This is a genomic window from Pseudomonas sp. 3JA (genome assembly GCF_036961705.1).
In the GTDB taxonomy this organism is placed as follows: Bacteria; Pseudomonadota; Gammaproteobacteria; order Pseudomonadales; family Pseudomonadaceae; genus Aquipseudomonas; species Aquipseudomonas fluorescens_Q.
In genome coordinates, this window is record NZ_JBAMDJ010000033.1 from 1 (window position 1) to 55405 (window position 55405).

Below are 55405 nucleotides of genomic sequence, written 5' to 3' on the forward strand. Positions count from 1 at the left end.
CGTTGACGACGGCAAGGAATGGGGTCGCGAAACCGAACTGGCCTACACCGTACAGAGCGGTGCGCTGAAGAGCCTCAACGTGAAATGGCGTAACGCATCGATTCGTCGGGACTACAGCACCAACGAATTTGACGAGAACCGTATCTTCATCAGCTACCCGCTGTCGCTGTTGTAAGCAGCAAGCGCGCGCCGTGGGGCGAAGCGCTTTGTTGAAGCTAACCGAATCACCTGTGGCGAGGGAGCTTGCTCCCGCTCGGCTGCGCAGCAGACGCCGTGTTTCGCAATCTTATGGGCCTGCTTCGCAGTCCAGCGGGAGCAAGCTCCCTCGCCACAGGGGCGGTGGAATCCTCGTAGCGCGGCAAGGACGTCGGTTTAGAGCGGTTCGTCGATCAAACGTTGACAAGGTAACGGAAGGATAAGGATATTCCTCTCGGTCGTACGACAACTTATAACAACTGTACCTCTCATAGTTTGCTCAGGTAATGCCATGACCACGACACAGATTCGTCATCCCTTCAATCGCCTCCTATTGACCGGCGCCGCTGGCGGCCTTGGCAAAGTCTTGCGCGAACGCCTCAAGCCTTTCGCCCGTCACATTCGCCTGTCGGACATCGCCAACATGGCCCCGGCCATCGACGAAAGCGAAGAAGTGATGCCGTGCGACCTGTCGGACAAGCAGGCCGTGCACCAACTGGTCGAAGGCGTCGATGCCATCCTGCATTTCGGTGGTGTTTCGGTGGAGCGTCCGTTCGAAGAAATCCTCGGCGCCAACATCAGCGGCGTCTTTCACATTTATGAAGCCGCCCGCAAACACGGCGTCAAGCGAGTGATCTTCGCCAGCTCCAACCACGTCATCGGTTTCTACAAACAGGACGAGACCATCGACGCTCTCTCCCCTCGCCGCCCGGATGGCTACTACGGCCTGTCCAAGTCCTACGGTGAAGACGTTGCCAGTTTCTACTTCGATCGCTACGGCATCGAGACCGTCAGCATCCGCATCGGCTCGTCGTTCCCCGAACCGCAGAACCGCCGGATGATGAGCACCTGGCTGAGTTTCGACGACCTCACCCAACTGATCGAATGTTCGCTCTACACGCCGAAGGTTGGCCACACCGTGGTCTACGGCATGTCCGCCAACCGCGACGTCTGGTGGGACAACAGCCAGGCCGCGCACCTGGGCTACCAGCCCAAGGACACGTCCGAGATTTTCCGCGACAAGGTCGAAGCGCAGCCGATGCCGGCCGCCGATGACCCGGCCATGGTTTATCAGGGTGGCGCCTTTGTGGCAGCCGGCCCATTCGACGACTGATTCGCTGTTTTTCATGGGATACGCACGCACAAAGGAATCACCATGCAAGCCGAATTGATTGTCGATGCACGCAACGCCGTCGGGGAAAGCCCGGTATGGGTTCCCGACGAAAACGCCCTGTATTGGGTGAACATTCCCAACGGTGGCCTGCAATGCTGGAACGCTAGCAGCGGAAAGCTCCAGGGCTGGGAAGCGCCCGAAATGCTCGCCTGCATTGCCCGTCACCAGGACGGTGGCTGGGTCGCCGGCATGGAAAGCGGTTTCTTTCGCCTGCACCCCAATGATGACGGCAGCCTGGACAGCGAACTGTGCGCAAGCGTCGAACACAGCCGCACCGACATGCGCCTCAACGATGGCCGCTGCGACCGCCAGGGCCGATTCTGGGCCGGCAGCATGGTGCTGAACATGGGTGCCAACGCAGACGTAGGCCGGATGTATCGTTACGAGGCAGGCCAGCGCAGCCCGGTCGAGGCGCAACTGAGCGGCTTCATTGTGCCCAATGGCCTGGGCTTCAGCCCGGACGGACGCACGATGTACCTCTCCGATTCACACCCGCTGGTGCAGCAGATCTGGGCCTTCGACTACGACATCGACAGCGGCACACCGTCCAACCGGCGGCTGTTCGTCGACATGATGCCGTTGGCCGGTCGCCCAGATGGCGCCGCGGTGGATGCCGACGGTTGCTATTGGATCTGCGCCAACGATGCCGGGCTGATTCACCGTTTCACCCCGGACGGACGTCTCGACCGTTCACTGCAAGTGCCAGTGAAGAAACCAACCATGTGCGCCTTTGGCGGCAGTCGCCTGGACACCCTCTTCGTCACCTCGATCCGCCCCGGTGACGACAACGACCCGCAGTCCCTGGCCGGTGGTGTGTTCGCCCTCAACCCCGGTGTCCAGGGCCTGGCTGAACCTGCTTTCGGAGGACGGGAGCACTCCGCGAACTGATCTGCTTCACCGCTTCACTGGATGAGCCATAAAAAAACAACAAGACTGGAGATTGACCATGAATTTCAAACGTACGCTTCTGATCGCAGCCCTCCCCTTGGCCTTTCTGGCCCAGGCGGCGCACGCCCTCGATATCAAGATCGCCGACATCCACCCCAAGGGCTACCCGACCGTGGTCGCCGAGGAATCCATGGGTAAAACCTTGGAGAAAGAAAGCAATGGCGAACTGAAGTTCAAGTACTTCCCGGGCGGCGTATTGGGCTCCGAAAAAGAAGTGATCGAGCAGATGCAAACCGGCGCGGTCCAGATGTCCCGGGTCAGCCTGGGTATCGTCGGCCCCGTCGTGCCGGACGTGAACGTCTTCAACATGCCGTTCATCTTCCGCGACCAGGCCCACATGCGCGCGGTCATCGACGGTGATGTCGGCGATGCGATCCTCGACCGGATCACCAACTCCGAGTTCGGCCTGGTGGCCCTGGCCTGGATGGACGGCGGCACGCGCAACCTCTACACCAAGAAACCCGTGCACAAGCTCGAAGACCTGAAGGGCATGAAGATCCGCGTCCAAGGCAACCCGATGTTCATCGAGACTTTCAATGCCATGGGCGCCAACGGCATCGCCATGGACACCGGCGAAATTTTCAGCGCCTTGCAGACTGGCGTGATCGACGGCGCGGAAAACAACCCACCGACTCTGCTCGAACACAACCACTACCAGAACGCCAAGTACTACAGCCTGACCGGCCACCTGATCCTGCCTGAGCCGATCGTGATGTCGAAAATCACTTGGAACAAACTCACCCCAGAGCAGCAAGACATGGTGAAAAAAGCCGCCAAGGCCGCCCAGGCTGAAGAGCGCGTGCTGTGGGACAAGAAGTCCACCGCCAGTGAAGAAAAACTCAAGGCCGCCGGCGTCGAGTTCATCACCGTCGACAAAAAACCCTTCTACGACGCCACGGCGCCAATCCGGGCCAAATACGGCGCGCCGTATGCCGACCTGATCAAGCGTATCGAAGCTGTCCAGTAAAGCCTCTCAATCTGCACTCATGAAAAGGCCGGGCGCGCCTGCGGTTGAAGGCGCGCCCAGTTACGGTGGAACCCGATGAAGAATTTGCTGCTGCGTATCAACGACACGATTTACATGACTTGCATCTGGGTGGCCGGCCTCTCTGTCCTCGCCGTTGCGCTGATGATTCCCTGGGGTGTGTTCGCCCGCTACGTGCTGGGTTCCGGCTCGAGCTGGCCCGAGCCCACCGCCATCCTGCTGATGATCGTATTTACCTTCATCGGCGCCGCCGCCAGTTACCGCTCTGGCTCGCACATGGCCGTGGATATGGTCACCAGCCGCCTGCCCTCGCACTGGCGCACAGTGGCGTCGGTCTTCACCCAGTTATTGATGGCCGCGGTGTGCATTTTCATGACGGTCTGGGGCGCCAAGCTGTGCATGACCACCTGGAATCAATTCATGAGTGCCATACCCACCCTGCGCGTCGGCATCACCTACATGCCGATTCCGATTGGAGGTTTCCTGACCCTGATTTTTGTCCTGGAAAAACTCTTCCTGGGTGATCAAAGCCAGCGTCGGGTCGTGCAGTTCGACCTGGTTGAAGAAAACGAAGGTGCCGCTTAATGGACGCTCTGATTCTGCTGGGCAGTTTTTTACTGTTGATCCTGATCGGCATGCCGGTCGCCTACGCGTTGGGCGCTGCCGCCCTGATCGGGGCGTGGTGGATCGATATTCCGTTCCAGGCCATGATGATCCAGGTAACGGGCGGCGTGAACAAGTTCTCGTTGTTGGCCATTCCCTTCTTCGTTCTGGCCGGTGCGATCATGGCCGAAGGCGGCATGTCCCGCCGACTGGTGGCATTCGCCAGCGTGTTGGTAGGCTTCGTGCGCGGTGGCCTGTCATTGGTCAACCTCGTGGCCTCGAGTTTTTTTGGCGCAATCTCCGGTTCCTCGGTAGCCGATACCGCCTCGGTCGGTTCGGTGTTGATCCCGGAAATGACACGCCGGGGCTATCCGCGTGATTACGCCACCGCCGTCACCGTCAGTGGTTCGGTACAAGCGCTGCTGACACCGCCCAGCCACAACGCGGTGCTGTATTCGCTCGCCGCGGGCGGCACCGTCTCCATCGGTTCGCTGTTCATGGCCGGCATCGTCCCCGGCATCATGATGAACCTCTGCCTGATGGCGCTGTGCCTGGTCTTCGCGAAAAAGCGCAACTACCCCAAAGGTGAAGTGATTCCGCTCAAGCAAGCGCTGAAGATCTGCAGGGAAGCCATGTGGGGCATGATGACCCTGTTCATCATCCTTGGCGGCATTCTCTCGGGTGTTTTCACCGCCACCGAATCGGCCGCCATCGCCGTGGTGTGGGCGTTCTTCGTGACCATGTGCATCTATCGCGACTACAAGTGGAGCGAGTTGCCGAAACTGATGCACCGTACGGTGCGCACCATCTCCATCGTGATGATCCTGATCGGCTTCGCCGCCAGCTTCGGCTACATCATGACGCTGATGGAAATCCCAGCGAAGATCACCACCGCGTTCCTGACGCTGTCGGACAACCGTTACGTGATCCTGATGTGCATCAACGTGATGTTGCTGCTGCTGGGCACCGTGATGGACATGGCGCCATTGATCCTGATCCTGACGCCGATCCTGATGCCGGTGATCGTGGGCATCGGCGTGGACCCGGTGCAGTTCGGCATGATCATGCTGGTGAACCTGGGTATCGGCCTGATCACCCCGCCGGTGGGCGCGGTGTTGTTTGTCGGTTCCGCCATCGGCAAGGTCAGCATCGAAAGCACCGTCAAGGCGCTGCTGCCGTTCTACGCCATGCTGTTCCTGGTGCTGATGCTCGTGACTTATGTGCCCGCCATTTCCCTGTGGTTGCCGCATCTGGTGTTGTAATCCCATCAACCAGCAAGCCCCCTTGTGGCGAGGGAGCTTGCTCCCGCTGGGTGGCGAAGCCGCCCCAAAAATTTGTGCTGAAACAAAGAACTTGGGCCTGCTTCGCAGTCCAGCGGGAGCAAGCTCCCTCGCCACAACAGCGTCCACACAAAATCTGCATTCCCCTCACTGCTTTTCAATCCAGCAGACAACCACCATGACGCCACCCCTTCTCCACCTCGAAGACGAACTGACTCGTCTCACCCTGGCCCCGCATCTGGGCGCCAGCCTGGTCGACTGGACGTTGCGCAGTAACGGCGCCCCGCTACTGCGCCCGCCAGCGCCCCACGCGTTGGAAAACGGCCTGCCTGGCAAGCTCGGCGGCTTCCCGTTGATTCCCTGGTCAAACCGGATCGCCCACGGCGGCTTCGACTGTCCCGGCGGCTGGCTGGCCCTGGACGCCAACAGCCCCAACGATCCGTTTCCGATCCATGGCAGTGCGTGGCAACAACCGTGGCAGGTGATCGAGCACAGTGCCCAAGAAGCGTTGCTGCAACTCGACAGCCAACAGCCGTTCGCCTACCGCGCCAGCCTGCGGATTCGTTTGAGCGGCGGCCAGTTGCAGCTCGCAATGCACGTCACCCACATGGCCGAACAGGCCGCGTGGCACGGGCTGGGCTTGCATCCATACTTTCCACGCACCGCCGCCACGCGCCTGCAAACCCGCGCCAGCGAGGTCTGGATGTGCGATGCGACAAAATTGCCCACGGAACTGACCAACACTCCTGAACACTGGGATTTCCAGACGCTCCGTTTACTGCCGGACACGCTTGTCGACAACGGCTTCGGCGGTTGGGACGGGCAGTGCCTGATCCAGCAGCCGGACCTAGGCTATGAACTGGAGTGCCGGGCCAGCGGCTGCGATTACTTCCTGCTCTACTGCCCCGTGGGCCTGGATTTCTTTTGCATCGAACCGGTCAGCCACCCGGTCAACGCCCATCACCTGCCGGGGCGACCGGGGTTGCGCTTGCTGGAGCAAGGGCAATCGGTGGCGCTGGGGTTTTCGATGCAATGCAGGTTGCTGTAACACCTGTGGCGAGGGAGCTTGCTCCCGCTGGACTGCGAAGCAGGCCCATACGGTCTTGACTCAAAGGCGTCTGCTGCGCAGCCGAGCGGGAGCAAGCTCCCTCGCCACAGGGGCCATGGTAATCGCGGTCCTTGTTGGCAGGTGTGATCGCATTTGCAGGACGCCTTGGCCCTCACTAAGCTGCGGACCGTAGGGTGTAAGTCCCAAGCGTTACAACACGCTATTTTAGATGGGTGTGTGGCGAGGGCGCTTGCTCCCGCTGGGCTGCGCCGCAGCCCCTTTCATGCGTTCTTCCCGCACAGGTTCGCTGTCATGCCCGCGCAGATCCAAAGCTTTCTCGACCCCGCCTCAAAGACCTACACCTACGTCATTTTCGAGCACGACGGTGGGCCATGCGCGGTGGTCGACCCGGTGCTCGACTACGACCCGACTTCGGGACGCACCGGCACCGAACAGGCTGACCGGGTGATTGCCTTCGTGGGCGAACACCGATTGAACGTGCAATGGCTACTGGAAACCCACGCCCACGCCGATCATTTGTCCGCCGCGCCTTACCTGCGCCAAGCGCTGGGCGGCAAGATCGCCATCGGCCAGTCCATTCACCAGGTCCAGAGCGTCTTCAAGGCGTTGTTCAACCTCGAACCGCAATTCGCGGTGGATGGCTCGCAATTCGATCACCTGTTCGCCGACGACGAGTCCTTTTTCATTGGCAACCTCAAGGCCACTGCATTGCATGTGCCCGGCCACACTCCGGCGGACATGGCCTACCTGATCGATGGCGACGTGATCCTGGTAGGCGATACGCTGTTCATGCCGGATGTGGGCACCGCCCGCTGCGACTTTCCCGGCGGCAACGCCCATCAACTCTACGCCTCGATTTGCAAACTGCTGGCCTTCCCCGCCAGCGTGCGGCTCTACGTGTGCCACGACTATCCACCGGATGAGCGCGAGCCCCAGTGCGTGAGCACCGTGGGTGAACAACGCCAGCACAACATTCATGTGCGCGATGGGATCGATGAAGCCACGTTCGTGGCCATGCGTACCCAGCGCGACAAGACGCTGGGCATGCCGACGCTGCTGTTGCCGGCGATCCAGGTCAATGTGCGGGCCGGCCATCTGCCGCCGGCCGAGGACAATGGCGTGACCTACCTGAAGATTCCGATCAATCAGCTTTAGAAGCTTGGGGCTGCTGCGCAGCCCAGCGGGAGCAAGCTCCCTCGCCACAGGACGGTGCTTGATGGCTACCGTCTCGCCAGCCACCCATCCCCGTGGCGAGGGAGCTTGCTCCCGCTGGGCCGCGAAGCGGCCCTCAAAAACCATTTGATCTTCAGGTCCCCAAGGTCAACCCATTGGCCGGCAACGGTAGCGCAGTCTTGTAGCGCACTTGCTTGAGGGCAAAGCTGGAGCGGATGTTCGCCACGCCCGGGACCTTGGTCAGGAAGTCCATCATGAAGCGCTCCAGCGACTGGATGGTCGGCACCAGCACACGGATCAGGTAATCCGGATCGCCTGCCATCAGGTAGCACTCCATCACTTCCGGTCGGTCGGAGATCGCCTCTTCAAAATGCTGTAGCGCCTCTTCCACCTGTTTCTCCAGGCTGACGTGGATGAACACGTTCACGTGCAAACCCAGCATATCGGCATCAAGCAAGGTGACTTGCTCGCGGATCACCCCCAACTCCTCCATGGCCCGGACACGGTTGAAGCACGGAGTGGGCGACAGATTGACCGAACGGGCGAGATCGGCGTTGGTGATGCGGGCGTTTTCCTGAAGGCTGTTCAGAATGCCGATGTCGGTGCGATCCAATTTACGCATGAGACAAATAATCCTGTTTTTTATCGTTGTGCAGATTTTTTATCTGCAAATGATCTGAACAGCAAGCCAACAGAGAAAAATATTCTTCTGCGTCGAGCCTATGATTGTTGTAGGACAATTTCCCGTACCCGGGGAAATTCGTCAGCTAGCGCGCCCACTACAAGAAATTCACAAGATCGAGCGTAGAAAGCCATGAACCCAGCGTACGAACCGCTACGCCTGCACGTTCCCGAACCCTCGGGCCGTCCCGGCTGCAAGACCGACTTTTCCTACCTGCATCTGTCCGATGCCGGCACGGTGCGTAAACCTTCCATCGACGTCGAACCCGCCGACACCGCCGACCTGGCCCGCAGCCTGATTCGCGTGCTCGACGACCAAGGCAATGCCCACGGCCCATGGGCCGAAGACGTGCCACTCGACATCCTGCGCAAAGGCATGCGCGCCATGCTCAAGACGCGCATCTACGACAACCGCATGGTGGTCGCCCAACGCCAGAAAAAAATGTCGTTCTACATGCAGAGCCTCGGCGAGGAAGCCATCGGCAGCGGCCAGGCCCTGGCGCTGAACATCGATGACATGTGCTTCCCCACCTATCGCCAGCAAAGCATCCTGATGGCTCGCGAAGTGCCGTTGGTGGGCATGATCTGCCAACTGCTGTCCAACGAGCGCGATCCGCTCAAGGGCCGGCAGTTACCGATCATGTACTCGGTCAAGGACGCCGGTTTCTTCACCATCTCCGGCAACCTCGCCACGCAATTCATCCAAGGCGTGGGCTGGGGCATGGCCTCGGCGATCAAGGGCGATACCAAGATCGCTTCGGCCTGGATCGGTGACGGTGCCACCGCCGAATCGGACTTCCACACGGCCCTCACCTTTGCCCACGTCTATCGGGCGCCGGTGATCCTCAACGTGGTCAACAACCAGTGGGCGATCTCCACCTTCCAGGCCATTGCCGGCGGTGAAGCCACGACCTTCGCCGGACGCGGCGTCGGTTGCGGCATCGCTTCGCTGCGGGTCGATGGCAACGACTTCATGGCGGTCTACGCCGCCTCGCGCTGGGCCGCCGAACGTGCCCGCCGCAACCTCGGCCCGGCGCTGATCGAATGGGTCACCTACCGCGCCGGCCCGCACTCCACCTCGGACGATCCTTCGAAATACCGTCCCGCCGACGACTGGAGCCACTTCCCGCTGGGCGATCCGATTGCCCGTCTCAAGCAGCACATGGTGAAGATCGGCCAATGGTCCGAAGAGGAACATGCCGTCGTTACCGCCGAACTCGAAGCCGAGGTGATGGCCGCGCAGAAGGAAGCCGAGCAATACGGCACCCTCGCTGGCGGGCAGATTCCAAGCGCCGCGACCATGTTCGAAGACGTCTACAAAGAGATGCCGGAGCACTTGAAGCGCCAGCGTCAGCAGTTGGGGATCTGAGATGAACGATCACAACACCAATATTGCGCTGGATACCGCCATGACCACTACCACCATGACCATGATCCAGGCCCTGCGCTCGGCCATGGACGTGATGCTCGAACGCGACGACAACGTCGTGGTGTTCGGCCAGGACGTGGGTTACTTCGGCGGCGTGTTCCGCTGCACCGAAGGCCTGCAGAACAAGTACGGCACCTCGCGGGTGTTCGACGCACCGATTTCCGAAAGCGGCATCGTCGGCGTGGCGGTGGGCATGGGCGCCTACGGCCTGCGGCCCGTCGCCGAGATCCAGTTCGCCGACTACGTCTACCCGGCGTCGGACCAGATCATTTCCGAGGCGGCGCGCCTGCGCTATCGCTCGGCCGGCGAGTTCACCGCGCCGATGACCCTGCGCATGCCTTGCGGCGGCGGCATCTATGGCGGCCAGACCCACAGCCAGAGCATCGAAGCGATGTTCACCCAGGTCTGCGGCCTGCGCACCGTCATGCCTTCGAACCCCTACGACGCCAAGGGCCTGCTGATTGCCTCCATCGAAAACGATGACCCGGTGATCTTCCTCGAACCCAAGCGCCTGTATAACGGCCCGTTCGACGGCCACCACGACCGCCCCGTAACGCCGTGGTCGAAACACCCCTCGGCGCAGGTGCCAGACGGTTACTACACCGTGCCGCTGGACGTCGCCGCCATCACCCGTCCGGGCAAGGACGTGACGGTTCTCACCTACGGCACCACGGTCTATGTCTCCCAAGTGGCTGCCGAAGAGACCGGCATCGACGCCGAAGTCATCGACCTGCGCAGCCTCTGGCCGCTGGACCTTGAGACCATCGTCAAATCCGTGAAGAAGACCGGCCGTTGTGTGGTCGTCCACGAAGCCACCCGCACCTGCGGCTTCGGCGCCGAACTGGTGGCGTTGGTGCAAGAACACTGCTTCCACCACCTGGAAGCGCCTATCGAGCGTGTCACCGGTTGGGACACCCCCTACCCGCACGCGCAGGAGTGGGCGTATTTCCCAGGGCCGTCCCGTGTGGGCGCGGCGTTGAAACGGGTCATGGAGGTCTGAATGGGCACGCACGTTATCAAGATGCCGGACATCGGCGAAGGCATCGCGGAAGTTGAACTGTCGGTGTGGCACGTCAAGGTCGGCGACATGGTGGTCGAAGACCAGGTACTGGCCGATGTCATGACCGACAAGGCCATGGTCGACATCCCCTCACCGGTGCATGGCCGGGTCATCGCTCTGGGTGGCGAGCCCGGTGAAGTCATGGCAGTGGGCAGCGAACTGATCCGCATTGAAGTCGAAGGTGCGGGTAACCTGAAAGAATCGGCCCAACAGGCGCCAACGCCAGCGCCGGCTGCGCAGGCACCGAAGCCGGTACCCGTGGCGACACCTGAACCGGTACTGGAAAAAACCGCCGCACTGCGCTGCGCCCCGCAAGCGCCTGTGGCCCGCGACCCCGACGAGCGTCCACTGGCGTCGCCGGCCGTGCGCAAACACGCGCTGGACCTGGGCATTCAATTGCGCCTGGTCCAGGGCAGCGGCCCGGCCGGGCGGGTCCTGCACGAAGACCTCGAGGCCTATCTGGCCCAAGGTCCGTCGGTCCAGGCCAAGGGCGGTTCGGGCTATGCCGAGCGCCACGATGAGCAACAGATCCCGGTGATCGGCATGCGCCGCAAGATCGCCCAGCGCATGCAGGAGGCGACTCAACGCGCCGCGCATTTCAGCTACGTCGAGGAAATCGACGTCACGGCCCTGGAAGAGCTGCGGGTGCATCTGAATGAAAAACACGGCGCCAGTCGCGGCAAGCTGACCTTGCTGCCGTTCCTGGTTCGCGCGTTGGTCGTGGCCCTGCGCGATTTTCCGCAAATGAACGCCCGCTACGACGACGAAGCCCAGGTCATCCACCGCTCAGGCGCGGTGCACGTGGGCGTCGCGACCCAGAGCGACGTTGGCCTGATGGTGCCGGTGGTGCGCCACGCCGAAGCCCGCAGCCTGTGGGACAACGCGGCGGAAATTTCGCGCCTGGCAACGGCGGCCCGCACGGGCAAGGCCAGTCGCGATGAGCTGTCCGGTTCGACCATCACCCTGACCAGCCTTGGGGCATTGGGCGGCATCGTCAGCACGCCGGTGCTGAACCTGCCGGAAGTAGCCATTGTCGGGGTGAACAAAATCGTCGAACGGCCGGTGGTGATCAAGGGGCAGATCGTGATCCGCAAGATGATGAACCTCTCCAGCTCCTTCGATCACCGGGTGGTCGACGGCATGGATGCGGCGCAATTCATCCAGGCCCTGCGCGGCCTGCTCGAACAACCCGCAACGCTGTTTGTGGAGTAAGGCATGCAACAGACTTTGAACACCACGCTGCTGATCATCGGCGGCGGCCCCGGCGGCTATGTGGCGGCGATCCGCGCCGGCCAGTTGGGCATCCCGACCCTCCTGGTGGAAGGCCAGGCGTTGGGCGGGACCTGCCTGAACATCGGCTGCATTCCGTCCAAGGCCTTGATTCACGTGGCCGAGCAGTTCCACCAGACGCGGCACCACAGCCAGGGCTCGGCCCTGGGCATCACGGTGTCGGCGCCGAGCCTGGACATCGGCAAGAGTGTGGAATGGAAGGACGGCATCGTCGATCGCCTGACCACCGGCGTCGCGGCGCTGTTGAAGAAGCACAAGGTCCAGGTCATTCACGGCTGGGCCAAGGTGATCGATGGCAAGACGGTCGAGGTCGGTGACACCCGCATCCAGTGCGAACACCTGCTGCTGGCCACTGGTTCGAAAAGCGTCGACCTGCCGATGCTGCCAGTGGGCGGGCCAATCATTTCCTCCACCGAAGCCCTCGCCCCCACCTCGGTGCCCAAGCACCTGGTGGTGGTCGGCGGTGGCTACATCGGCCTGGAACTGGGCATCGCCTACCGCAAGCTCGGCGCCGAGGTCAGTGTGGTCGAGGCCCAGGAACGGATCCTGCCGGCCTACGACGGCGAACTGACCCAACCGGTGCACGAAGCGCTCAAGCAATTGGGCGTGAAGCTCTACCTCAAGCACAGCGTCGAAGGGTTCGATGCCCAGGCCAGCACTTTGCAAGTGCGTGACCCCGCTGGCGACACGCTGAACCTGGACACTGACCGGGTGCTGGTGGCCGTGGGTCGCAAACCCAACACCCAGGGCTGGAATCTCGAAGCGTTGAACCTGGCGATGAACGGTGCGGCGGTGAAAATCGACCAGCGCTGCCAGACCAGCATGCGCAACGTCTGGGCCATCGGCGACCTGAGCGGTGAACCGATGCTCGCCCACCGAGCCATGGCCCAGGGTGAAATGGTCGCCGAGCTGATCGCCGGCCAGCACAGGGAATTCAACCCCACGGCCATCGCCGCGGTGTGCTTCACCGATCCGGAACTGGTGGTGGTCGGCAAGACGCCGGACGAAGCCAAGGCGGACGGGCTCGATTGCATTGTGTCGAGCTTCCCGTTCGCCGCCAATGGCCGGGCCATGACCTTGGAATCGAAAAGCGGTTTCGTCCGGGTCGTGGCGCGCCGGGACAATCACCTGATCGTTGGCTGGCAAGCGGTCGGCGTCGGCGTGTCGGAGCTGTCCACCGCCTTCGGCCAATCCCTGGAGATGGGCGCGCGCCTGGAGGACATCGCCGGCACCATCCACGCCCATCCGACGCTGGGCGAGGCCGTGCAGGAAGCGGCGCTGCGGGCGTTGGGGCATGCGTTGCATCTGTAGGCATGCGTTTCACCTGTGGCGAGGGAGCTTGCTCCCGCTGGGCTGCGCAGCAGCCCCTATCCGAGCACTGGGATCGGTCAGTCACACCGCGTTGGCCGGGTGACGACTGCTTCGCAGCCCAGCGGGAGCAAGCTCCCTCGCCACGGGGGAGTCGGCAGAAAATCTGCCTGTCACCCATCGAGCAGGCTGCGAAACAGCCCCGGAATGAAGTATTGTTGTCCCCATCCAAAAAACGTCAGAAGCCTTGAACCGTTTCGACGGTTGTTAAGAAATAGAGGGTGTCATGGGTAACGAGAGCATCAATTGGGACAAACTGGGCTTTGACTACATCAAGACCGACAAGCGCTACCTGTCGCACTGGCGCGATGGTGCCTGGGACGCGGGCACCCTGACCGAAGACAACGTGCTGCACATCAGCGAGGGCTCCACCGCCCTGCACTACGGTCAGCAGTGCTTCGAAGGCCTGAAGGCCTATCGCTGCAAGGACGGCTCCATCAACCTGTTCCGCCCGGACCAGAACGCCGCCCGCATGCAGCGCAGTTGCGCCCGCCTGCTGATGCCGCACGTCGACACCGAGCAGTTCGTCGAGGCCTGCAAGCAAGTGGTCCGCGCCAACGAGCGCTTCATCCCGCCTTACGGCACCGGCGGCGCGCTGTACCTGCGCCCGTTCGTGATCGGCGTGGGTGACAACATCGGCGTGCGCACCGCACCCGAGTTCATCTTCTCGATTTTCTGCATCCCGGTCGGCGCCTACTTCAAGGGCGGCCTGACCCCGCACAACTTCCTGATCTCCAGCTTCGACCGCGCCGCCCCACAAGGCACCGGCGCGGCCAAGGTCGGTGGCAACTACGCCGCCAGCCTGATGCCCGGTTCCCAAGCCAAAAAGGCCAGTTTCGCCGACTGCATCTACCTGGACCCAATGACCCACTCGAAAATCGAGGAAGTCGGCTCGGCCAACTTCTTCGGCATCACCCACGACAACAAATTCGTCACCCCGAAATCCCCTTCGGTCCTGCCGGGCATCACTCGCCTGTCGCTGATCGAACTGGCCAAATCGCGCCTGGGCCTGGAAGTGATCGAAGGCGACGTGTTCATCGACAAGCTGTCGGACTTCAAGGAAGCCGGCGCCTGCGGTACCGCTGCGGTGATCACCCCGATTGGCGGCATCAGCTACAAGGACAAGCTGCACGTGTTCCACAGCGAAACCGAAGTCGGCCCGATCACCCAGAAGCTCTACAAAGAGCTGACCGGCGTGCAGACCGGTGACGTGGAAGCGCCAGCGGGTTGGATCGTCAAGGTTTGATCCGAGTCCACCTGTAGCACTCGGGAGCTTTTGTGGCGAGGGAGCTTGCTCCCGCTCGGCTGCGCAGCAGTCGCAACCCGGTAAACGCGATCTGTCTGAATGGCCGGGTTGCCTGGTTTGGGGCTGCTGCGCAGCCCAGCGGGAGCAAGCTCCCTCGCCACATGGATCTGCCCCCACTACTCTCGACGCAAAACCGGCCATCGCCCCCAACGCTGGCGAAACCATCCATAACCGCTGACCAGCAAGATCCCGCCCAGCACCAGAACCGCGCCAACGATAAAGTTCGGCTCCAGCGGCTCATCCAGCAACCAGACGCCAAAACCGATGCCAAACAGCGGCGTCATGAACGACAGCACACCCAGTTGCGAAGCGAGGTAGTGGCGCAGCAGGGAGAACCAGATCAGGAAGCTGGCGAAGGATACCAGCAACACCTGGAACGCCATGCTGGCAATGAGTTGGGGCGTGGGGTTGATCGTCGTTTGCCCCAGGGCTACCGACATTCCGATCAGCAGCACCCCGGCGCCAACCAGTTGGTAAAGCAGCGTCTGGCTGGCCGGCAGATTCGTCAACCGCGAACAGCGTACCGTCACCGTGGTTGCGCCCCACAGCGCACCGGCCAACAAACCCATGCCGTCACCGAGCAACGAACTGCCGTTCGCCGCGCCCGAGCCCCCGCTGAAAGCCACCACGATCCCGCCGAAGGCAACGGCGATGCCCAGCCATTGCGCCGGCTTGAGGCGTTCGCTAGGCAGTTTCCAGTGCAAGCCGAGGGCGGCGAACATCGGCGCGGTGTAAAGGAAAATCACCATGTGCGAAGCCGTCGTATGCCGCAGGCCTTCGCCCACCATCACGAACTCCAAGGCAAACAACAATCCCACCAGCATGCCCGGACGCCAACTGCCATCGGCCAGGGACAGGCGTTCACCGCGCACCAGCACCAACAACCAGACCAATACCGCAGCGATGGCCGAGCGCACGCCCAGTTGCAGCATCGGCGCCATGTCGGCGGCGCCGGCCTTGATCGCGACTTGCTGGAAACCCCAAATGGCACAGAGGCCGGTCATCAGGGCGCAGACCTGGCCATCCAGGGCGCGGCGGGTGGTCATGGGAACGGTCCTTGGGCAGAAAGAGATGAAAGGATTGTCTACCTGACACCTTTGCTGGATATAGTGATTACCCGACAAGCCATCCCGGTAATCCGCCATTGCGGTCGATATGCAGCCTCCAGCCCAACATCTGAAGATACCTCCGTTCGAAGCGGTCCTGCCCTCGCCGATTTTCTTTCGCAGCGCCTGCATGCCGGCCCATGCCACTTACCCCCGGCACCGACATGCCTGGGGTGAGTTCGTCTACTCCTACAGTGGCGTGATGGAAATCGAGATCGCCCAACACCATTACCTGGCGCCACCGCAGTACGGCATCTGGTTGCCACCGGACATGGAACACGTTGGCTTCAATCGGCATGAGGCCTGCCATTGTTCGTTGTACCTGGCCGCCGAACTGTGCGACGCGTTGCCGGCCGTACCCTGCGCGCTGACCTTGAGCCCGCTGATCCGTGCCCTGCTGGAAGAGCTGCGCAGCGATCCACCGAGCCAACCGCAGACGCCCGAGCAGCAGCGCTTGCTGCAGGTGTTGGTGGACAAGCTGGCGCAGGCGCCCCACGTCGGCAGCTACCTGCCCTCCTCGGATGATCCACTGCTGGGCCCCGTGCTGCGGGCCTTGGAAGCGAACCCCAGCGACCCGCGCTCCTTGCCGCAACTGGCCCGCGCCGCCAACACCACCGAGCGCACGCTGATGCGCCGGGCCCAGCGGGACCTGGGCATGTCACTGGTGGAATGGCGCCAACGTCTCAAAGTCATTGAGGCCCTGGCCCTGCTCGAACGTGGCCAGAGCGTGGAAACCATCGGCCTGGACCTGGGCTACAGCAGCGCCTCGGCGTTCATCAGCATGTTCCGCAAAATGATGGGCACCACGCCGGAGGAGTATCGGCGCCGGCATATGGCTGGATGATGTGGGCGGTGCTGAAACGGCTATCGCGAGCAAGCTCGCTGCCACCGGGGATCTTGGGTGTTCATGGGTCTTGTGTTCAGCGCGGGCCCACTGTGGGAGCGAGCTTGCTCGCGATGACGGAGGCGGGCTTGACATCGATTTCGGCACTGACCCCAAACCGCCCCGCCATCTCCCGGCGACCACTGGCCGTCACTCCCAGCGCCCGGCTGTCCAGGTCCTGGATCACCCATTTGCGCTTGATCGCCACTTGCAGCAACGCCGCGCCCAAGGCACCGCCCAGGTGGGGGCGGCGCATGCTCCAGTCCAGGCAGAAGCAGGCGAATCGGCGACGTTGCGTGGCAAGGTGCAGGACATCGATGCCCAAGCCCTCGAGCACCGCCTCGCCGGAATCACTCAGCCGATAGCCATCGCCTTCCACCTCTATCAGCCATCCAGCCTCAATCATCCGGTCATGCAGGCGCACCGCCAGAGTGCCGGCCATGTGGTCGTAACAGGTGCGGGCAAATTGCAGGCGATCCGGTGTGCGCGGGGTGAAAGTCGGTGCGGCGCTCTGGCCGATCACCATCAGCGCCTCCAGTGCCTGGGCAACGCGCGGGTCGGCCAGGCTGTAATAACGATGACGGCCCTGGACATGCAAGCGCACCAAGGCCATTTGCTTGAGTTTCGCCAGATGGGCGCTGGCGGTCGAGGCGCTGACCTCGGCAATGCTCGCCAATTCGGTGCTGGTGCGGGCATGGCCATCCATCAACGCGCACAGCATCCGGGTGCGCGCCGGTTCGGCAATGGCCGCCGCCACTTGGGACACGCCCAGGTCATGGTGCTCTGCGTTCATATTTCGCTCCCCGACGAATCAAGCCATGCATCGACTGGAGATAGTAGCAATACTTTCTCCATCACGAACAAGGCCGCGCTTCATGGACCCGATCACCGCCGCGACACATTCCGCCCCCTATCCTTTTTATGCCGCCCTGCGCGCTGCCGGCGGGCTGGCCTTCGACCCCGGGCTGAATCTGTGGATCGCCAGCAGCGCCGAGGCCGTGTGCGCGGTGCTGCACCATCCCGATTGCCATGTGCGTCCGGCCCACGAACCGGTGCCAAAGGCCATCGCCGAGGGGCCGGCCGGGCGGGTGTTCGGGCACCTGATGCGCATGAACGAAGGGGAACAGCAGCGTTGCCCGAGGGCGGCGATTGCGCCGCGGTTGCAGGACATCGCCCCCCGGCAGGTCGAGGCACTGGTCAGGGCCCGCGTTCTCCAAGAGGGCGCCGAAGGTCTGCACCAGGCCCAGTTCATCGGGCCGGCCAGCGTGGTCGCGGCGTTGCTGGGTTTCAGCCCGACGGACTGTCAGCGGGTCAGCGAATTGACCGCAGACTTCGTCGCCGGCCTGTCGCCTTTGAGCCAAGCACAGCAACTGGACGCGGCGCACCAGGCCAGCGAGCAGCTGGCCAGTTTATTCCAGGCGCGGATAGAGGCGCAGGACAACGCTGTGTTGCGGGGCATTGACCAAGGCTTCGAAGGCGCTGATCCGGACAGTAAAATCGCCAACCTGATCGGGCTGCTCTCGCAAACCTATGAAGCCACCGCTGGCCTGATTGGCAACGCGTTGCTGGCGCTGATCGGCGATCCAGCATTGCGCCGGACGCTGCGGGAGGCTCCCACACAGGCCGACTCATTGCTGGCCGAAGTCCAACGCTTCGACCCGCCGGTGCAAAACACTCGCCGCTTCATCGCCGCACCCTGCGAAATCCTCGGCACTGCGCTGAACCCTGGGGAAGTGGTCCTGGTGCTGCTGGCCTCAGCCAACCGCGACCCGCAACTCAACCCCCGACCAGACACCCTGCTGCTCGACCGCCCGAACCGCCGCAGTTTCAGCTTCGGCAGCGGGCGCCATGAATGCCCAGGCCAAACCCTGGCGATGGACATCGCCCGCGCCACACTGGCGGCGATTATCGAGCAGCAACCGCCACTGGATCAGCTGGCCTGGCGCTATCGCCCCTCCGTCAACGGCCGCATCCCGCTGTTCAGCGAGCGATCACGTACCGACAGGCCATGACCCGCTCAGTCCATCAATCGTCGCGGGTCAGGACTTCCAGCAACTCGATTTCAAAGATCAGATTGGCGTTGGGCTTGATGTGGGCACCCATGGACCGCTCACCGTAGGCCAGGTGCGCCGGCACCCACAACTTGCGCTTGCCACCGACTTGCATGCCCATCAGGCCCAGATCCCAGCCCTTGATGACGCGACCGGTGCCGATCACGCATTGGAACGGCTTGCCGCGACTGTAGGACGAATCGAATTCGGTGCCATCTTCGAGGGTGCCGCGGTATTGGGTGGTGATCAGCGCACCTTTGACTACGCTTTTGCCATCGCCCTGCTCCAGGTCGATGATTTGCAGTTCTTCGTTCATGGGATCTGTCCGTGTCATTCAAGCGCCGGGTTTTCGCAGAATTCCAGGCATCTGGCAATCTTTTGTGGCGAGGGAGCTTGCTCCCGCTGGGTTGCGCCGCGACCCGACAGGTTGCATGCGGTCTGCCTGACACATTCAGGGGCAAGGTTTTGGGGTTGCTTCGCAGCCCAGCGGGAGCAAGCTCCCTCGCCACAGGGGTCGATCACACAAACCTGCCCTCTAGGGAACCGCGACGGCCTCTTCGGTTCACATGGGTATCGACCCTGCATTTCAGATAAGGATTTTCTGATGTTCGACTCTCGTCCGCTCCACGGTTTCATTCCGCCATACATCCTCAATCGCATCATCGCCCACGGCTCCGAACAGCAACGCTCCAGCGCTCTCGGCACCTTGACCCACGTGCGCAGCCTACGGCACAACCCCGGCCCGCCCGGCAACCTTCCCGCCGCCGCGAAGCTGCCCAAGCCCGGCAAGGCCGGACAGCCGCAACGCAGCGTGCATGACGCCCAGAACAGCATGGAACTGCCCGGCCAGCCGGTCCGCCTGGAAGGTCAGCGGGCCAGTGGCGACCCGGCCGTGGACGAAGCCTACGACGCCCTCGGCGCCACTTATGATTTTTTCTGGAACGTGCTGGGGCGCGACTCCATCGACAACAAAGGCTTCGCCCTGGTGGGCAGCGTGCATTATGGCCAGGGCTATGAAAACGCCTTCTGGAACGGCGCGCAGATGGTGTTCGGCGACGGCGATGGTGAAATCTTCCAGCGCTTCACCCGTTCCCTGGACGTGGTGGCCCACGAGCTGGCCCATGGCGTCACCGAAAGCGAGGCCGGGTTGATCTACGCCAACCAGTCCGGCGCCCTGAACGAGTCCATCTCCGACGTGTTCGGTGTGCTGGTCAAGCAGTTCGTACTTGAACAGACCGCCGACCAAGCCGACTGGCTGATCGGCGCCGACCTGCTCACCGACAAGATCAACGGCGACGGCCTGCGCAGCATGTCCAACCCCGGCAGCGCCTACGATGACCCGTTGCTGGGCAAGGACCCGCAACCGGCGCACATGCGCGAATTCGTCATTACCCGTGAAGACAACGGCGGCGTGCACATCAACTCCGGCATCCCCAACCGGGCCTTTTATCTGGTGGCGACCACGCTGGGCGGATTTGCCTGGGAAAAGGCCGGCCGGATCTGGTATGAAACCTTGTGCGACCGAAGATTGGCCAATGACGCGTCCTTCAGCGCCTTCGCCCGCCTGACCGTCGAGCACGCCCGCCAGCGCTTCGGCACGCGGGAAGTGCAAGCGGTACAGAACGGCTGGGCCCAGGTCGGCGTCGACCTGACACAGGAGAGCTGATGAAAACCCTTCCAGACCTCGACGACAAAGCCGTGGTACGGCTGTCGCGCCAGGGTGGCGTGGCCGCCATCCATGCGCTGACCCGGCCACGGGAAATCGAATTCGCCCAGTGCGACCTCGACCAGCGCACGCGCATCTGTTCGGTCCTGGAGGGTTGCCTGCCATTGACGTCCTCCACGCCTGGGCGCGGCGACCAGCGTTTTTTCCAGATCGAGGTGCGCTATCGCGCCAACGACCAGGATGACGAGATGGTACTGCAGGTGCCTGAGGACCAGGCACCCGGCGAGCTGGTTCACCTGTGGGACAAGGGCGAAGTGCTCTAGCGTGTGGCCGGCACGATCTTGACGATGGCGCCGGATGCGGTTTCGATCAGCAAGTACTTGTCGTCGATCTGCACCCATTGCTGCTCGTTTGTCGGTTGCTCGAGTTCCTTCTGTTTCCAGTCTTTCATGGCCCTGTCCGCGCGCTGGTAGTCCGCCGGGACCCGGTCGTTCTCCACCAGCCTGCGGCCATTGCTCGGCGAATGCTCCAGGGCATCTCCGGTTTTCTCGACCGCTTGCGCAACAGGCCCAAGGGCTCCAAGGCCGGCGATCAGGACCAGGCTGGCGATCAGGGTGGGTTTGCGCATAGAAAAAACTCCAGTTATTCGAGGGACTGAATCTGGGACTTCGCGGGCGGCGAATCATTCCTTAATTCCTGGAAACTGTACCCCGTGGCGAGGGAGCTTGCTTCCGCCGGGCTGCACAGCGGCCCCAATCCAGGCGACGCGGTCATTCAGTGATGCGGCATTCACGGGGGTTACGACTGCTGCGCAGCCGAGCGGGAGCAAGCTCCCTCGCCACGGGATATAGTGACAAGCCCTGCACGACGGACCCTGCCATGACGACTTCGACCACTGCCTCCCCTGCCCTCAAGGAAATCTTCAACAGCGCCCGCCTGGAACACATCGCCAACGAAATGCGCGCGGTGTATCCGGCATTCGACGCCAAGGCGTTCTTGCACATGGCTAACGACGGGCTGGCCGAGTTATCGGTGATGCAGCGCATGGCCCGGGTCAGTGAGTGCCTGCATGCGGTACTGCCCCTCGGTTATGAAGCTTCGCTGGAAGTGCTGCGCGCCCTGGCCCCGCGTCTGAACAGCATGTTCGTCAGTATGTTCCTGCCACACTACGTGGCGTCTTATGGGCGGCATCGCTTCGACGTGTCTTTGGATGCGCTCAAGTATTTCACCCGGTTCGGCTCGTCGGAATTCGCCGTGCGGCACTTCCTGCGCGATGACCTGGAACGCACCCTCAAGGTCATGCACGACTGGGCGCTGGACGCCAACGAGCACGTACGCCGCCTGGCCAGCGAAGGCAGCCGGCCACGCTTGCCGTGGTCGTTTCACCTGGAGCCGATCCAGGCCAACCCTGACCTCGCCGCCGCGATCCTCGACACGCTCAAGGCCGACGATAGCCTTTATGTGCGCAAATCCGTGGCCAACCACCTCAACGACGTCACCAAGCAGCATCCCGACTGGGTGCTGGACCAGATCGAAGGTTGGCCGCTGCAAGACCGCCACACGGCATGGATCGCCCGGCACGCGCTGCGCAGCCTGATCAAACAAGGCAACCCCAGGGCGTTGGGCGTCATCGGGGTCGGCGGCAAGGCACAGGTCCAGGTGCTGGATTTGCAAGTGACGCCTGCGGTGATTCGCCTGGGGGAACAGGTCACGCTGTCCTTCACGGTGCAATCAACCCTCGGGCAGAGCCAACGCCTGGTGATCGACTATGCCGTCGACTACGTGAAAGCCTCGGGCGGCACCTCGGCCAAAGTCTTCAAGCTCAAGACCTTCGACCTGCCCGCCCAGGGTTGCGTCAACCTCAGCCGTTCCCAGCACATTCGCGAGTTGACCACGCGCAAACACTACGCGGGCCGGCATGCCGTGCACCTGCTGGTCAACGGCGAGCGGCTTGGCAGCACAGCATTCGACATCGTGCCTTGAAGTGGCTCAGCCCACCGCCACCCGTTGTGCCTGGCGAATGTCGTGGATGAACCGCTCAGCCGGCAGTGGATGCCCCAGCAGATAGCCCTGCAGCGAATCGCAGCCCAACTGGGTCAGGAAGTCTTGTTGCACATCGGTCTCCACACCTTCGGCGACGATCCGCAGGCCCAGGGCCTGGCCGAGGGCGACGATGGCCGAGACGATCGCCGCGTCATCGCTGTCGTGCTCCAGGTCACGCACGAAGCCGCGATCGATCTTCAGCTCGTTGGCCGGCAGGCGCTTGAGGTACATCAGGCTCGAATAGCCGGTGCCGAAGTCGTCGATGGACAGGTCCACGCCCATGTCCGAAAGCTGTTGCAGCACCGTCATGCTCGCGTCCGCATCGCTCATCGCGGTGGTTTCGGTGATTTCCAAGGTCAGGCTGTTGGCCGGCAGCTGATGCGTTTCCAGGGCCTTGGCCACGCTCTGCACCAAACCGATATGGCAGAACTGCAACGCCGACAGGTTCACCGCAATGCGCCAATCGGTATAACCGAGCACGTACCATTCACGCATCTGCCGACAGGCTTCGTTCAACACCCATTCGCCGATGGGGATGATCAACCCGGTCTTTTCCGCCAGGTCGATGAAGGTGTCGGGCATCAACAGGCCCTGGGTCGGATGGCTCCAGCGCAACAAGGCCTCGGCGCCGACCGGCTGGCCGTTGGCGGCATCGAACTTGGGCTGGTAGTACAGGCTGAATTGCCGCTGTTCGACGGCAATGCGCAAGTCTTGCAGCAACTGCAATTGCTTGCGGGCGTTGCTGTTCATCGACGCGTCGAAAAAGCTGTAGCCGTTCTTGCCGGCGCCCTTGGCGTGGTACATCGCCGCGTCGGCGTTCATCAACAGTTCGTCGGCGCTCTGGCCGTTGCCAGGGTAAAGGGCGATACCGACGCTGGCGGAGATCTGCAAGTCATGCTCAGCCACCCGGAACGTGCGTGCGATCAGGCCGACCTGACGTGCCGCCAATCGCAAGGCGTCGTCGGGTTCAGCCAGTTGCACCAGCAGCACGAACTCATCACCGCCGATCCGCGCCAGGGTGTCCTGGCTGCGCAGGTCCTCACGCAGGCGCAGGGCCACGTCCCGCAGCAACAAATCGCCCATGTGGTGACCGAAGGCGTCGTTGACCGGCTTGAAACCATCCAGGTCGATGAACATCAGGGCGAAGCAGCCACCCTGCTCTTGCACCCGATGCATGGCCTGGTCGATACGATCAGCCAGTAATACCCGGTTGGGCAGTCCGGTGAGGGGGTCGTGCAGGGCCAACTGGGTCAGTTCCCGGTTGGCCAGGGTCAGCGATTGGGCCAACTCCGCAGTACGGGCTTCCAGGCGCGCATCGAGAATCGACGTCAGCAAGGCGATGGCCAGCACCGCCAGGGTGGTGATCAACACCAGATTGTCCAGGCCCTTGCCGCTCAAGCCGTCCAGGGAGCCACAAAAGCTGCCGTCGCTGAACCGCGCCCCGGCCATGCCGGTGTAGTGCATGCCGACGATGGCGACACCCATGACCACAGCAGCGCCTGCACGAGCCAGACGCACGTGGGGCGTGTTCTGGCGCAGGCGAAAGGCAATCCACAACGCCGCCGCCGAAGCACCGACAGCAATCACCAACGAAGCCCCGAACAGTGTCGGGTCATAGTCGATGCCTGGCTGCATTCGCAGAGCGGCCATGCCGGTGTAGTGCATGGTGCTGATCCCGGTGCCCATGATCAGCGCGCCGAACGCCAGTTGCCACGCCGGCAATCGCGGCTGGCTGACCAGCCACAGGGCAAAACCGCTGGAAAGAATCGCGACCAGCAGCGACAGCGCGGTGATGGATACGTCGTAGCCAAGCTCCACCGGCAAGCTGAACGCGAGCATGCCGATGAAGTGCATGGACCAGATCCCCACCCCCATCGCCAGCGCGCCCCCGGCCATCCACAAATGCGCGGCGCGCCCCTGGGCGGTCGCGATCCGTCCGGCCAGGTCCAGGGCGGTATAGGAAGCCAGCACAGCAACAAACAAGGAAATCGAAACAAGGGCGGGGGAATAACTGCCGATGAGCATGTTTTTTTCTCGTAACTGGAGACCGGACTGCTTCCATGCCCGGTTGAAGGCCGGCGATTGTACTTAATCGTGACAGGGACGCACGAACCAAATATCAAAAAGCCATCAACGCTGGAATATTTTCGACGAAAGACACCACCCCTCGCAGAAGGACTATTTTTGTAAACCATCAATCCTGCGTTCACCGCAGATTCGTTGTGGGAGCGAGGCTGCTCGCGATGGCGGTGCGTCAGTCTACGCACCAGGCCCAAGCCGTTCAGCTACTATCGAAGAACCACTCCAAGGAGGATTCATTCATGGGCGTTCCCGCCAACCGGGCTTTGACCACTGCGCTGGTAGTCATCGATGTACAGAACGACTTCATCCCCGGCGGCCAACTGGCCGTGCCGGGTGGCGATGAGATCGTGCCGCTGATCAACCAGTTGGGGCATTCATTCAGGCACGTCGTCCTTGCCCAGGACTGGCACCCGGCCGGGCACGCCTCGTTTGCGTCCAGCCATCCGGGCAAGCAGCCGTTCGACATCGTCCAATTGCCCTACGGCGAGCAGAAGCTCTGGCCCGACCACTGCATACAGGGCAGCAATGGCGCCGCGCTGCACCCGGCACTCGACCTCCCCCATGCCAAGCTGATCATTCGCAAGGGCTGCAACCCGGACATCGACAGCTATTCAGCCTTCATGGAAGCGGACCACCTGACCCCTACCGGCTTGACCGGCTATCTCAAGGAACGCGGCATCGACACCGTGTACCTGGTGGGGCTGGCCCTGGATTTCTGCGTGATGTTCTCGGCGCTGGATGCCCGGTTGGCGGGGTTCAATGCGCTGGTGATACTGGATGCCTGCCGGGGCATCGATATCGACGGCTCGATGGAGGCGGCAATCCGACGGATGCAGGAAGCGGGCGTGCAATTGATCGACTCCAGCGCGATAGATGGCCGCCCCTTCGCTTGACGGCTCATACTAGGCGCCTCCGTTCCGGACAGTGAGTCTCCATGCCCTTCCTCGCCCGCACCCACCCGCGTCTGTCCAGCGCCACGGTCCTTGGCCTGGCGGTGGGTATCCTGGTTCCCGTGGACTCGATCATCAGCAAAATCCTGATCGGCTGGAATGTCGGCGTCTGGACCTACCTGGTGCTGATGTCCTGGCTGACCGTGCGGGCCAAGGCGCCCGACGTCCGGCGCATCGCCGAAATCGAAGATGAAAATGCCGGGCTGGTCCTGCTGGTGGTCTGCATCGCGGCATTGGCCAGCCTGGCAACCATCACCTTCGAACTGGCCGGCAGCCGCGACCTGGACGCCGCCGGCAAGCTGCTGCATTACGGTTTCACGGCAATGACCGTGATCGGTTCGTGGTTGCTGATCGGGGTGATCTTCAGCGTGCACTACGCGCGGTTGTATTACACCTGGGAAGGCCAGGAGCCGGCGCTGCGCTTTGCCGAAGGGCTGACCACGCCCAACTATTGGGACTTCCTGTATTTCTCTTTCACCATCGGGGTCGCGGTGCAGACGTCCGACGTGGGGGTCGCCAGCCGGCAGCTGCGCAAGATCGTCCTGGCTCAATCGTTGATCGGGTTTGTGTTCAACACGGCGATCCTGGGGTTTTCGATCAATATTGCGGCGGGGTTGTTTGGGTAAGGGACATTGGGACCGCTTCGCGGTCCAGCGGGAGCAAGCTCCCTCGCCACAGAGATCGGACCGAGGCTCAAGCGGGTGTTGGCAGCCACAGCCTGAAGCGCGCCCCGCCCAGCGGCGAGGCTTCGACGGTCAGCGTGCCGCCCTGGGCTTCCAGGGCTCGGCGGCTGATGGCCAGGCCAAGGCCGAAGCCGCCGGTGGCGCGGTCGCGGCTGCGATCCAAACGGTAGAACGGCTCGAACACGCGCTCGCGTTCGCTGTCGGGAATGCCGATGCCATCGTCGTCGACCCAGATCTCACAGCCTTGATCACTGACCAGTACGCCCACCTGGATGCGCTTTTCGCAATAACGCATGGCATTGCGCAACAGGTTCTGCAAGGCCCGAGCGGTCAGGCGTGGGTCCAGTACGAAACGCTCCAGAGCGCCGTGCAGCAGCACGTCGATCACCACATCCGGTGCCGCCAGGTCCTCGTCGACGCTGCCCAGGATACTGTCGATGAACTCGTCCAATGCCACCTCGACCCGTTCGGGCAGGCGTTGCGGGTTCTGCAGACGGCTGTAGGACAGCAGTTCCAGCACCAGTTCATCCAGCTCACGAATGTGCGCCACCAACCCTTGCAGGCGCTCGCGACTGGCCGGCGGCAGGTCATCGGACAGCGCCAGGGCCAGGCCGAAGTCGAGCCGTGTCAGTGGCGTGCGCAGTTCGTGGGACACGGCGTTGAGCAGGTCCCGCTGTTGGTTGAGCAGGTTCTCGATGTCACCCGCCATTGTGTCGAACACATGGGCCAGGCTGCCGATGTTCGAACTGGAAGCAATGTGCGTACGCTCACCCAGATGACCTTTGCCGAAGCGTTCGGCGGTGCGCCTGAGGCGTTCCAGGTCGCGCCAGTGAGGCCGCAACCAGAGCAACAGGCAGGCCAGCATGGTCGCGCCGATCAACACGTTGATGCTCCAGTACAACCAGCTGACGTCGGCCGGGTCTGGCGGCACGACCATCTTCACCGCTGTGCGCCCGTCCAGCGGCGCCGCCGCCAAGGTGCGCCAGGCCCAGTCACCGATACGCACCACGTTCTCGCCGCGCTTGAGACGCGCCCGCTCATCGGCACTGAAGCCGCCGTCATCGATCGCCGCCAGCTCGATGCGCAGCGGCTCGAACTCCTTGTCCATCTGCGCCGCCAGCACCGGCCACTGCTCGCTGGGCACGGCGCGGAACTGCTTGACCATCAAGGTTTGCAGGCCACGGGAGTAATCGAGGTTGTAGGTCATGAAACGGTCTTGGAACAGGCGGATCACCAGTTCCGGCATCAGGTAGATCGCCGCGCTGTAGGACACGATGGTGACCAGGTAAAGGCGAATCAGCAGCTTCCACATCGGTTCAACATTCCCACTCGGAACGACTGAACAGATAACCCTTGCCCCACACGGTCTTGATCTTGCGGGCTTCGTCGGCATTGTCGTCGAACTTGCGCCGCAATTTGGAAATCGCCACGTCCACCGAACGGTCGGTGCCGTTGAACTCGATGCCGCGCAGGCGCTGCAGGATCTGGTCTCGGCTCAGTACTTCGCCGGAATGCCGGGCCAGCACCACCAGCAGGTTGTATTCGCCGCTGGACAGCTCCACCGCTTGTCCGCGCCAGGTTACGGTGCGCTCGGACAGGTCGATGCAGAGGTTGCCCATGAGGATGCGGTCGTTGACCGTCTGCGGCTCGGTCAGGCTGCTGCGGCGCAACAAGGTACGCACTCGCGCCAGCAGCACCCGGGGCTCGCAAGGCTTGGTGACGTAGTCATCGGCGCCCATCTCCAGGCCCAGGACCTGGTCGTGGCTGTCGTCCCGGGCAGTGAGCATCAAGATCGGCAAGGTCGCCGAGTCGGCCCGCAGCAGGCGGCAGACTTGCAAGCCGTCCAGCCCCGGCAGCATCAGGTCGAGAATCACCAGGTCCGGCGGATCGACGCGTGCCCGCTCACGCACATGATCGCCACGGCTGAGCACGCTGACCTGATAGCCGTTGCGCTCCAGGTAACTGGCGATCAGTTCGGAGAGTGCGCAGTCGTCTTCGACCAGGAGGATGTTGGGCATGGGTGTTTCCAGAAAGTGCTGTGGCGCCGGAAATGCCTCTATCGCGAGCAGGCTCGCTTCCACAGGGGCCTGAGTCGCACTAAAGACTCAATGTGGGAGCGAGCCTGCTCGCGATGAGGGCCTGCCAGGCGCAGAAAATCTCAAGCTGCCAAGGATATACGGCCCCGCTCATCCACGAGCAAAACCCTTACACAATTTCACACAGCCACTACAAAACGTTACCGCTGGGCCCGCAGCAGATCCGCCGCACACGAGACGATCCGCTGGCACGCATCCGCCAGCTTCACCTGATCGACCACCAGCCCGAGGCGGATATGCCCTGCCGCACTGGGCCCGAACGCCTCGCCGGCCAGCACCGACACGCCATAGTCGTCCAACAACCGTTCGGCAAATGCCTGAGCGTCGAGACCGGTCCGGCGCACATCGACCATCACGAACATGCCGCCATCGGGCCGCACCGGCTTGAGGCCTGGGCAGTCGTCGAGCATGGCGCACACCAGGTCCCGGCGCTGGCGATACTCGTCGTGCATCTGCGCCACTTCCGGCAACGCCTGCTCCAGGGCGACCTGGGCTGCGCGTTGCACGAAATCCGGCAGGCCAAACAACATACACAAGGACAGGTTTGCCAAATGGTCGGCGAGGGATTCAGGGCCGATGACCCAGCCAATGCGCCAGCCGGTCATGGCGTGGGATTTGGACAGGCTGTTGATCGTCGCGGTGCGCTCGGCCATGCCCGGCAGGCTGGCGGGGCTGATGTGCTCGCCGTCATAGAGCAAGTCGCTGTAGACCTCGTCACTGATCAGCCACAGGTCATGTTCGATGCACAACCGGGCCAATGCCTGCCAGGTGGGCATCGGCAGGCTGGCGCCGGACGGGTTGTTCGGGCTGTTGAGCAGCATCGCCCGGGTACGCGGGGTCACAAGACGGGCAACGTCCGCAGGTTCGACCCGAAAACCGTTCTCCGGGCGGACCGCCACCGGCACCACGGTCGCCCCGCAGGCACCGAACACCGCTTCATAGGTGACATACATCGGCTCGGCAACGATGACTTCGTCGCCAGGGTTGAGCAGGCATTGCGCAACCGCATACACCGCGCACTGCGCCCCCGGCAGTACGACAACCTGTTCGGCCCCCGCAGGCTGGCCGCAACGCAGGCGATGACGCCGGGCAATACTGGTGCGCAAGGTGTGCAAGCCGCGGATGTCCGAATAATGGGTCTCACCGGCCCGCAGGCTGCCCACGGCAGCATCGACAATGGCGCGCGGGGTGTCGAAGTCCGGATCGCCCACTGACAGCAACAACACATCCATGCCCTGTTCGCGCATGGCCAGCGCCCGGTCGTGAATCTGCCAGGCGGCGGCACCATCGCCGGTGATGCGTTGGGTCAAGACTGAAAAGCGCATGTATCTCTCCTGATTGCGCGATATCCAGCCTCAACCCTATCTCAAATCACAAACCGCGCCACCATCGCATTCAACCCCACCGCCAGGCGCGACAGTTCGTGGGTCGCGTCGCTGGTCTGTTTGGCGCCGCTGGCCGACTGGGTGGCCAGGTCGCGAATGTTCACCAGGTTGCGGTCCACTTCACGGGAAACCTGGGCCTGTTCCTCCGATGCACTGGCGATGACCAGGTTGCGTTCGTTGATCTGGTGGATCGACTGAGTGATCTGCTCCAGGGCCACGCCGGCGGCGCGGGCCATTTCCAGAGTGCTTTGGGTACGCTGGTTGCTTTGTTGCATCGACTGCACGGCCTGGCCGGTGCCGTTCTGGATGCCGGCGACCATTTTTTCGATTTCCTGGGTCGATTGCGCAGTGCGATGGGCCAGGGCCCGGACTTCGTCGGCCACCACCGCAAAACCGCGTCCAGCCTCCCCGGCGCGAGCGGCTTCGATGGCGGCGTTGAGGGCCAGCAGGTTGGTCTGTTCGGCGATGGCGCGGATCACGTCCAGCACCTTGCCGATGTCGCGGCCCTGGACCGCCAGGCCTTCGATCATCGAGGCGGTGGCCTGCACGTCGTGGGTCATGGTCTGGATCGCGTCGACGGTTTCGACCACACGTGTGCGGCCTTCCTGGGCGGCCTGGGTCGATTGGTTCGACGCCTCGGAGGTGGACACCGCGTTACGGGCTACCTCTTCGACCGCGGCGGTCATTTCGTTGACCGCCGTGGCCGCCTGTTCGATTTCGTTGTACTGCTGTTGCAGGCCGCGGGAGGATTCCTGGGTCACGGCGCTCAGCTCTTGCGCCGCGGCGCCCAGTTGAGTGGCCGAACCGGCAATCTGCTCGATGGTCTGGCGCAGGCTGACTTGCATGGCGGCCAAGGCCTGGAGCAACCGGCCGGGCTCATCCTTGCCATCGTCCGCGATGACCTGGACCAGGTTGCCACTGGCAATGGTCCGCGCAGCCTCCAATGCCCGGTTGAGCGGCGCGACGATGCTGCGGGTCAGCAGCAAGGCCAGCACCACGGTGGCCAGGGCGGCGGAGATCGAGACAATAATGATGCCGGTGATCGCGCTGTCGTAGTGCTCACCTGCCTTGGCCGAGGCTTCGCTGGCACCGGCCACGTTGATCGCGATGAGCTTGTTGAGCTGCTCGCCCATCAGGTCGGTGCCTTCCTTGATTCGCGTATTGATGTGGGTGCGCAGCTCATCGGCCTTGTTCTGCCGCGACAGGTCGAGCATTTCCTTCTGGGCTTGCAGGTATTTTTCCAGGGTCGCGGAAAAGACCTTGTACAGTTCGGCCTCCTGCGGCGTGCTCGGCAGCGCGGCGTAGCTGTTATTGGCCTTGTTCAGTTTTTCCACCAGCACGCCGATGCGGCTCTCGGCCTCGGTCAGGCTGGCCGGATCCCGGTTGACCAGAATGCGGAACGAGAGGATGCGCATGCGCAGCACGTTCTCCAGCACATTGGCCAGATAGCCGACGCTGGGCACTTGGGTCTGTTCCATCTCCAGCGAGGCCTGGCGAATGACAGACATGCGGTTGGCGGCGAATACGCCGAGGATAACGACGAGCAACGCGATGACGGCGAAGCCGAGAAAGGCTCGTGGCGCGATATTCAGGCTGCGTAGGGACATGGAAAGACCTCGAAATGTTGGGTCGAGCGTCCATGCTGGCAAGCGCACTGATTGGAGTTATGGGGGTATACGCTTAATCCGTTATCGGCTGGGCTTTAGGGTTTGTGCAGGGTGTGTAAAAAAATATTTCCCAATGCTTTTTTTTGGCGAGGGAGCTTGCTCCCGCTGGGGTGCGCAGCAGCCCAAATCGAACATGGTCAACCTTGACATTGCGGTGGATGGTTTCGGCGCCGCTTCGCGGCCCAACGGGAGCAAGCTCCCTCGCCACGGGTACAGTGTTCGACCACTTTATCGATGCGCCACCCGCCAAAGCCGTGCAATGTCCCGGGCACGCTCGCTCAGCAGGCGCGGGGCGTCGGTGCAGGCTTGCTGCAAGGTCATCGGTCCGCTGGCCAGGGCGAAGGCGGCGTCGATGCCGTGTTCATACAGCGCCTGGTAACCCTCCCCCAGCGTGCCGGCAATGACCACCACCGGTACACCGTGCTGGCGGGCGATGCGGGCCACGCCGAAGGGGGTCTTGCCGCGCAGGGTCTGGGCGTCGAAACGGCCTTCGCCGGTCATCACCAGATCGGCGCCGTTGACCGCCTCGGCCAGCCCGGTCAACTGGGCGACAACGTCCACGCCGGTACGAAACTGCGCACCCAGGAACGCCTTGGCCGCGAACCCCAGGCCACCGGCGGCGCCGCTGCCCGGCTCGTCGCGCACATCCTTGTTCAACGCCCGTGCGCAGTGTTCGGCGAAATGCCCCAGGGCCCGGTCCAGTGCCTGCACTTGAGAAGCCGAAGCGCCCTTCTGCGGACCGAAAACCACGGACGCACCATGGGGGCCGCACAGCGGGTTATCGACATCGGCAGCGATCTCGAAGCTGACCCGGGCCAGGCGTGGGTCGAGTTCACTCAGGTCGATGTGCGACAGGTTCACCAAGGCCAGGCCACCGGGAGGAAGGGGTTGGCCCTGGTCATCCAGCAACACCACGCCCAGGGCCTGCATCGCACCGGCCCCGGCGTCGTTGGTGGCACTGCCGCCGATCGCCAGGATGACCCGGCCAGCGCCCTCATCGAGGGCAGCGCGAATCAGCTCGCCGGTGCCGTAGGTGCTGCTGGAACAGGCGTCGCGTTGCCCCGGCGGCACCAGTTGCAAGCCACTGGCTTCGGCCATTTCGATGATCGCGGTGCGGCTCTCGGCCAACCAGCCCCAGCGCGCCTCGACAGCGACACCCAACGGACCGCGGACCCGGGTGTGGCGCCACTCACCGTGACAGGCCGCCAACACCGACTCCACCGTCCCCTCCCCGCCGTCCGCCATCGGGCATTTGATCAACTGCGCATCCGGCCAGACCTCGGCCAGCCCCTGGGCGATGGCATCGGCGACGCCCTGGGCACTGAGGCTGTCCTTGAACGAGTCGGGGGCGATGACTATTTTCATATTATTCTCCGGTTCCGATGCACAGCATGCTGCCAGTTGACCGCCGCCATGACGCCGGTCCGCCGCACAAAAGGCACAGGGCATTATTGTTCAATTTCACAAATACCGGTTTTCCAGGAGGATTCAGGTTGAAGCTGCCTGCCTCATCGCGAGCAAGCTCGCTCCCACAGGTTATGGGGTGATCTCGGCGGTTTGCGGCAACAGTTGCACTCCCAGGTACAACGCCAACATCCCGTCCAGACGCAACGGGTCCACGCCGCTCAGTTCGGCGATGCGTTCCATGCGGTAGCGCAGGCTGTTGCGGTGGATGCCCAGGGCGTCGGCGCAGGCCTGGCTCTGGCCGTCGTGTTCGCACCAACTGCGCAGGGTGGCGAGCAACTGGCCGTTGCTGTCCTTGGCGATGACCTTGCGCAACGGGGTCAGCAGTTCGTCCAGGGCATCGTCGCTGCGATGGCGCCAGAGCAGCACCGGCAGGCGATAGCGGCTGAGGGCCAGCAGGCGCGATTGTGGCAACACATCACGCCCATAGGCCAGCAGATCAGCCACCCGCCGATAGCAACGCCGCAAGCCCGCCACCCCTTCAGCCTGGCCACCCACCGCGATCCGCAGGATGTTCCAGCCCAGCCCATCGAGCTTGCCCAGCAACCGCTCGTTCTCCACCGAAACGGTGACCGGCCGGCACCAGAGCAAGGAGGACTTGGACGAGGTCAGGCACCAACTGTCCGGGTAGCGTGACATCAACCACGCGCTCAACGTCTCGACGGTCTGCCCGGGCCCATGCTCCAGGCCCAGTTCGAACAGATACGGCACCCGCGACAATTGCGGCTTGAGGCCCATTTGCCGGGCTTCATCCAACAATCGCGGCGAATCTCCCGCATCGCCCAACAGCAGCGCCAACAAATCATCACACCGCTGGCGGCGCCATTGCTGCTCGGCCTGCTGGTTACGCTGTCCCAGCAACATCTCGGCGGTCATGCGCACCAGCTCGGCGTAGGTGCGCAGTTGCGCAGGCTCACCCGTGATGCCCAAGACACCAATCAGCCGTTGATCGAGCATCAGCGGCAGGTTGATCCCCGGCTGCACACCCTTGAGGTGCATCGCGGTGTGCTCGTCGATTTCCACCACCCGACTGTTAGCCAGGACCAGTTGCGCGCCCTCGTGACGGGTGTTGACCCGCTCGCGCTCGCCGCTGCCGAGGATCAGGCCCTGGTTGTCCATGACATTGACGTTGTACGGCAGGATCGCCATCGCCCGGTCGACGATGTCCTGCGCCAGGTCGTGATCAAGTTCGAACATAGGCGGTGTTCCTTGCAAGCGGCGTGAATGTTGTTTCAGGCATGGGTTTGGTCAGGCGCACAGGGTCTGCATTCAAACCCTGTGCTCTGGCACAAAGACACGAGCCCCTGGGCTGGCCGAGACTCAAGGGGCGGTCAACGTTACCCCTTGGCTCGCAAAAATCATAATAATGAGAGACCCGCCATGTCCCAGAGCGCAATAGCCCTCCTGGCTACCCCCGACGAAAAAAATACCGTCTACAAGCGCATCACCCTGCGCTTGATCCCCTTCATTTTCATCTGCTACCTGTTCAACTACCTCGACCGGGTCAACGTTGGCTTCGCCAAATTGCAGATGCTCGACGCCCTGAAATTCAGCGAAACCGTGTACGGCCTCGGTGCCGGGATCTTCTTCATCGGCTACGTACTGTGCGGCGTGCCAAGCAACCTGGCCCTGACCAAGTTCGGTCCGCGGCGCTGGATCGCGCTGATGATGATCACCTGGGGCGCCCTGTCGACGTGCCTGCTGTTCGTCACCACCCCCACCGAGTTCTATACCTTGCGGCTGTTCACCGGCGCCGCTGAGGCCGGGTTCTTCCCTGGCGTGGTGCTTTATCTCTCGCAGTGGTTCCCGACGTTCCGACGTGGCCGGATCATGGCGTTGTTCATGTCGGCCATCCCGGTGTCCGGCCTGCTGGGCAGCCCGTTTTCCGGGTGGATCCTCAACCACTTCGCGGCCGGCCAGGGTGGCCTGGCGGGTTGGCAGTGGATGTTTCTGCTGCAAGGCATTCCGACGGTGATCCTCGGGGCGCTGGCGTTCTTCTTGCTCAGCGACACCTTCGCCAACGCCAAATGGCTGACCGACCAGGAACGCGCCGTGCTCAGCGTCGACCACGCCGAAGACCTGGCCAACAAGCCAAAGACCGCCACCGACTCGCTGTTGGCGGTGTTCAAGAACCCGGCAATCTGGGCCTTCGGCCTGGTGTACTTCTGCATCCAGAGCGGCGTGTACGCGATCAACTTCTGGCTGCCGTCGATCATCAAGAGCCTGGGCTTCAGCGATAACCTGGTGATCGGTTGGTTGAGTGCAATCCCTTACCTGCTGGCGGCTCTGTTCATGTTGCTGGTGGGCCGCTCGGCGGACCTGCACAAAGAGCGCCGCTGGCATCTTGTCGTGCCGATGCTGATGGGTGCCGTCGGGCTGCTGATCGCCGTCAACTTCGCCACCACCCCAGCCATCGCCATCATCGGCCTGTCCATCGCCACCATGGGTGCCCTCACCGGCCTGCCGATGTTCTGGCCGGCGCCCACGGCCCTGCTCAGCGCCGGAGCCGCCGCCGGTGGCTTGGCCTTGATCAATTCCATGGGGCAGATGGCCGGCTTCCTCAGCCCGTATCTGGTGGGTTGGGCCAAGGACGCTACCGGCTCGACCGACGCGGCGCTGTACCTGTTGGCGGGCGTGATTGTCTGCGGCAGCCTGCTGGCGTTGCGCATGACCCGCACCTTGCGCACCTGACGCCCTTTTTTCCCTGTGGGAGCGAGCTTGCTCGCGATAACGCCGGATCAGTCGGCATTGATGTTGACTGTTCGACCGCCATCGCGAGCAAGCTCGCTCCCACAGGGATTCAGCGGTGTTTGATAAATCTGTTTGATCCGTGCGGTGGTTCTGGGGTTTGATTGGGCCTTTCTCCATGGATGAAAGGATCTTGTCATGAGCTACCGCACGCTAGGCCATTCCGGGTTGCAAGTCTCGACGCTGACCCTGGGCACGATGATGTTCGGCGAACAGACCAGCACCGAGGATTCGCTGCGGATCATCGACAAGGCCTGGGACCAGGGCATCAATTTCATCGACACCGCGGACGTCTACACCAACGGCCGTTCCGAAGAGATCGTCGGCGAGGCGATCGCCCGTCATCGCCAGGAATGGGTGCTGGCCACCAAGGTCGGCTTCGGCCCGCCGGACGGCATGCCCAACCGCAGCGGCCTGAGCCGCAAGCACCTGTTCAATGGCATCGAGGCCAGCCTGACGCGCCTGGGCACCGATTACCTGGACATCTATTACCTGCACCGCGAAGACCACAACACCCCGCTGCACGTCACCGTGTCGGCCATCGGCGACTTGATTCGCCAGGGCAAGATCCGCTATTGGGGCCTGTCGAACTACCGTGGCTGGCGCATCGCCGAAGTGATCCGGATCGCCGACAGCCTGGGCATCGACCGGCCGGTGATCAGCCAACCGCTGTACAACATCGTCAACCGCCAGGCCGAAACCGAACAGATCACTGCGGCGCAGCACTACGGCCTCGGCGTGGTGCCGTTCAGCCCCCTGGCCCGAGGCGTGCTCAGCGGCAAGTACGCGCCGAACGTGGCGCCGGACGCCAACAGCCGTGCGGGCCGCCAAGACAAACGCATCCTGGAAACCGAGTGGCGGGTCGAGTCCCTGCGTATTGCCCAGCAGATCCTGCAGTACACCCAAGGCCGCGGCGTGGGCATCGTCGAGTTCGCCATCGCCTGGGTGCTGAACAACAACGCCGTGACCTCGGCCATCGTCGGGCCGCGCACCGAGGAGCAGTGGGATTCGTACACCAAGGCGCAATCGGTGAAGATCAGCGCGGAAGATGAAGCGTTCATCGATTCGCTGGTGACGCCGGGGCATGCGTCGACGCCGGGGTTCAACGATGTGAGCCATTTCGTGCCGGGGCGAGTACCGCGTACCTCATAATCATTCATCGAACAAGAACGTGGCGAGGGAGCTTGCTCCCACTGGGCCGCGCAGCGGCCCCTTCAGTTGCGGCCGCTTCGCAGCCGAGCGGGAGCAAGCTCCCTCGCCACAACTACTCTCCTCACCACAACAGTGTTCCTGCCCATCAAAATAAGAGGCCTCAGTGTCCAAAGGCATCGCTCTATCGGTCTCGGCCTCCGCGCTGTTCGCCGTCATGTACTACTACACCTCGTTGCTCTCACCGCTGACCGGCGTGGAGATCTTCGGCTGGCGCATGCTGCTGACGATGCCGTGCATGACCGCGTTCATGCTGGTGACGCGGGAATGGAAACTGGTCACGGCGCTGATCCAACGCCTGATCGCCACGCCACGGCTGTTGATCGCAGCAATAGCCTCGTCGGCACTGATGGGCGCGCAACTGTGGCTGTTCATGTGGGCGCCGCTCAATGGCTACAGCCTGGACGTGTCGCTGGGGTACTTCCTGTTGCCGCTGTCGATGGTCCTGACCGGACGCATCGTCTATGGCGAACGCCTTTCCTACCTGCAGAAAGTCGCCGTGTTCTTCGCCACCCTGGGCGTGTTCAACGAGTTGTACCAGGTGGGTGGTTTTTCCTGGGCAACCTTGCTGGTGGTGATTGGCTACCCGATCTATTTCATCCTGCGCAAACGCATCAAGACCGACAACCTGGGTGGACTCTGGCTGGACATGACCCTGATGCTCCCCGTTGCATTGTGGTTCGTGCAAAGCGGTGAACAGGGCCTCGACGTTTTCGATCAATACCCATGGCTGTCGCTGCTGATCCCGGTGCTCGGGGTGATCAGCGCCAGCGCGCTGGTGTCCTACATCGTCGCCAGTCGATTGCTGCCGTTCAGCCTGTTCGGGCTGTTGAGTTATGTTGAGCCGGTGTTGCTGCTGGGCGTTGCGCTGCTGTTGGGTGAAAGTATCAAGGCCGGTGAATGGCTGACCTATATCCCGATCTGGATGGCCGTGGCGGTGTTGGTGTTCGAAGGCTTCAAGCACCTGGTGCGGCAGCAGCGCAGGACTTAAGGTCACCGCCTGCCCTGTGGGAGCGAGCTTGCTCGCGATGGCGGTGGATCAGTTGGCGCAGATGTAGGCTGTGCCGCCGCTATCGCGAGCAAGCTCGCTCCCACAGTCTGGATTTGTATCGGCATGAAAAAACCCGCCTGGCATCACTGCCAGGCGGGCTTTTTTGCACTCAGGTGTTACTCGGTCGTCAGCACTCCACGGCGCACCTGGTCGCGCTCGATGGATTCGAACAGCGCCTTGAAGTTGCCTTCGCCGAAACCATCATCGCCCTTGCGCTGGATGAATTCGAAGAACACCGGCCCCATCAGGGTTTCCGAGAAAATCTGCAACAACAGGCGCTTGTCGCCCTGCTCGGAAGCACCGTCCAGCAGAATGCCTCGCGATTGCAGTTCATCCACCGGTTCGCCGTGGTTCGGCAGGCGGCCTTCGAGCATTTCGTAGTAAGTGTCCGGCGGCGCGGTCATGAAGCGCATGCCAATGCTTTTCAGGTGATCCCAAGTCTTGACCAGGTCATCGGTGAGGAACGCCACGTGCTGGATGCCTTCGCCATTGAACTGCATCAGGAACTCTTCGATCTGTCCGGCGCCTTTGGACGACTCTTCGTTCAACGGGATACGGATCATGCCATCCGGGGCGGTCATGGCCTTGGAGGTCAGGCCGGTGTATTCGCCCTTGATGTCGAAGTAACGGATCTCGCGGAAGTTGAACAGCTTCTCGTAGAAACCGGCCCAATAGGCCATGCGCCCGCGATAGACGTTGTGGGTCAGGTGGTCGATGATTTTCAGGCCCGCGCCCACCGGGTTGCGGTCAACGCCCTCGATGAACACAAAGTCGATGTCATAGATCGAGCTGCCTTCGCCAAAACGGTCGATCAGGTACAGCGGCGCACCGCCGATGCCTTTGATCGCCGGCAGGTTCAGCTCCATCGGGCCGGTCTCGATGTGGATCGGCTGGGCGCCGAGCTCCAGGGCACGTTTGTAGGCCTTTTGCGAATCCTTGACCCGGAACGCCATGCCGCACACCGACGGACCATGCTCGGCGGCAAAGTATGACGCCACGCTGTGGGGTTCGTTGTTGAGGATCAGGTTGATCGCGCCCTGGCGATACAGGTGCACGTCCTTGGAGCGGTGGGTGGCCACTTTGGTGAAGCCCATGATCTCGAAGATCGGCTCCAGGGTATTGGGCGTCGGGGATGCGAATTCGATGAATTCGAAGCCCATCAGGCCCATGGGGTTTTCGTATAGATCTGCCATGTCGGCGCCTCATCAGTCGGGTCAATTAACAAAAAACGTTAGTTGCTGGCGATGCTGAGGACACGGGGCGGCGCGCAGGAAATGCCACGAACGCTGCGGGCGAGGAAATCGCCATAGATCAGTTGAAACCCAAGTATCTTCATTGTCGACCCAAGGCTCTTGCGGGCGAGGCTTCTGCTGCCAGAAGACGTTATTCTTATATGCGTAACTCGATTCTACACAGCGTAACCTGGTTTGTCCGCCTTCTGTATCAAATCGCCTTTTCCTTTGACCGCGCAAGGGGTTTGTTGCACAGGAAAATGCCCACCAGAATCACACCCCCGCCGACACACATCAAAGCCGTGAGCCGTTCGTCCAGCAGCAGCGCCCCCAACAGCACCGCCGTCAACGGATTGAGCGCGATGAACACCCCGGAACGGGTCGCACCGATCCGGCGAATGCCGTCATACCAGGCGATATAGGCCAGGGCCGAGCCCAGCACGCCGAGGTACAACAGGCTCAGCCATTGCTCCACGTCCAGCGCGCGCAGGGCTTCGACACGAATCTCGCCCGCCGCCGCGCAGGCCAGCCACAACATCAGCGTGCCCAGCAGAATCGACCAGGTCACGGTCTGCAAGGGGCCGAGGCTGTCATTCAAGCGCCTGGAAAACAGCGAATAGATGCCCCAGCCCAGCACGCAGCCAAAAATCAGCAGGTCGCCGATCCAACCCTGCGCGGCGCCTTGCAACAAGGACGGATCACGACTGACGATTACCAGCCCCGCCCCACCGATGCAGAGCACGATGCCCGCCACTTTCAAGCGGCTCAACCGTTCCTTGAACAACCACCAGGACGCCAGCCCGATCACCGCTGGGTTCAAGGCCACGATCAGCGAAGCCCGCGACGCGTTGATGTACTGCAAGCCATAGAAGAAGCACAGGTTGTAGAAAAAGATGCCGAAGAACCCCAGCGCGGCCAAGTGCAGCCCCTGCTTCACACTGGGCCTGGCCAGCGGGATCCCGGCCAGGGCGAGAAATGCCAGCAGCGCGATACTCGCCAACAGGAAACGCAGGCTGGCGGCAAACATCGGCGCCAAGGCATCGGAAAGGATCCGGCCGGCGACGAAGGTCCCGCCCCAGATCATGGTCACCATGGCGAGCTTCAGGTAGACCGGCAGGTCTGACGGGGTTGGGAGGGTTTGTTCGAGGGTTTTCATGGTTTCACCACATTGAGATCAATCGGACATCCGTGGCGAGGGAGCTTGCTCCCGCTGGACCGCGCAGCGGGCCCCTGCTGATTTGGCCCGGAGGGCTGCTTCGCAGCCCGGCGGGAGCAAGCTCCCTCGCCACAGAAAGCCTGGACCGCGGTTCCGTGCACGGTTGAGATGTCGCATTGTTTGCCTCATGCTTAATCATCGTAAAATGAGCAAACCCTCATGACCCTCACCCAACTCGAAATCTTCTCCCTGGTCGCCGAGCTGCGGGGGTTCACGGCGGCGGCAACGCGTCTGGGCATCGGCCAGTCAGCGGTGTCCCACGCCATCAAGTCCCTGGAACAAGAATTGGGCGTGGAATTGCTCAGGCGTCATCAATCCCAGGTGGAACTCAGCGACATTGGTCAGCAATTGCTGCTGCGGGCCCGGGCCATGCTCGGGCTGGCCAACACCTTGCGCCAGGAAGCCGCCGATGCCCGAGGCATGCGCCGAGGCACCTTGCGCATCGGCTCGTTCGGGCCGACGTCATCGATGAAACTATTGCCCGGTATCCTGCGGCGCTATCGAGACTTGCACCCGGGCATCGAAGTGCACATCGATGAAGGGCCCGACAGGCAGGTCCTCCAATGGCTGGACGAACGGCGGATCGACGTCGGCTTCGTGGTGCTGCCCGAGGAGCGTTTCGATACGTTCATGCTGATGGAAGATCAGATGGTCGCCCTGCTGCCCACTAACCATCCCCTCACCGCCCAGGCCAGCCTGAGCCTCAAGGACCTGTGCAACGACCCCTTCGTGCACACCGAGGCCGGATCGTCGGAACTGGTTTCGCGCCTGTTCAATGCCGCCCGGCTGACCCCGAATGTGCGTTTTCGTTGTTCGCAACTGCTCAGCACCCTGGATATCGTCAGGCGCGGTGAGGCGGTGAGCGTGGTGTCCGAGGGGTCGTTGCCGGACGATGAAAATCCCGGTTACGTTGCCCGGCCCTTGTCCCCACGAGTACCGCGCCAGATCGGCCTGGCGGTATTGGACAGCCGCCAGGCCTCGCCCGCCACCCTGGCGTTCATCGAGCTGGCCCGACGGTCATGAGCCCGCTCCCACACTCACGCTGCGGTCAGCAAGCGCTCGGCAAGCCATCTATCATGGACGGCATCCGACGACTCCCCCTCATCCCTTTTCTTCTCAGGTTGTGCCGATGCCCTTGACCGCCACACGCTCGCACACCCGACCCCGTCGCTATCTCGTCACCCTGCTTTGCGGCCTGGTACCGATGCTGTCAGGGCTGGCCATTTTGTACATGCAGGCCGAACGGACGCTGGCGCAACACACCCGGCAGACTGCCGAGGAACTGGTCAGGCAGATCGAACTGATGCTCGACAACACGGCCTTGGCGGCCCATGAACTATTACCCCTGGCCGGCCAGCCCTGCGAAGCGGTGAAGCTGGCATTACGCGAACAAGTGACGCGCCGGCCCTTTGTCCGTTCGACCAACCTTATCTGGGACAACAACCTGTATTGCAGCTCGCTGTTCGGTGCCTTCGAGGAACGCGTCAACCCGAGCGACTACCATCAAGGCAGCTTGTGGCTCATGGACGGCAACCCGGTCACGCCGAACACCGCGCTGCTGATTTACCGGCTCAACGAGGGCCATCAAGGCGCCTTGGCCACGCTTGACGGGTACCACCTGACGAACGTCTTGCGCTTGATCGGCCGCCAGACCCGGCTACGGCTGCAAGTCGGGCCGAACTGGCTGGCGGCGGACGGCAAGGTCCGGCCAGCGCCCATGCCCGGGCTGCCGGTCGCCCAGCATGAGCTGGGGTCATCGCGCTACGCCTTCAATGTAGAAGCCGGCTTCGACGAGGGTGAAACCTGGCGCTACATGGCCAGGGAATATCCGCCGCTGTTCAGCTTGCTGATCTTCTTCGGCGTCGTGGCCGGGACCCTCGGACACTGGCTGCAAAAACGCGCCTCCTCGCCCAGTCGTGAACTGCAACGGGCCCTGGAAGCCGGCGAGTTCGTGCCCTATCTGCAACCGGTCGTACACAGCGACAGCAAACGCTGGGCCGGCGTCGAAGTGCTGATGCGCTGGAACCACCCCAAGGAAGGCCTGGTTCGCCCGGACCTGTTCATTCCATTCGCCGAACACAGCGGCCTGATCGTACCGATGACCCGGGCGCTGATGCAGCAGACCATGCACCTGCTGGAACCGCTGGCGCCTCAACTGGAAGCGCCGTTTCATGTTGGCATCAACATCACCGCCCGCCACTGCCAGGATCTGGCGCTGGTGGACGATTGTCGCGAATTTCTCGCCGCCTTCGCGCCGGGTACGATTGCCCTGGTGCTGGAGTTGACCGAGCGCGAGTTGATCGAACCTACGCCCGTTACCCGGCAACTGTTCGACCAACTGCGGGAGCTGGGCGTCAAGATCGCCCTCGACGATTTCGGTACGGGTCATTCCAGCTTGGCGTACTTGCGTCAATTCAATGTGGACTTCTTGAAGATCGACCAGAGTTTTGTCGCGATGATCGGTGCCGATACTCTGTCACGGCACCTGCTCGACAGCATCATCGAACTGTCGGGCAAGCTGGGCCTGGACATGGTGGCCGAGGGCGTCGAAACCGTCGAGCAAAGCGACTACCTGAGCGCCCATGGGGTGAACTTTCTACAGGGTTATCTATTTGGTCGACCGATTAGCGGACAGGCGTTCATTGAGACCTTGACCGGCCTTAATGGCAGTTAACCGCCGCCGATCTATTGACGACGATGCCCAACTGATAAAAGCTTTTGCTGTTGTTACATAACGAAAAAGTTACGATTTACACTTTACGGATTAACTACTACAATTTTTCTACCTGTGCCAGATAGCAGGAGAGTCATTAACACCAAGGCGCTCGGCTTATAGCTTTGTTTGCGGTTGGTATCAGCCAAATATTTTGATTGGAGTAACGATTTTGTCCAGACTCGCTGAATTTCGTGCAGCCGAAAAGGCCCTTCAAGAACAGCTCAAGCAGTTGGAATCGCTGAAGAACGATGCCGGCCTCAAGAAGGAAATCGAATTCGAGGAAAAGCTCCAGGGACTGATGAAAACCTACGGCAAGAGCCTGCGCGACATCGTCGCGATCCTCGACCCGAACCCGTCCAAGGCAAGCCTGCAATCGACCAAACCCATCAAGACCCGCCGTGCGCGAGTGGTAAAGGTTTACCAGAACCCGCACACCGGTGAGTTGATCGAGACCAAGGGCGGCAATCACCGCGGCCTGAAAGCCTGGAAAGAACAGTACGGTGCAGCTACCGTCGACTCTTGGTTGCGTGGTTGACACGGGCGCGGTCGACAGCGTCCATGATGCAAAAAAGCCCTGAATACACTCAGGGCTTTTTTATGGGCTAAACTTTTGGATTAAATTCCGAGCGTACTACGCTGACGGCGTTATAGTTTCAAACTGTTTCGCACCGACTGTATTTCATCCTGGCTTTCAACAAACACCTGCGCCTGCCCTGCATAGGACAGCACATAAGCCTTGCCCTCATTTAGTGCCGCGACGAGTGCCTGAGACAATACATGTCGTCCGTTTTGCGTGATCGTACAAGTGGTTTCCAACGCAGTTACGCCGCCCAACATGGAAGCATGGATTTTATTGCACACACTTTGGTAACCGCCCTGGAAAAAATCCTTCTGGATCGATTTGCGCATTTCCAGCAACACGCCTTGCAAGTTGACCTGGTGATCGGGTTCGATGGTAGTCGTGGTCAATTCCATGACCATCACGGCATTGCCTGCCGAATCGCTCTTGGTTGCACGTTGTCGCAAGGGGCCCGGTGCCGCGGCGTCGGCGGGCAGAGGCTCGACAACCCAGCCTTGGGGCCAGGCGATCTGCGGTTCGTCCGCCTGGACGCCGCCGACACTCGCAATGCAGGCAAACAGCAGGACAAACAGCGAAAGGAACGGTCGAATCATTGCGTTGGCACTCAAGGGCGAATCGTAAAGTCTGAAGCCCGAGACAGAAGCAGGCAATAGCCACACACGGTTTGGCGACACCGCATCCCTTGCGTATCATGCTCACACCTGCAAGGAAGCCGTCTGACGCAAGCCCAGGAACCGTCGCAACCAAGCGTGCGACGCCGTTTGCCCCACTTATATCCGGAGGGCCCATGAGCCTGCACGAACTCAACACTTTCCCTGGCGTCACCGCCCAACCCGACGCTGCCACGGCCAAGTTCGTCTTCAACCACACCATGTTGCGCGTCAAGGACATCACCAAGTCCCTGGATTTCTACACCCGCGTGCTGGGTTTCTCGCTGGTGGAAAAACGCGACTTCCCGGAAGCCGAATTCAGCCTGTATTTCCTGGCGCTGGTGGACAAGAACCAGATCCCGGCGGACGCAGCGGCGCGGACCGAATGGATGAAGTCGATCCCTGGCATCCTGGAACTGACCCACAACCATGGCACCGAAAGCGACCCGGCTTTCGCCTACCATAACGGCAACACCGAGCCACGCGGCTTCGGCCACATCTGCATCTCGGTACCCGACGTCGCCGCCGCCTGCGAGCGCTTCGAAGCACTGGGCTGCGATTTCCAGAAACGCCTGAACGACGGCCGCATGAAAAGCCTGGCGTTCATCAAGGACCCGGATGGCTACTGGGTGGAAATCATCCAGCCTGCACCGCTCTAAATCTCACCACCGCTCCCGCAAAATAAGGGCCGATAAAAAACCCCATGAGCCAGGCCCATGGGGTTTTGTCTTGCCGCTTTCGGCTGCTTATGCCGGCGCGGAGGTGCGGATCAGGTGGTCGAAGGCACTCAGCGAAGCCTTGGCGCCCTCGCCTACGGCAATCACGATCTGCTTGTACGGCACGGTGGTCACGTCACCGGCGGCGAACACGCCAGGGATCGAGGTTTCACCCCGGGCATCGACGATAATCTCACCCCGTGGCGACAGCTCGACGGTGCCTTTGAGCCAATCGGTGTTGGGCAACAAGCCGATCTGCACGAAGATCCCCTCCAACTCCACATCCCGCACGTCACCGCTCGGACGGTCCTTGTAGCGCAAGCCATTGACCTTCTGACCGTCTCCAGTCACTTCGGTAGTCTGGGCATTGGTAATCACCGTCACGTTCGGCAGGCTGTGCAGCTTGCGCTGCAATACCGCGTCGGCACGCAATTGCACATCGAACTCCAGCAAGGTGACGTGGGCGACGATACCGGCCAGGTCGATGGCCGCCTCGACACCGGAGTTACCACCGCCGATCACCGCCACGCGCTTGCCTTTGAACAGCGGACCGTCGCAGTGCGGGCAGTACGCCACGCCCTTGTTGCGATATTGCTGCTCGCCCGGCACGTTCATTTCACGCCAGCGGGCACCAGTCGCCAGGATCACGGTCTTGGCCTTGAGGCTCGCACCGCTGGCGAACTTGATTTCATGCAACCCACCGTCCTTGCCTGGCACCAAGGCGTCGGCACGTTGCAGGTTCATGATGTCCACGTCGTACTGCTTGACGTGTTCTTCCAGGGCAACGGCCAGTTTCGGCCCTTCGGTTTCCTGGACCGAGATGAAGTTCTCGATGGCCATGGTGTCGAGCACCTGCCCGCCGAAACGCTCGGCCGCCACACCGGTGCGGATGCCTTTACGGGCCGCATAGATCGCCGCCGAAGCACCGGCCGGGCCACCGCCCACCACCAGCACATCGAACGCATCCTTGGCGCTGATCTTCTCGGCCTGGCGCTCGATAGCGCTGGTGTCGATCTTGGCAAGAATCTCTTCCAGGCCCATGCGGCCCTGGCCAAAGTTCACGCCGTTCAGGTAGATGCTGGGCACGGCCATGATCTGCCGTTCATCGACCTCGGCCTGGAACAGCGCGCCGTCGATGGCGACGTGGCGAATGTTCGGGTTCAGCACCGCCATCAGGTTCAGTGCCTGGACCACGTCCGGGCAGTTCTGGCACGACAGCGAGAAATAGGTCTCGAAGTTGAACTCGCCCTTGAGGGAGCGGATCTGTTCGATAACCTCGACACTGGCCTTCGATGGGTGACCGCCGACTTGCAGCAAGGCCAGCACCAGCGAAGTGAATTCGTGGCCCATGGGGATGCCGGCAAAACGCAGGCTGATATCGGCACCCGGGCGATTCAACGAAAACGAAGGCTTGCGCGCATCGGTGCCGTTGTCGAGCAAAGTAATCTGGTCGCAAAGACTGGCGACGTCTTTGAGTAACGCAAGCATTTCCTGGGATTTCGCACCGTCGTCGAGGGAAGCGACGATCTCGATCGGCTGGGTGACCCGTTCCAGGTATGACTTCAACTGAGCTTTAAGATTGGCGTCCAACATACGGGCGATTTCCATTTTTTGAATTTCAGAAAAAACAACGCCCGAGCGAATCTCGCCCGGGCGTTTTTTTGTGGGCGGTGCAGCTTGCTTAGGTGCGGATGACCGCCCTCAAGGGATGCACGGTCTTAGATCTTGCCGACCAGGTCCAGGGACGGCGCCAGGGTGGCCTCGCCTTCTTTCCACTTGGCTGGGCAGACTTCGCCCGGGTGAGCGGCAACGTACTGGGCGGCCTTGACCTTGCGCAGCAGCTCGGAAGCGTCACGGCCGACACCACCGTCGTTGATCTCGACGATCTTGATCTGGCCTTCTGGGTTGATCACGAAAGTACCGCGGTCAGCCAGGCCGACCTCTTCGATCAGCACGTCGAAGTTGCGGGAGATGACGTGGGTCGGGTCGCCGATCATGGTGTACTGGATCTTGCCAATGGCTGGCGAAGTGTTGTGCCAGGCGGCGTGGGCGAAGTGAGTGTCGGTGGAAACGCTGTAGATCTCGACGCCCAGCTTCTTGAATTCGGCGTAGTTGTCGGCCAGGTCTTCCAGCTCGGTTGGGCAAACGAAGGTGAAGTCGGCTGGGTAGAAGAACACGACAGACCACTTGCCTTTCAGATCGGCGTCCGATACCGGAACGAATTCGCCGTTTTTGAAAGCGGTAGCGTTGAACGGTTTAACTTGGCTGTTGATGATAGGCATCGATGTTTCTCCATCAGGGTTGAAAGTTGATGGAGAGGATCTTAACCACTCATCCCCAGGCTGGCTCATTGGCAAACCTGATGTGAATGATTGGTTTTGGCTATCAGCAGCTAAATAGATAGAAGAAAACTTAATATGGCGAGCCGGCTCGCCCGCCATATGTTCGTCCGGTGATCAGGAAGCGACGGGCGTACGCATTGTCACGAACTCTTCGGCAGCCGTCGGATGCACGCCGATGGTTTCGTCGAAGTCACGCTTGGTGGCGCCGGCCTTGAGGGCAATGGCCAGCCCTTGGACGATTTCCCCGGCATCCGGCCCGACCATGTGGCAACCCAGCACCTTGTCAGTCCGGGCATCCACCACCAGTTTCATCAGCGTGCGCTCCTGGCATTCGGTCAAGCTCAGTTTCATCGGCCGGAAGCGGCTTTCGAAAATCTGCACCTCATGGCCTTCTTCCCGGGCCTGCTCTTCCGTCAGGCCAACCGTGCCGATATTCGGCAGGCTGAACACGGCGGTGGGGATCATCCGGTAATCCACCAGGCGATATTGCTCGGGCTTGAACAGACGTCGCGCAACCGCCATGCCCTCGGCCAGGGCCACGGGTGTGAGCTGGACACGACCGATCACATCGCCAATGGCCAGGATCGACGGCTCGGTGGTCTCGTATTTTTCGTTGACCTGGACAAACCCTTTCTCGTCCACCGTGACCGCGGTGTTCTCCAAGCCAAGATTATCGAGCATCGGCCGCCGACCGGTGGCGTAGAACACGCAATCGGTGAGCAGCGTTTGGCCATTCTTGAGCTCGACCCTCAGGCTGCCATCGTCCAGTTTTTCGATGCATTTGATGTCAGCGTCGAATTGCAGATCCAGGCCACGGCGGGTCAGTTCTTCTGCCAGGTGCTTGCGCACCGCACCGTCAAAGCCGCGCAGGAACAGCTCACCGCGATAGAGCAAGGACGTCTGCGCCCCCATGCCGTGGAAGATCCCGGCGAACTCCACCGCAATGTAGCCACCGCCCACCACGATGACGCGCTTGGGCAGGTCTTTGAGAAAGAACGCCTCGTTCGAGCTGATGGCGTGCTCGCGTCCCGGAATGTCCGGGATCACCGGCCAACCGCCCGTGGCGATCAGGATGTGTTTGGCGGTATAGCGCTGGCCGTTGATCTCGACCTCATGGGGCCCGGTGATCCTGGCGTGGCCTTCGTGCAGCACGACGCCGCTGTTAACCAGCAGGTTGCGATAAATCCCGTTGAGGCGATTGATTTCCCGGTCCTTGTTGGCGATCAGCGTGGCCCAGTCGAAACTCGCCTCGCCCGCCATCCAGCCGTAGGCCGACGCCTGTTCGAAGTCCTCGGCGTAGTGCGCGCCGTAGACCAGCAGTTTTTTCGGCACACAGCCCACGTTCACGCAGGTCCCGCCCAGATAGCGGCTTTCCGCCACAGCCACCTTGGCGCCGAAACCGGCGGCAAACCGTGCAGCCCGCACACCGCCGGAACCGGCGCCAATCACATACAAGTCAAAATCGTAGGCCATTTCTATCTCCTTCGGCAGGTCATCAGCATACCTGCTGTTTTCGCCTGAGGCAGCGTTGCGATGGTTATGGGGGCGGAACCTGAAAAGCCAAACGGCATCTTTCGCAGCTTGCCTTTGTGGCGAGGGAGCTTGCTCCCGCTCGGCTGCGAAGCAGCCGCAAATAGTCGGCAACCTTTGAGGCCAGAGGGGGCGCTTCGCGCCCAGCGGGAGCAAGCTCCCTCGCCACGGGATCTTCAGCGCCTGTGATTTGGAGACAAAAAAAACGCCCCGTCGGGGCGTTTTTCAAGGCGCGGCGCAGGCTATCAGTAAGCCTTGCCGGTCTTGTAGAAGTTCTCGAAGCAGAAGTTGGTCGCGTCGATGTAGCCTTCGGCGCCACCGCAGTCGAAACGCTTGCCTTTGAACTTGTAGGCCATGACGCAGCCGTTCTGGGCCTGTTTCATCAGGGCGTCGGTGATCTGGATTTCGCCGCCCTTGCCTGGTTCGGTCTGTTCGATCAGGTCGAAGATGTCCGGGGTCAGGATGTAGCGACCGATGATCGCCAGGTTCGACGGTGCGTCTTCAGGTTTTGGTTTTTCAACCATGCTGTGAACGCGGTAGATGTCGTCACGGATCATTTCGCCGGCAATCACGCCGTACTTGTTGGTTTCCTGCGGATCGACTTCCTGGATCGCCACGATGGAGCAGCGGAACTGCTTGTACAGCTTGACCATCTGCGTCAGTACGCCGTCGCCTTCGAGGTTGACGCACAGGTCGTCCGCCAGGACCACGGCAAACGGTTCGTCACCGATCAGTGGGCGGCCGGTCAGGATCGCGTGACCCAGGCCTTTCATTTCAGTCTGGCGGGTGTAGGAGAACGAGCACTCATCCAGCAGTTTGCGGATACCGACCAGGTATTTTTCCTTGTCGGTGCCCTTGATCTGGTTTTCCAGCTCGTAGCTGATGTCGAAATGGTCTTCCAGGGCGCGTTTGCCGCGGCCGGTGACGATGGAAATTTCCGTCAGGCCCGCATCGAGGGCTTCTTCGACGCCGTACTGGATCAGTGGCTTGTTCACCACCGGCAGCATTTCTTTGGGCATGGCTTTAGTCGCTGGCAGGAAGCGAGTACCGTAACCGGCTGCTGGGAACAAGCATTTCTTGATCATATAAGTCCTTGAAAAGGCGGTGTGTACGAGTTTCGGCGCAGTCTAATCAGGCGACGGGCACCTTACAATGCCCGCACTGGCCAACCGGTGCCATCATAGAGAAATAAAAAACGGCGGATAGTTCAATCGCCTTTCGTTTCGATGGCTGCAGCGGACCCACTGTACGCCAGTAGGCGCTGTTTGCGAGCATTTGACGTATCATGGCGCCCTTGATCACGCCAATGAGGCAGCTAGATGTCGGTAACAAGAAACGCAAACGGCTATTCGGTCAGCCAGGGCAAGGACGGCCAGTGGTGGATTATCAACTACCACGGCGAGCAGGTCGCCGGTCCCTTGCCCAGCAAGGCCATGGCGGTGGAAGTGGCCGCGGTATTCCAGGATGAGCGCGCTGCCCCAGCGGCGAAAGAACGCGACACCGCTCCCGCACGCAGCCCCCGCCGCAAGAAATAACCAGACGAGCCTCTAGTAGATGCCACCCGGGCATTGAACGAGGCTGGTTCAGCTGTACTTTAGCTGTACCGCAATGGCCATTCGCTATAATCTCGCCGTTGCCCTTCCCTTCTCGATGACGATCCCATGAAGACACTTCTGGCACTGTTTACAGTCCTGGCCCTGGCGGGCTGTGCCTCGGCCGAAAAAACCTATCTCGATAACGGCGAGCAAGGCTTGGCCATCGACTGCTCGGGCGAGGCCAACTCCTGGGCGACGTGCTACGAAAAGGCTGACGCGTCCTGTGCCGGCACCGGCTACCGCATTGTCGGCACCGACGGCACACCCCAGGCCAAGGAAAGCGAGAAGACCCTGGGCGTCGACGTCGGTAACTTCACCAGCCGCAGTGTCGTGGTGGTCTGCAAGTAATCAAATGTGGATCTCGGCAAACTTGATGCCCAGCCCGCGCAAGGTTTCGATCAGTTCATCAAGACGGCTGAAGGACTCGACTTCGTCCTGGTCATCCACCAGGAAAAAACTGCGCCCGGCGCTTTTCTTGAAGAACACGATCCATTCGCCCGGGCTCGCCGGGTTCTGAATCACGTGGGTGGCACAGATAAGACCTTCTGCATGGCGCTCGCGCACCTGCTCGCGTTTCATCGACTGGCTCCATAAATGACAATGCCGCCAACTGAACCGTGGCGGCATCTTTTGTCGAGGGCAGTAGTTTATCCGATGCCCGGCCCGCTCGTCAGGCGCGGAATGTGATCAGCCGGAAATGCAGGCGTTGGCCGCATCCTGCACGTCGCCCGGACGCACCGGTACATTGGACATGCTTTCGTGCAGCTTGATGCTGCTGCCGCTGGAGCGCTCGTCAATGTCGAACACCGCCGCCGGCAGGGTCGACAGCTTGCCCGGGACGATCAGTCGAACACCATTCTTGTGTGGCTCCACTTGCAGCGGACCACGGCTTTTGGCCAGTTTGTCGGAAACACACTTGGCATATTCGTGAGGTTTCTTTCCGGAGATGACGCTCATGGTGGGGGGCGTCTGGTTGATGTCCGATACCGATGCACATCCACTCATGGCCAATGCCAATACCCACACGCTGCGCTTCATATGATTCCTCCGATAAAGATCCTCCGACAGTGCAGACCCCGTTTTTCTCCGGCGCCGCACCGCTTTATTTTTCCCGCAACCTGCAATAAATGAACAAAGCCTGGAGCGCGGGCCGGATATTAACACTCGGGGCTGATAAACTGCGCATCATTGCCCCTTGCTATCGTTTTGATTTTGTAGAAAAAGCCCTTCTGGAGGCGCCCATGAAATTCATCCACCAGCGCGAGCACCTGAACGAAGACGACATCGTCGTCATCGAATGCTCCCAAATGTGCAACATTCGTTTGATGAACGACGCCAACTTCCGTAGCTTCAAGAACGGCGGCCGGCACACGTATCACGGCGGCGCGTTCGACACCTTTCCGGCCCGGATCACTGCCCCTAGCACCGGTTTCTGGAACATCACCATCGACACCGTCAACCGCCGTGCAATCAGCGTCACGCGCAAGCCGACCCTGACCCACAAGATCAAAATCATCCGGCGTTCCAGCTCGAAGCTGAGCTGAGCCTCGCCCACTTTCAAGACAGGCAAAACCGTGGCCCAGACGACCAAATACGTCATCAAGTACAAGCTCAACGACGAACGCCGCTTCGAATTCGCGCAACTGGAAACCGGCACCGAGGAAGAAGCCCGAGCCGCGTTGCAAAAGCTGCATGGCGAAACCGACGATGTGATCAGCGACGTCAGTGTCAGCAAGGCGCTGTAAAGACTCACCCTGATAAATGTTTGTGGCACCAGGGCGGGCACGATGCTTTTGTGGCGAGGGAGCTTGCTCCCGCTGGGCGGCGAAGCCGCCCCAATTGCCTGGTGCATTCTTGCAGGCAGACCGCGCTGGCAGGTTTTACGACTGCTGCGCAGTCGAGCGGGAGCAAGCTCCCTCGCCACAGGGGATTTGTCGTGCCTGCTGACGGGAGTGACTCAGGACATTGATGCATCGCAAGAACCGGAGTGCTGACCAACGAAACACCCTCCAGACTGACCAATCCTTTGCACCAAGGATTGTCATCATGCCCACTCCCCCGCATCTGCCCTCACTGACCCAACGAATAAATCAACTGGATTGGTCGGCCCTGGAACACAGTCTCGAGCAGGACGGCAGCGCGCTCATCCACAACCTGCTGCCCGCCACGCAATGTCGAATGCTCAGTGGTCTGTACGCAGAGAGCGGGCTTTTTCGTTCGCGGGTGATCATGGCCCGCCATGGATTCGGGCGCGGCGAGTATCAGTATTTTCGTTACCCGCTGCCTGACCTCGTCCAGCAACTGCGTCAGTCGTTGTATCCGCTGCTGGTACCGCTGGCCAACCGCTGGAACGCGTGCATGGGCCTAGAGGTGCGCTATCCCGACCGGCATGCCGATTTCATCCAGCGCTGCCATGCCGCCGGGCAGCAACGCCCGACGCCATTGTTGCTGCAATACGGCCCCCAGGACTACAACTGCCTGCACCAGGATCTGTACGGCGAGCAGGTGTTCCCGCTGCAGGTCGCGATCCTGCTGTCGGCACCGGGCCAGGACTTTACCGGGGGCGAGTTCGTGCTGACCGAACAACGTCCGCGCATGCAGTCGCGGCCGCAGGTCATCGATCTGAAACAGGGTGACGCAGTGGTGTTCGCGGTGCATCAGCGGCCCGTCAAAGGCGTTCGCGGTTATTATCGAGTGAACATGCGCCATGGCGTCAGCCGCGTGCACGACGGTAGGCGGCACACCTTGGGAATCATTTTTCATGATGCGCAATGACGACAACCCGATCACCCTGGACCTGTTCGCCGACGAGACGCCGACAACGCCCGGCCAGGTCGAACAGATTGGCCCGCAATCGTTCGTGTTGCGTGGCTTTGCCCTGCCCTGGCTCGACCGTTTGCTGCCGGCCCTGGAAACCGTGTTGCAGGCCGCGCCGTTCCGGCAGATGGTCACACCTGGCGGCTTTACCATGTCGGTGGCCTTGAGCAGTTGTGGCACGCTGGGCTGGACCACCGACCGCAGCGGCTATCGCTATAGCGCCGTTGATCCTCAGACCGGCCACCCCTGGCCCGCCATGCCGGCGGTGTTTCGCGAACTGGCCCAGGCCGCCGCCCGGCAGGCACGGTTCGAGCATTTCGAGCCGGACTCCTGCCTGATCAACCGCTACGTGCCCGGCGCACGGATGTCGTTGCATCAAGATAAAAACGAACGCCAACTCAGCGCCCCTATCGTCTCGATGTCCCTGGGCCTGCCGGCAATGTTTCAGTTCGGCGGGTTCGAGCGCAGCGACAAAAGCCTGCGTGTGCCACTGTTCCATGGTGACATCGTGGTCTGGGGCGGCGTGGACCGGTTGCGTTACCACGGCGTGCTGCCGCTCAAGGCGGGAGAGCATCCGCGCCTGGGCGCCCAGCGCATCAACCTGACGTTTCGCACCGCCGGATGAAGGTGCAGAATTCAACCGCAAGACCCGGAGTGTCGCCGCTCCCCAGGCTCGCTACTGTAGCCAAAACGGGCCAATGGACATAACGACCATGAACAGCACTTCGAATCATCTCGCCCCTGAACTGGATCCGCGCTGGGCCGCCGTGCTCGCCCGGGATCCACGCGCCGACGGCACCTTCGTCTATGGCGTAAAAACCACTGGCATCTATTGCCACCCCAGCAGCCTGTCGCGCCTGCCCAACCCGCGCAACGTCGAGTTCTTCGACACGCCGGAACAGGCCCAGGCCGCCGGTTATCGGCCCAGCAAGCGCGTAGCCCGGGACCAGACCCAGATCGCCGCCCAACAAGCGGCACGGGTTGCCGCCGCTTGCCGGCAAATCGAGGCGGCCGAGCAACTGCCTGGCCTGAATGAGCTGGCAGAAAGCGCGGGCTTGAGCCCGTTCCATTTTCATCGGGTCTTCAAGGCTGTCACCGGCCTGACCCCCAAGGGTTATGCCGCCGCCCACCGCTCACGCAAGGTTCGCGAACGCCTGGCCGATGGCGGCAGCATCACCGAGGCGCTGTACGACGCCGGTTTCAACTCCAACAGCCGCTTTTATGAGGCTGCCGACAAGGTGTTGGGCATGAAACCCGCCGACTACCGCGCCGCCGGGCAGAACACCGACATCCGTTTCGCCGTCGGCCAATGCTCCCTCGGGGCAATCCTGGTGGCGCAAAGCGCGCGTGGCGTGTGCGCGATCCTGCTGGGGGACGACCCGGACGCGTTGGTGCGCGACCTGCAAGACAAGTTCCGCCGGGCCAACCTGATCGGCGCCGACCGCGAGTTCGAGCAGTTGATCGCCCAGGTGGTTGGCTTCATCGAAGCACCGGCCCTAGGCTTGGACCTGCCCTTGGACCTGCGCGGCACTGCCTTCCAGGAGCGGGTCTGGCAAGCCTTGCGGGACATTCCCGCAGGCAGCACCGCCAGCTATGCCGAGATCGCCCAGCGCATCGGCATGCCCAAGGCCGTGCGCGCCGTGGCCCAGGCCTGCGGCGCCAACAGCCTGGCGGTGGCGATCCCTTGCCATCGGGTGGTACGCAGCGACGGCAACCTGTCGGGCTATCGCTGGGGCGTGGAACGCAAGCGTCAGTTGCTGGCGCTGGAGCGCTCATCCGGGGATTGAATGCCGATGTAGATCGCCACCGAGTCGGGGCCGCTGTAGACCTCGAAATCGGTGGTGAAACGGCGCAATGTCTGCGGGTTATCCGCGAAGTATGCCCAGATCAGGCCCCAGGTCTGGATCACGCAATCGGGCATCGGCCCCTTGGCCGAAAACACCAGGTAGTCGCCGCCCTCGATGTCCACGGCGGGATAGCCTGCGCTGGTCGCATCCACCTGCACCCCGGCCGTCACATCGAAGTGGCCGGTGGCGTCGGACTCGTAGTTGGAATACACCCCGTAGACGAACGACTCCGACTGCCGGGCCGGAATCGTGTCGAACAGCCCTTCGTTGAAGAACTGCTGCCACATCGGGCCGATTCGGGCGGTGCCGGGCTGCTGCTCGTCGGTGTTGCGGGTGCGCACCTGCAGGCCGGCCACGGTGAAGGGTTCGACGGTCTTGAGTTTCACGTCCATGGATCGGGCTCCTTGATGTATGAAGCCCGCATGGTAACCCTCCCACCGTCGGGATCAAGTTGCAGCGCTCGATTGAAAAACTCGACTGGCCCTCGCCGGTCCACACCTGCTAAAACCGCTGTTTCCT

The 55405-nt window shown here is 61.9% G+C and carries 56 protein-coding genes and 1 pseudogene; 34 read left to right on the forward strand and 23 right to left on the reverse strand.

The genetic code is table 11. The features are described from left to right. The 8 genes from V7773_RS22560 to V7773_RS22595 all read left to right on the forward strand — a co-directional run. On the forward strand, positions 1–175 hold a 175-nt coding region (locus V7773_RS22560; RefSeq protein WP_336075316.1), incomplete at its 5' end, for an OprD family outer membrane porin. A 312-nt stretch (positions 176–487) separates the two neighbouring features. Further along, complete coding sequence (locus V7773_RS22565; protein ID WP_092346319.1) at positions 488–1309, forward strand: NAD-dependent epimerase/dehydratase family protein; 822 nt, start codon at positions 488–490, stop codon at positions 1307–1309. A gap of 42 nt (positions 1310–1351) precedes the next feature. Further along, positions 1352–2257, forward strand: a complete 906-nt coding sequence (locus V7773_RS22570) for an SMP-30/gluconolactonase/LRE family protein (RefSeq protein ID WP_336075239.1) — start codon at positions 1352–1354, stop codon at positions 2255–2257. Between the two features lie 58 nt (positions 2258–2315). Next, positions 2316–3284, forward strand: a complete 969-nt coding sequence (locus V7773_RS22575) for a TRAP transporter substrate-binding protein (protein WP_063320655.1) — start codon at positions 2316–2318, stop codon at positions 3282–3284. 75 nt (positions 3285–3359) lie between these two features. Next, positions 3360–3887 carry a TRAP transporter small permease gene (locus V7773_RS22580; protein ID WP_063320654.1) on the forward strand — a complete coding sequence of 176 codons (528 nt, stop codon included), beginning with the start codon at positions 3360–3362 and terminating at the stop codon, positions 3885–3887. Then, positions 3887–5167, forward strand: a complete 1281-nt coding sequence (locus V7773_RS22585) for a TRAP transporter large permease (RefSeq protein WP_092144710.1) — start codon at positions 3887–3889, stop codon at positions 5165–5167. Before V7773_RS22580 ends, V7773_RS22585 begins: the two co-directional genes overlap by 1 nt. A 196-nt stretch (positions 5168–5363) precedes the next feature. Then, positions 5364–6233, forward strand: coding sequence for an aldose 1-epimerase (locus tag V7773_RS22590; protein WP_336075243.1), 870 nt, complete (start codon positions 5364–5366; stop codon positions 6231–6233). 312 nt (positions 6234–6545) lie between these two features. After that, the gene (locus V7773_RS22595; RefSeq protein ID WP_336075245.1) at positions 6546–7409 is read left to right on the forward strand and encodes an MBL fold metallo-hydrolase; all 864 of its coding nucleotides are present in this window, start codon (positions 6546–6548) and stop codon (positions 7407–7409) included. A gap of 151 nt (positions 7410–7560) precedes the next feature. Here the strand turns inward: V7773_RS22595 and bkdR are convergent, their stop codons facing one another. Beyond that, positions 7561–8049: a Bkd operon transcriptional regulator BkdR gene (gene bkdR, locus V7773_RS22600; protein WP_003180456.1), complete on the reverse strand. Its 489-nt coding sequence runs from the start codon at positions 8047–8049 to the stop codon at positions 7561–7563. 192 nt (positions 8050–8241) lie between these two features. Between bkdR and V7773_RS22605 the strand changes: the two genes are divergently transcribed. From V7773_RS22605 to V7773_RS22625, 5 genes are all read left to right on the forward strand, one after another. Continuing rightward, entirely contained in the window at positions 8242–9477 is a 1236-nt protein-coding gene (locus V7773_RS22605) for a 3-methyl-2-oxobutanoate dehydrogenase (2-methylpropanoyl-transferring) subunit alpha (RefSeq protein ID WP_336075246.1), read from the forward strand. 1 nt (position 9478) lies between these two features. After that, positions 9479–10537, forward strand: a complete 1059-nt coding sequence (locus tag V7773_RS22610) for an alpha-ketoacid dehydrogenase subunit beta (RefSeq protein WP_063320649.1) — start codon at positions 9479–9481, stop codon at positions 10535–10537. After that, the gene (locus tag V7773_RS22615) at positions 10538–11809 is read left to right on the forward strand and encodes a dihydrolipoamide acetyltransferase family protein (protein ID WP_336075249.1); all 1272 of its coding nucleotides are present in this window, start codon (positions 10538–10540) and stop codon (positions 11807–11809) included. Positions 11810–11812: 3 nt separating this feature from the next. Beyond that, positions 11813–13198 (forward strand): dihydrolipoyl dehydrogenase, encoded by a 1386-nt coding sequence (gene lpdA, locus V7773_RS22620; protein WP_336075251.1) that lies wholly within the window; start codon positions 11813–11815, stop codon positions 13196–13198. Between the two features lie 283 nt (positions 13199–13481). After that, positions 13482–14501, forward strand: coding sequence for a branched-chain amino acid aminotransferase (locus V7773_RS22625; RefSeq protein ID WP_014337840.1), 1020 nt, complete (start codon positions 13482–13484; stop codon positions 14499–14501). 176 nt (positions 14502–14677) lie between these two features. On the opposite strand, the gene V7773_RS22630 is transcribed toward V7773_RS22625, so the two are convergent. Then, positions 14678–15607: a DMT family transporter gene (locus V7773_RS22630; protein WP_214512006.1), complete on the reverse strand. Its 930-nt coding sequence runs from the start codon at positions 15605–15607 to the stop codon at positions 14678–14680. 109 nt (positions 15608–15716) lie between these two features. Between V7773_RS22630 and V7773_RS22635 the strand changes: the two genes are divergently transcribed. Next, entirely contained in the window at positions 15717–16511 is a 795-nt protein-coding gene (locus V7773_RS22635) for an AraC family transcriptional regulator (RefSeq protein WP_336075255.1), read from the forward strand. A 76-nt stretch (positions 16512–16587) separates the two neighbouring features. Here the strand turns inward: V7773_RS22635 and V7773_RS22640 are convergent, their stop codons facing one another. Next, positions 16588–17343: an ArsR/SmtB family transcription factor gene (locus V7773_RS22640; protein ID WP_336075256.1), complete on the reverse strand. Its 756-nt coding sequence runs from the start codon at positions 17341–17343 to the stop codon at positions 16588–16590. Between the two features lie 82 nt (positions 17344–17425). Here V7773_RS22640 and V7773_RS22645 point away from each other — a divergent pair, with 82 nt between their 5' ends. Then, a complete protein-coding gene (locus V7773_RS22645) occupies positions 17426–18562 on the forward strand; it encodes a cytochrome P450 (RefSeq protein ID WP_336075258.1) in 1137 nt (378 codons plus the stop codon). Between the two features lie 13 nt (positions 18563–18575). On the opposite strand, the gene V7773_RS22650 is transcribed toward V7773_RS22645, so the two are convergent. Further along, positions 18576–18917 (reverse strand): FKBP-type peptidyl-prolyl cis-trans isomerase, encoded by a 342-nt coding sequence (locus tag V7773_RS22650; protein ID WP_003202944.1) that lies wholly within the window; start codon positions 18915–18917, stop codon positions 18576–18578. Between the two features lie 288 nt (positions 18918–19205). Here V7773_RS22650 and V7773_RS22655 point away from each other — a divergent pair, with 288 nt between their 5' ends. Together V7773_RS22655 and V7773_RS22660 are read left to right on the forward strand one after the other, a co-directional pair. Further along, positions 19206–20267, forward strand: a complete 1062-nt coding sequence (locus V7773_RS22655) for a M4 family metallopeptidase (protein ID WP_063320641.1) — start codon at positions 19206–19208, stop codon at positions 20265–20267. Further along, positions 20267–20590, forward strand: a complete 324-nt coding sequence (locus V7773_RS22660) for a protealysin inhibitor emfourin (protein ID WP_063320640.1) — start codon at positions 20267–20269, stop codon at positions 20588–20590. Before V7773_RS22655 ends, V7773_RS22660 begins: the two co-directional genes overlap by 1 nt. Here V7773_RS22660 and V7773_RS22665 read toward each other — a convergent pair. Next, on the reverse strand, positions 20587–20895 hold the full coding sequence (locus V7773_RS22665) for an RcnB family protein (RefSeq protein ID WP_336075261.1): 309 nt from the start codon (positions 20893–20895) through the stop codon (positions 20587–20589). The genes V7773_RS22660 and V7773_RS22665 overlap by 4 nt on opposite strands. A 251-nt stretch (positions 20896–21146) precedes the next feature. On the opposite strand from V7773_RS22665, the gene V7773_RS22670 reads away from it, so the two are divergent. Next, positions 21147–22250: a DNA alkylation repair protein gene (locus tag V7773_RS22670; protein ID WP_063320638.1), complete on the forward strand. Its 1104-nt coding sequence runs from the start codon at positions 21147–21149 to the stop codon at positions 22248–22250. A 6-nt stretch (positions 22251–22256) separates the two neighbouring features. Here the strand turns inward: V7773_RS22670 and V7773_RS22675 are convergent, their stop codons facing one another. After that, positions 22257–24335 carry a putative bifunctional diguanylate cyclase/phosphodiesterase gene (locus V7773_RS22675; RefSeq protein WP_336075262.1) on the reverse strand — a complete coding sequence of 693 codons (2079 nt, stop codon included), beginning with the start codon at positions 24333–24335 and terminating at the stop codon, positions 22257–22259. 296 nt (positions 24336–24631) lie between these two features. Between V7773_RS22675 and pncA the strand changes: the two genes are divergently transcribed. Together pncA and V7773_RS22685 are read left to right on the forward strand one after the other, a co-directional pair. Then, entirely contained in the window at positions 24632–25285 is a 654-nt protein-coding gene (pncA, locus tag V7773_RS22680) for a bifunctional nicotinamidase/pyrazinamidase (protein WP_063320636.1), read from the forward strand. A 41-nt stretch (positions 25286–25326) separates the two neighbouring features. After that, the gene (locus V7773_RS22685; protein WP_336075264.1) at positions 25327–25968 is read left to right on the forward strand and encodes a DUF1345 domain-containing protein; all 642 of its coding nucleotides are present in this window, start codon (positions 25327–25329) and stop codon (positions 25966–25968) included. A gap of 67 nt (positions 25969–26035) precedes the next feature. Here the strand turns inward: V7773_RS22685 and V7773_RS22690 are convergent, their stop codons facing one another. The 7 genes and pseudogenes from V7773_RS22690 to V7773_RS22715 all read right to left on the reverse strand — a co-directional run bounded on the left by V7773_RS22690 (position 26036) and on the right by V7773_RS22715 (position 33834). After that, positions 26036–27337 carry an ATP-binding protein gene (locus V7773_RS22690; RefSeq protein WP_336075266.1) on the reverse strand — a complete coding sequence of 434 codons (1302 nt, stop codon included), beginning with the start codon at positions 27335–27337 and terminating at the stop codon, positions 26036–26038. A 4-nt stretch (positions 27338–27341) separates the two neighbouring features. Continuing rightward, positions 27342–28043 carry a response regulator transcription factor gene (locus V7773_RS22695; protein WP_063320633.1) on the reverse strand — a complete coding sequence of 234 codons (702 nt, stop codon included), beginning with the start codon at positions 28041–28043 and terminating at the stop codon, positions 27342–27344. 218 nt (positions 28044–28261) lie between these two features. Further along, entirely contained in the window at positions 28262–29446 is a 1185-nt protein-coding gene (locus V7773_RS22700) for a pyridoxal phosphate-dependent aminotransferase (protein WP_336075268.1), read from the reverse strand. A 41-nt stretch (positions 29447–29487) separates the two neighbouring features. Beyond that, positions 29488–30351, reverse strand: a complete 864-nt coding sequence (locus V7773_RS30575; protein WP_442963497.1) for a methyl-accepting chemotaxis protein — start codon at positions 30349–30351, stop codon at positions 29488–29490. Beyond that, positions 30343–31113: pseudogene (locus V7773_RS30580) on the reverse strand (MCP four helix bundle domain-containing protein); the annotation flags it as partial. The gene V7773_RS30575 and the pseudogene V7773_RS30580, both read right to left, overlap by 9 nt. Positions 31114–31401: 288 nt before the next feature. Next, the gene (locus V7773_RS22710; RefSeq protein WP_092144681.1) at positions 31402–32538 is read right to left on the reverse strand and encodes a glycerate kinase; all 1137 of its coding nucleotides are present in this window, start codon (positions 32536–32538) and stop codon (positions 31402–31404) included. Positions 32539–32709: 171 nt separating this feature from the next. Then, positions 32710–33834: a sugar diacid recognition domain-containing protein gene (locus V7773_RS22715; protein WP_336075271.1), complete on the reverse strand. Its 1125-nt coding sequence runs from the start codon at positions 33832–33834 to the stop codon at positions 32710–32712. Between the two features lie 183 nt (positions 33835–34017). Between V7773_RS22715 and V7773_RS22720 the strand changes: the two genes are divergently transcribed. The 3 genes from V7773_RS22720 (at position 34018) to rarD (ending at position 37585) form a co-directional block, all read left to right on the forward strand. Beyond that, positions 34018–35328: an MFS transporter gene (locus V7773_RS22720; RefSeq protein ID WP_336075273.1), complete on the forward strand. Its 1311-nt coding sequence runs from the start codon at positions 34018–34020 to the stop codon at positions 35326–35328. A gap of 195 nt (positions 35329–35523) precedes the next feature. Beyond that, positions 35524–36537 carry an aldo/keto reductase gene (locus V7773_RS22725; protein ID WP_336075275.1) on the forward strand — a complete coding sequence of 338 codons (1014 nt, stop codon included), beginning with the start codon at positions 35524–35526 and terminating at the stop codon, positions 36535–36537. A 163-nt stretch (positions 36538–36700) separates the two neighbouring features. Next, complete coding sequence (rarD, locus tag V7773_RS22730) at positions 36701–37585, forward strand: EamA family transporter RarD (RefSeq protein ID WP_063320628.1); 885 nt, start codon at positions 36701–36703, stop codon at positions 37583–37585. Positions 37586–37761: 176 nt separating this feature from the next. Here the strand turns inward: rarD and hppD are convergent, their stop codons facing one another. Beyond that, positions 37762–38838: a 4-hydroxyphenylpyruvate dioxygenase gene (gene hppD, locus V7773_RS22735; RefSeq protein ID WP_336075276.1), complete on the reverse strand. Its 1077-nt coding sequence runs from the start codon at positions 38836–38838 to the stop codon at positions 37762–37764. A gap of 250 nt (positions 38839–39088) precedes the next feature. After that, positions 39089–40033 (reverse strand): DMT family transporter, encoded by a 945-nt coding sequence (locus V7773_RS22740; protein WP_336075278.1) that lies wholly within the window; start codon positions 40031–40033, stop codon positions 39089–39091. Between the two features lie 219 nt (positions 40034–40252). On the opposite strand from V7773_RS22740, the gene V7773_RS22745 reads away from it, so the two are divergent. From V7773_RS22745 to V7773_RS22755, 3 genes are all read left to right on the forward strand, one after another. Continuing rightward, a complete protein-coding gene (locus V7773_RS22745; RefSeq protein WP_336075279.1) occupies positions 40253–41116 on the forward strand; it encodes a LysR family transcriptional regulator in 864 nt (287 codons plus the stop codon). A gap of 106 nt (positions 41117–41222) precedes the next feature. Beyond that, positions 41223–42767 carry an EAL domain-containing protein gene (locus V7773_RS22750; RefSeq protein WP_336075280.1) on the forward strand — a complete coding sequence of 515 codons (1545 nt, stop codon included), beginning with the start codon at positions 41223–41225 and terminating at the stop codon, positions 42765–42767. A 211-nt stretch (positions 42768–42978) separates the two neighbouring features. Further along, entirely contained in the window at positions 42979–43344 is a 366-nt protein-coding gene (locus V7773_RS22755) for a histone-like nucleoid-structuring protein, MvaT/MvaU family (RefSeq protein ID WP_003202992.1), read from the forward strand. Positions 43345–43454: 110 nt separating this feature from the next. Here V7773_RS22755 and V7773_RS22760 read toward each other — a convergent pair whose 3' ends face one another. Beyond that, positions 43455–43982 (reverse strand): DUF4946 domain-containing protein, encoded by a 528-nt coding sequence (locus V7773_RS22760; RefSeq protein WP_063320624.1) that lies wholly within the window; start codon positions 43980–43982, stop codon positions 43455–43457. A gap of 194 nt (positions 43983–44176) precedes the next feature. Between V7773_RS22760 and gloA the strand changes: the two genes are divergently transcribed. Further along, positions 44177–44698, forward strand: a complete 522-nt coding sequence (gene gloA / locus V7773_RS22765) for a lactoylglutathione lyase (RefSeq protein ID WP_336075283.1) — start codon at positions 44177–44179, stop codon at positions 44696–44698. An 87-nt stretch (positions 44699–44785) separates the two neighbouring features. Here the strand turns inward: gloA and ahpF are convergent, their stop codons facing one another. The 4 genes from ahpF to galU form a co-directional block, all read right to left on the reverse strand. Continuing rightward, positions 44786–46348: an alkyl hydroperoxide reductase subunit F gene (ahpF, locus tag V7773_RS22770; RefSeq protein ID WP_336075284.1), complete on the reverse strand. Its 1563-nt coding sequence runs from the start codon at positions 46346–46348 to the stop codon at positions 44786–44788. Positions 46349–46473: 125 nt separating this feature from the next. Further along, positions 46474–47037, reverse strand: coding sequence for an alkyl hydroperoxide reductase subunit C (gene ahpC / locus V7773_RS22775; RefSeq protein WP_024617781.1), 564 nt, complete (start codon positions 47035–47037; stop codon positions 46474–46476). Between the two features lie 174 nt (positions 47038–47211). Beyond that, positions 47212–48570, reverse strand: a complete 1359-nt coding sequence (gorA, locus tag V7773_RS22780) for a glutathione-disulfide reductase (RefSeq protein WP_336075285.1) — start codon at positions 48568–48570, stop codon at positions 47212–47214. A gap of 302 nt (positions 48571–48872) precedes the next feature. Continuing rightward, positions 48873–49712 carry a UTP--glucose-1-phosphate uridylyltransferase GalU gene (gene galU, locus V7773_RS22785; RefSeq protein WP_003182953.1) on the reverse strand — a complete coding sequence of 280 codons (840 nt, stop codon included), beginning with the start codon at positions 49710–49712 and terminating at the stop codon, positions 48873–48875. Positions 49713–49946: 234 nt separating this feature from the next. Here galU and V7773_RS22790 point away from each other — a divergent pair, with 234 nt between their 5' ends. Together V7773_RS22790 and V7773_RS22795 are read left to right on the forward strand one after the other, a co-directional pair. Further along, a complete protein-coding gene (locus V7773_RS22790) occupies positions 49947–50162 on the forward strand; it encodes a hypothetical protein (protein WP_063320619.1) in 216 nt (71 codons plus the stop codon). A gap of 126 nt (positions 50163–50288) precedes the next feature. After that, positions 50289–50570: a hypothetical protein gene (locus V7773_RS22795; protein WP_063320618.1), complete on the forward strand. Its 282-nt coding sequence runs from the start codon at positions 50289–50291 to the stop codon at positions 50568–50570. On the opposite strand, the gene V7773_RS22800 is transcribed toward V7773_RS22795, so the two are convergent. Together V7773_RS22800 and V7773_RS22805 are read right to left on the reverse strand one after the other, a co-directional pair. Next, complete coding sequence (locus V7773_RS22800; RefSeq protein ID WP_072348699.1) at positions 50571–50801, reverse strand: hypothetical protein; 231 nt, start codon at positions 50799–50801, stop codon at positions 50571–50573. A 108-nt stretch (positions 50802–50909) separates the two neighbouring features. Beyond that, entirely contained in the window at positions 50910–51260 is a 351-nt protein-coding gene (locus V7773_RS22805) for a hypothetical protein (protein WP_003203007.1), read from the reverse strand. Positions 51261–51463: 203 nt separating this feature from the next. Here V7773_RS22805 and V7773_RS22810 point away from each other — a divergent pair, with 203 nt between their 5' ends. The 5 genes from V7773_RS22810 to ada all read left to right on the forward strand — a co-directional run bounded on the left by V7773_RS22810 (position 51464) and on the right by ada (position 54826). Next, entirely contained in the window at positions 51464–51766 is a 303-nt protein-coding gene (locus tag V7773_RS22810; RefSeq protein ID WP_003182962.1) for a DUF1883 domain-containing protein, read from the forward strand. A gap of 30 nt (positions 51767–51796) precedes the next feature. Further along, positions 51797–51967: a hypothetical protein gene (locus V7773_RS22815; protein ID WP_092144672.1), complete on the forward strand. Its 171-nt coding sequence runs from the start codon at positions 51797–51799 to the stop codon at positions 51965–51967. Between the two features lie 301 nt (positions 51968–52268). After that, the gene (locus tag V7773_RS22820) at positions 52269–52997 is read left to right on the forward strand and encodes a 2OG-Fe(II) oxygenase (RefSeq protein ID WP_092346274.1); all 729 of its coding nucleotides are present in this window, start codon (positions 52269–52271) and stop codon (positions 52995–52997) included. Next, positions 52984–53664, forward strand: a complete 681-nt coding sequence (gene alkB, locus V7773_RS22825) for a DNA oxidative demethylase AlkB (protein ID WP_371914897.1) — start codon at positions 52984–52986, stop codon at positions 53662–53664. The genes V7773_RS22820 and alkB overlap by 14 nt, the downstream gene beginning before the upstream one ends. 88 nt (positions 53665–53752) lie before the next feature. Beyond that, on the forward strand, positions 53753–54826 hold the full coding sequence (gene ada / locus V7773_RS22830; protein WP_336075289.1) for a bifunctional DNA-binding transcriptional regulator/O6-methylguanine-DNA methyltransferase Ada: 1074 nt from the start codon (positions 53753–53755) through the stop codon (positions 54824–54826). Here ada and V7773_RS22835 read toward each other — a convergent pair. Next, a complete protein-coding gene (locus tag V7773_RS22835; protein WP_063320614.1) occupies positions 54790–55278 on the reverse strand; it encodes a GyrI-like domain-containing protein in 489 nt (162 codons plus the stop codon). The two genes, ada and V7773_RS22835, sit on opposite strands and share 37 nt — an antisense overlap. Positions 55279–55405 lie beyond the last annotated feature (127 nt).

Bases quoted from the DNA above. Each gene is read 5' to 3' on its own strand.
- V7773_RS22565 (WP_092346319.1), top strand. From the start codon at position 488: ATGACCACGACACAGATTCGTCATCCCTTCAATCGCCTCCTATTGACC.
- V7773_RS22570 (WP_336075239.1), top strand. From the start codon at position 1,352: ATGCAAGCCGAATTGATTGTCGATGCACGCAACGCCGTCGGGGAAAGC.
- V7773_RS22575 (WP_063320655.1), top strand. From the start codon at position 2,316: ATGAATTTCAAACGTACGCTTCTGATCGCAGCCCTCCCCTTGGCCTTT.
- V7773_RS22580 (WP_063320654.1), top strand. From the start codon at position 3,360: ATGAAGAATTTGCTGCTGCGTATCAACGACACGATTTACATGACTTGC.
- V7773_RS22585 (WP_092144710.1), top strand. From the start codon at position 3,887: ATGGACGCTCTGATTCTGCTGGGCAGTTTTTTACTGTTGATCCTGATC.
- V7773_RS22590 (WP_336075243.1), top strand. From the start codon at position 5,364: ATGACGCCACCCCTTCTCCACCTCGAAGACGAACTGACTCGTCTCACC.
- V7773_RS22595 (WP_336075245.1), top strand. From the start codon at position 6,546: ATGCCCGCGCAGATCCAAAGCTTTCTCGACCCCGCCTCAAAGACCTAC.
- bkdR (WP_003180456.1), bottom strand. From the start codon at position 8,049: ATGCGTAAATTGGATCGCACCGACATCGGCATTCTGAACAGCCTTCAG.
- V7773_RS22605 (WP_336075246.1), top strand. From the start codon at position 8,242: ATGAACCCAGCGTACGAACCGCTACGCCTGCACGTTCCCGAACCCTCG.
- V7773_RS22610 (WP_063320649.1), top strand. From the start codon at position 9,479: ATGAACGATCACAACACCAATATTGCGCTGGATACCGCCATGACCACT.
- V7773_RS22615 (WP_336075249.1), top strand. From the start codon at position 10,538: ATGGGCACGCACGTTATCAAGATGCCGGACATCGGCGAAGGCATCGCG.
- lpdA (WP_336075251.1), top strand. From the start codon at position 11,813: ATGCAACAGACTTTGAACACCACGCTGCTGATCATCGGCGGCGGCCCC.
- V7773_RS22625 (WP_014337840.1), top strand. From the start codon at position 13,482: ATGGGTAACGAGAGCATCAATTGGGACAAACTGGGCTTTGACTACATC.
- V7773_RS22630 (WP_214512006.1), bottom strand. From the start codon at position 15,607: ATGACCACCCGCCGCGCCCTGGATGGCCAGGTCTGCGCCCTGATGACC.
- V7773_RS22635 (WP_336075255.1), top strand. From the start codon at position 15,717: ATGCAGCCTCCAGCCCAACATCTGAAGATACCTCCGTTCGAAGCGGTC.
- V7773_RS22640 (WP_336075256.1), bottom strand. From the start codon at position 17,343: ATGAACGCAGAGCACCATGACCTGGGCGTGTCCCAAGTGGCGGCGGCC.
- V7773_RS22645 (WP_336075258.1), top strand. From the start codon at position 17,426: ATGGACCCGATCACCGCCGCGACACATTCCGCCCCCTATCCTTTTTAT.
- V7773_RS22650 (WP_003202944.1), bottom strand. From the start codon at position 18,917: ATGAACGAAGAACTGCAAATCATCGACCTGGAGCAGGGCGATGGCAAA.
- V7773_RS22655 (WP_063320641.1), top strand. From the start codon at position 19,206: ATGTTCGACTCTCGTCCGCTCCACGGTTTCATTCCGCCATACATCCTC.
- V7773_RS22660 (WP_063320640.1), top strand. From the start codon at position 20,267: ATGAAAACCCTTCCAGACCTCGACGACAAAGCCGTGGTACGGCTGTCG.
- V7773_RS22665 (WP_336075261.1), bottom strand. From the start codon at position 20,895: ATGCGCAAACCCACCCTGATCGCCAGCCTGGTCCTGATCGCCGGCCTT.
- V7773_RS22670 (WP_063320638.1), top strand. From the start codon at position 21,147: ATGACGACTTCGACCACTGCCTCCCCTGCCCTCAAGGAAATCTTCAAC.
- V7773_RS22675 (WP_336075262.1), bottom strand. From the start codon at position 24,335: ATGCTCATCGGCAGTTATTCCCCCGCCCTTGTTTCGATTTCCTTGTTT.
- pncA (WP_063320636.1), top strand. From the start codon at position 24,632: ATGGGCGTTCCCGCCAACCGGGCTTTGACCACTGCGCTGGTAGTCATC.
- V7773_RS22685 (WP_336075264.1), top strand. From the start codon at position 25,327: ATGCCCTTCCTCGCCCGCACCCACCCGCGTCTGTCCAGCGCCACGGTC.
- V7773_RS22690 (WP_336075266.1), bottom strand. From the start codon at position 27,337: ATGTGGAAGCTGCTGATTCGCCTTTACCTGGTCACCATCGTGTCCTAC.
- V7773_RS22695 (WP_063320633.1), bottom strand. From the start codon at position 28,043: ATGCCCAACATCCTCCTGGTCGAAGACGACTGCGCACTCTCCGAACTG.
- V7773_RS22700 (WP_336075268.1), bottom strand. From the start codon at position 29,446: ATGCGCTTTTCAGTCTTGACCCAACGCATCACCGGCGATGGTGCCGCC.
- V7773_RS30575 (WP_442963497.1), bottom strand. From the start codon at position 30,351: ATGCAAGTCAGCCTGCGCCAGACCATCGAGCAGATTGCCGGTTCGGCC.
- V7773_RS22710 (WP_092144681.1), bottom strand. From the start codon at position 32,538: ATGAAAATAGTCATCGCCCCCGACTCGTTCAAGGACAGCCTCAGTGCC.
- V7773_RS22715 (WP_336075271.1), bottom strand. From the start codon at position 33,834: ATGTTCGAACTTGATCACGACCTGGCGCAGGACATCGTCGACCGGGCG.
- V7773_RS22720 (WP_336075273.1), top strand. From the start codon at position 34,018: ATGTCCCAGAGCGCAATAGCCCTCCTGGCTACCCCCGACGAAAAAAAT.
- V7773_RS22725 (WP_336075275.1), top strand. From the start codon at position 35,524: ATGAGCTACCGCACGCTAGGCCATTCCGGGTTGCAAGTCTCGACGCTG.
- hppD (WP_336075276.1), bottom strand. From the start codon at position 38,838: ATGGCAGATCTATACGAAAACCCCATGGGCCTGATGGGCTTCGAATTC.
- V7773_RS22740 (WP_336075278.1), bottom strand. From the start codon at position 40,033: ATGAAAACCCTCGAACAAACCCTCCCAACCCCGTCAGACCTGCCGGTC.
- V7773_RS22745 (WP_336075279.1), top strand. From the start codon at position 40,253: ATGACCCTCACCCAACTCGAAATCTTCTCCCTGGTCGCCGAGCTGCGG.
- V7773_RS22750 (WP_336075280.1), top strand. From the start codon at position 41,223: ATGCCCTTGACCGCCACACGCTCGCACACCCGACCCCGTCGCTATCTC.
- V7773_RS22760 (WP_063320624.1), bottom strand. From the start codon at position 43,982: ATGATTCGACCGTTCCTTTCGCTGTTTGTCCTGCTGTTTGCCTGCATT.
- gloA (WP_336075283.1), top strand. From the start codon at position 44,177: ATGAGCCTGCACGAACTCAACACTTTCCCTGGCGTCACCGCCCAACCC.
- ahpF (WP_336075284.1), bottom strand. From the start codon at position 46,348: ATGTTGGACGCCAATCTTAAAGCTCAGTTGAAGTCATACCTGGAACGG.
- ahpC (WP_024617781.1), bottom strand. From the start codon at position 47,037: ATGCCTATCATCAACAGCCAAGTTAAACCGTTCAACGCTACCGCTTTC.
- gorA (WP_336075285.1), bottom strand. From the start codon at position 48,570: ATGGCCTACGATTTTGACTTGTATGTGATTGGCGCCGGTTCCGGCGGT.
- galU (WP_003182953.1), bottom strand. From the start codon at position 49,712: ATGATCAAGAAATGCTTGTTCCCAGCAGCCGGTTACGGTACTCGCTTC.
- V7773_RS22790 (WP_063320619.1), top strand. From the start codon at position 49,947: ATGTCGGTAACAAGAAACGCAAACGGCTATTCGGTCAGCCAGGGCAAG.
- V7773_RS22795 (WP_063320618.1), top strand. From the start codon at position 50,289: ATGAAGACACTTCTGGCACTGTTTACAGTCCTGGCCCTGGCGGGCTGT.
- V7773_RS22800 (WP_072348699.1), bottom strand. From the start codon at position 50,801: ATGAAACGCGAGCAGGTGCGCGAGCGCCATGCAGAAGGTCTTATCTGT.
- V7773_RS22805 (WP_003203007.1), bottom strand. From the start codon at position 51,260: ATGAAGCGCAGCGTGTGGGTATTGGCATTGGCCATGAGTGGATGTGCA.
- V7773_RS22810 (WP_003182962.1), top strand. From the start codon at position 51,464: ATGAAATTCATCCACCAGCGCGAGCACCTGAACGAAGACGACATCGTC.
- V7773_RS22820 (WP_092346274.1), top strand. From the start codon at position 52,269: ATGCCCACTCCCCCGCATCTGCCCTCACTGACCCAACGAATAAATCAA.
- alkB (WP_371914897.1), top strand. From the start codon at position 52,984: ATGATGCGCAATGACGACAACCCGATCACCCTGGACCTGTTCGCCGAC.
- ada (WP_336075289.1), top strand. From the start codon at position 53,753: ATGAACAGCACTTCGAATCATCTCGCCCCTGAACTGGATCCGCGCTGG.
- V7773_RS22835 (WP_063320614.1), bottom strand. From the start codon at position 55,278: ATGGACGTGAAACTCAAGACCGTCGAACCCTTCACCGTGGCCGGCCTG.